This window comes from Blastococcus sp. TF02-09, assembly GCF_003319105.1.
GTDB lineage: Bacteria > Actinomycetota > Actinomycetes > Mycobacteriales > Geodermatophilaceae > Blastococcus.
In genome coordinates this window covers 56,462-111,798 of record NZ_QOHH01000013.1, presented here as the reverse complement: position 1 = coordinate 111,798, position 55,337 = coordinate 56,462, and the positions used below count along the sequence as shown (strand labels likewise).

Annotated in this window: 58 protein-coding genes (2 of these 58 running past the window's edge); 36 read left to right on the top strand and 22 right to left on the bottom strand. The window is 75.3% G+C overall.

Going from position 1 to position 55,337, the window contains the following annotated elements; translation table 11 throughout:
* The 6 genes from DQ239_RS17865 to sigB all read left to right on the top strand — a co-directional run.
* Positions 1–911, top strand: the 3' portion of a protein-coding gene (locus DQ239_RS17865; protein WP_158544890.1) for an AraC family transcriptional regulator. It extends 73 nt beyond the left edge of the window; 911 of the gene's 984 nt are visible here — the last part of the coding sequence; its start codon lies off the left edge, out of view; it ends in the stop codon at positions 909–911.
* Between the two features lie 149 nt (positions 912–1,060).
* Positions 1,061–2,488 carry a Fur family transcriptional regulator gene (locus DQ239_RS21375; protein WP_348519338.1) on the top strand — a complete coding sequence of 476 codons (1,428 nt, stop codon included), beginning with the start codon at positions 1,061–1,063 and terminating at the stop codon, positions 2,486–2,488.
* A 48-nt stretch (positions 2,489–2,536) separates the two neighbouring features.
* A complete protein-coding gene (gene katG / locus DQ239_RS17855) occupies positions 2,537–4,756 on the top strand; it encodes a catalase/peroxidase HPI (protein WP_113835756.1) in 2,220 nt (739 codons plus the stop codon).
* Between the two features lie 115 nt (positions 4,757–4,871).
* Positions 4,872–5,936, top strand: a complete 1,065-nt coding sequence (locus tag DQ239_RS17850) for a DUF3533 domain-containing protein (RefSeq protein WP_199583144.1) — start codon at positions 4,872–4,874, stop codon at positions 5,934–5,936.
* A 25-nt stretch (positions 5,937–5,961) separates the two neighbouring features.
* A complete protein-coding gene (gene dtd / locus DQ239_RS17845; protein ID WP_113835755.1) occupies positions 5,962–6,393 on the top strand; it encodes a D-aminoacyl-tRNA deacylase in 432 nt (143 codons plus the stop codon).
* A 246-nt stretch (positions 6,394–6,639) separates the two neighbouring features.
* Positions 6,640–7,632: an RNA polymerase sigma factor SigB gene (gene sigB / locus DQ239_RS17840; RefSeq protein ID WP_199583142.1), complete on the top strand. Its 993-nt coding sequence runs from the start codon at positions 6,640–6,642 to the stop codon at positions 7,630–7,632.
* A 112-nt stretch (positions 7,633–7,744) separates the two neighbouring features.
* Here the strand turns inward: sigB and DQ239_RS17835 are convergent, their stop codons facing one another.
* Together DQ239_RS17835 and DQ239_RS17830 are read right to left on the bottom strand one after the other, a co-directional pair.
* Positions 7,745–10,441: a bifunctional GNAT family N-acetyltransferase/acetate--CoA ligase family protein gene (locus DQ239_RS17835; RefSeq protein WP_113835754.1), complete on the bottom strand. Its 2,697-nt coding sequence runs from the start codon at positions 10,439–10,441 to the stop codon at positions 7,745–7,747.
* A complete protein-coding gene (locus DQ239_RS17830; RefSeq protein ID WP_113835753.1) occupies positions 10,434–11,615 on the bottom strand; it encodes an acetoin utilization protein AcuC in 1,182 nt (393 codons plus the stop codon). The genes DQ239_RS17835 and DQ239_RS17830 overlap by 8 nt, the downstream gene beginning before the upstream one ends.
* A 154-nt stretch (positions 11,616–11,769) precedes the next feature.
* Here DQ239_RS17830 and DQ239_RS17825 point away from each other — a divergent pair, with 154 nt between their 5' ends.
* The gene (locus tag DQ239_RS17825; protein ID WP_113835752.1) at positions 11,770–12,495 is read left to right on the top strand and encodes a metal-dependent transcriptional regulator; all 726 of its coding nucleotides are present in this window, start codon (positions 11,770–11,772) and stop codon (positions 12,493–12,495) included.
* A gap of 84 nt (positions 12,496–12,579) precedes the next feature.
* Positions 12,580–14,679, top strand: coding sequence for a S9 family peptidase (locus DQ239_RS17820; protein WP_113835751.1), 2,100 nt, complete (start codon positions 12,580–12,582; stop codon positions 14,677–14,679).
* 25 nt (positions 14,680–14,704) lie between these two features.
* Here DQ239_RS17820 and DQ239_RS17815 read toward each other — a convergent pair whose 3' ends face one another.
* From DQ239_RS17815 to DQ239_RS17805, 3 genes are all read right to left on the bottom strand, one after another.
* A complete protein-coding gene (locus tag DQ239_RS17815) occupies positions 14,705–15,796 on the bottom strand; it encodes a DUF4192 domain-containing protein (RefSeq protein WP_113835750.1) in 1,092 nt (363 codons plus the stop codon).
* Positions 15,797–15,871: 75 nt separating this feature from the next.
* Positions 15,872–16,630, bottom strand: coding sequence for a hypothetical protein (locus DQ239_RS17810; RefSeq protein ID WP_113835749.1), 759 nt, complete (start codon positions 16,628–16,630; stop codon positions 15,872–15,874).
* A 35-nt stretch (positions 16,631–16,665) separates the two neighbouring features.
* Positions 16,666–16,959 carry a Dabb family protein gene (locus DQ239_RS17805; protein ID WP_113835748.1) on the bottom strand — a complete coding sequence of 98 codons (294 nt, stop codon included), beginning with the start codon at positions 16,957–16,959 and terminating at the stop codon, positions 16,666–16,668.
* Positions 16,960–17,055: 96 nt separating this feature from the next.
* On the opposite strand from DQ239_RS17805, the gene DQ239_RS17800 reads away from it, so the two are divergent.
* Genes DQ239_RS17800 through DQ239_RS17780 form a run of 5 tightly spaced genes read left to right on the top strand, consistent with a single transcriptional unit; the run spans position 17,056 to position 21,928 of the window.
* The gene (locus DQ239_RS17800) at positions 17,056–18,309 is read left to right on the top strand and encodes a glycosyltransferase family 4 protein (protein WP_113835747.1); all 1,254 of its coding nucleotides are present in this window, start codon (positions 17,056–17,058) and stop codon (positions 18,307–18,309) included.
* Positions 18,303–19,079: a class I SAM-dependent methyltransferase gene (locus tag DQ239_RS17795; protein ID WP_113835746.1), complete on the top strand. Its 777-nt coding sequence runs from the start codon at positions 18,303–18,305 to the stop codon at positions 19,077–19,079. Before DQ239_RS17800 ends, DQ239_RS17795 begins: the two co-directional genes overlap by 7 nt.
* A complete protein-coding gene (locus DQ239_RS17790; RefSeq protein ID WP_233489458.1) occupies positions 19,069–20,178 on the top strand; it encodes a prenyltransferase in 1,110 nt (369 codons plus the stop codon). The genes DQ239_RS17795 and DQ239_RS17790 overlap by 11 nt, the downstream gene beginning before the upstream one ends.
* On the top strand, positions 20,175–21,032 hold the full coding sequence (locus DQ239_RS17785) for a glycosyltransferase (protein WP_233489457.1): 858 nt from the start codon (positions 20,175–20,177) through the stop codon (positions 21,030–21,032). Before DQ239_RS17790 ends, DQ239_RS17785 begins: the two co-directional genes overlap by 4 nt.
* On the top strand, positions 21,029–21,928 hold the full coding sequence (locus DQ239_RS17780; RefSeq protein WP_199583138.1) for a glycosyltransferase: 900 nt from the start codon (positions 21,029–21,031) through the stop codon (positions 21,926–21,928). The genes DQ239_RS17785 and DQ239_RS17780 overlap by 4 nt, the downstream gene beginning before the upstream one ends.
* Here DQ239_RS17780 and DQ239_RS17775 read toward each other — a convergent pair.
* The 6 genes from DQ239_RS17775 to DQ239_RS17750 all read right to left on the bottom strand — a co-directional run bounded on the left by DQ239_RS17775 (position 21,916) and on the right by DQ239_RS17750 (position 26,279).
* Positions 21,916–23,067 (bottom strand): sigma-70 family RNA polymerase sigma factor, encoded by a 1,152-nt coding sequence (locus tag DQ239_RS17775; protein ID WP_233489456.1) that lies wholly within the window; start codon positions 23,065–23,067, stop codon positions 21,916–21,918. The two genes, DQ239_RS17780 and DQ239_RS17775, sit on opposite strands and share 13 nt — an antisense overlap.
* Positions 23,068–23,069: 2 nt before the next feature.
* Positions 23,070–23,477: a YciI family protein gene (locus DQ239_RS17770; RefSeq protein WP_113835744.1), complete on the bottom strand. Its 408-nt coding sequence runs from the start codon at positions 23,475–23,477 to the stop codon at positions 23,070–23,072.
* A 95-nt stretch (positions 23,478–23,572) separates the two neighbouring features.
* Positions 23,573–23,911: a TraR/DksA C4-type zinc finger protein gene (locus tag DQ239_RS17765; RefSeq protein WP_113835743.1), complete on the bottom strand. Its 339-nt coding sequence runs from the start codon at positions 23,909–23,911 to the stop codon at positions 23,573–23,575.
* Positions 23,908–24,525, bottom strand: a complete 618-nt coding sequence (locus tag DQ239_RS17760) for a class I SAM-dependent methyltransferase (RefSeq protein WP_233489455.1) — start codon at positions 24,523–24,525, stop codon at positions 23,908–23,910. Before DQ239_RS17760 ends, DQ239_RS17765 begins: the two co-directional genes overlap by 4 nt.
* 14 nt (positions 24,526–24,539) lie before the next feature.
* The gene (locus tag DQ239_RS17755) at positions 24,540–25,808 is read right to left on the bottom strand and encodes a YibE/F family protein (protein ID WP_113835742.1); all 1,269 of its coding nucleotides are present in this window, start codon (positions 25,806–25,808) and stop codon (positions 24,540–24,542) included.
* Positions 25,809–25,856: 48 nt separating this feature from the next.
* Positions 25,857–26,279, bottom strand: a complete 423-nt coding sequence (locus DQ239_RS17750; RefSeq protein WP_113835741.1) for an STAS domain-containing protein — start codon at positions 26,277–26,279, stop codon at positions 25,857–25,859.
* An 80-nt stretch (positions 26,280–26,359) separates the two neighbouring features.
* Here DQ239_RS17750 and DQ239_RS17745 point away from each other — a divergent pair, with 80 nt between their 5' ends.
* From DQ239_RS17745 to DQ239_RS17710, 8 genes are all read left to right on the top strand, one after another.
* Complete coding sequence (locus DQ239_RS17745) at positions 26,360–27,028, top strand: hypothetical protein (RefSeq protein WP_147252159.1); 669 nt, start codon at positions 26,360–26,362, stop codon at positions 27,026–27,028.
* 101 nt (positions 27,029–27,129) lie between these two features.
* A complete protein-coding gene (locus tag DQ239_RS17740) occupies positions 27,130–27,630 on the top strand; it encodes an Hsp20/alpha crystallin family protein (RefSeq protein ID WP_113835739.1) in 501 nt (166 codons plus the stop codon).
* A 79-nt stretch (positions 27,631–27,709) separates the two neighbouring features.
* Positions 27,710–28,081, top strand: a complete 372-nt coding sequence (locus DQ239_RS17735) for a MerR family transcriptional regulator (RefSeq protein ID WP_113835738.1) — start codon at positions 27,710–27,712, stop codon at positions 28,079–28,081.
* A gap of 130 nt (positions 28,082–28,211) precedes the next feature.
* Positions 28,212–28,481, top strand: a complete 270-nt coding sequence (locus DQ239_RS17730) for a metal-sensitive transcriptional regulator (protein ID WP_113835779.1) — start codon at positions 28,212–28,214, stop codon at positions 28,479–28,481.
* Positions 28,482–28,517: 36 nt separating this feature from the next.
* On the top strand, positions 28,518–28,724 hold the full coding sequence (locus DQ239_RS17725) for a heavy-metal-associated domain-containing protein (RefSeq protein WP_113835737.1): 207 nt from the start codon (positions 28,518–28,520) through the stop codon (positions 28,722–28,724).
* 25 nt (positions 28,725–28,749) lie between these two features.
* Entirely contained in the window at positions 28,750–29,670 is a 921-nt protein-coding gene (locus DQ239_RS17720) for a hypothetical protein (protein ID WP_113835736.1), read from the top strand.
* Positions 29,667–31,970 carry a heavy metal translocating P-type ATPase gene (locus tag DQ239_RS17715; RefSeq protein WP_113835735.1) on the top strand — a complete coding sequence of 768 codons (2,304 nt, stop codon included), beginning with the start codon at positions 29,667–29,669 and terminating at the stop codon, positions 31,968–31,970. Before DQ239_RS17720 ends, DQ239_RS17715 begins: the two co-directional genes overlap by 4 nt.
* Positions 31,971–32,145: 175 nt before the next feature.
* Positions 32,146–32,499, top strand: coding sequence for a hypothetical protein (locus DQ239_RS17710; RefSeq protein ID WP_113835734.1), 354 nt, complete (start codon positions 32,146–32,148; stop codon positions 32,497–32,499).
* Here the strand turns inward: DQ239_RS17710 and DQ239_RS17705 are convergent.
* Together DQ239_RS17705 and DQ239_RS17700 are read right to left on the bottom strand one after the other, a co-directional pair.
* Positions 32,496–33,422: a M56 family metallopeptidase gene (locus DQ239_RS17705; RefSeq protein WP_113835733.1), complete on the bottom strand. Its 927-nt coding sequence runs from the start codon at positions 33,420–33,422 to the stop codon at positions 32,496–32,498. The two genes, DQ239_RS17710 and DQ239_RS17705, sit on opposite strands and share 4 nt — an antisense overlap.
* Before the next feature lie 5 nt (positions 33,423–33,427).
* Positions 33,428–33,772 carry a BlaI/MecI/CopY family transcriptional regulator gene (locus tag DQ239_RS17700; protein ID WP_113835732.1) on the bottom strand — a complete coding sequence of 115 codons (345 nt, stop codon included), beginning with the start codon at positions 33,770–33,772 and terminating at the stop codon, positions 33,428–33,430.
* A 126-nt stretch (positions 33,773–33,898) separates the two neighbouring features.
* Here DQ239_RS17700 and DQ239_RS17695 point away from each other — a divergent pair, with 126 nt between their 5' ends.
* The 4 genes from DQ239_RS17695 to DQ239_RS17680 are packed head-to-tail and all read left to right on the top strand — an operon-like array spanning position 33,899 to position 40,394.
* Entirely contained in the window at positions 33,899–35,446 is a 1,548-nt protein-coding gene (locus DQ239_RS17695) for a cytochrome ubiquinol oxidase subunit I (protein ID WP_233489454.1), read from the top strand.
* A 14-nt stretch (positions 35,447–35,460) separates the two neighbouring features.
* Positions 35,461–36,471: a cytochrome d ubiquinol oxidase subunit II gene (cydB, locus tag DQ239_RS17690; RefSeq protein WP_113835731.1), complete on the top strand. Its 1,011-nt coding sequence runs from the start codon at positions 35,461–35,463 to the stop codon at positions 36,469–36,471.
* Positions 36,468–39,791: a thiol reductant ABC exporter subunit CydC gene (gene cydC, locus DQ239_RS17685; RefSeq protein ID WP_113835730.1), complete on the top strand. Its 3,324-nt coding sequence runs from the start codon at positions 36,468–36,470 to the stop codon at positions 39,789–39,791. The genes cydB and cydC overlap by 4 nt, the downstream gene beginning before the upstream one ends.
* 48 nt (positions 39,792–39,839) lie before the next feature.
* The gene (locus DQ239_RS17680) at positions 39,840–40,394 is read left to right on the top strand and encodes a dihydrofolate reductase family protein (RefSeq protein WP_113835729.1); all 555 of its coding nucleotides are present in this window, start codon (positions 39,840–39,842) and stop codon (positions 40,392–40,394) included.
* Here DQ239_RS17680 and DQ239_RS17675 read toward each other — a convergent pair whose 3' ends face one another.
* Together DQ239_RS17675 and DQ239_RS17670 are read right to left on the bottom strand one after the other, a co-directional pair.
* Positions 40,395–40,721: a hypothetical protein gene (locus DQ239_RS17675; RefSeq protein ID WP_113835728.1), complete on the bottom strand. Its 327-nt coding sequence runs from the start codon at positions 40,719–40,721 to the stop codon at positions 40,395–40,397. It abuts the gene before it with no gap.
* A 62-nt stretch (positions 40,722–40,783) separates the two neighbouring features.
* Positions 40,784–41,437 carry a hypothetical protein gene (locus tag DQ239_RS17670; RefSeq protein WP_113835727.1) on the bottom strand — a complete coding sequence of 218 codons (654 nt, stop codon included), beginning with the start codon at positions 41,435–41,437 and terminating at the stop codon, positions 40,784–40,786.
* A gap of 19 nt (positions 41,438–41,456) precedes the next feature.
* Here DQ239_RS17670 and DQ239_RS17665 point away from each other — a divergent pair, with 19 nt between their 5' ends.
* From DQ239_RS17665 to DQ239_RS17655, 3 genes are all read left to right on the top strand, one after another.
* On the top strand, positions 41,457–41,690 hold the full coding sequence (locus DQ239_RS17665; RefSeq protein ID WP_113835726.1) for a hypothetical protein: 234 nt from the start codon (positions 41,457–41,459) through the stop codon (positions 41,688–41,690).
* Positions 41,691–41,747: 57 nt separating this feature from the next.
* Complete coding sequence (locus DQ239_RS17660; protein WP_233489453.1) at positions 41,748–43,064, top strand: PP2C family protein-serine/threonine phosphatase; 1,317 nt, start codon at positions 41,748–41,750, stop codon at positions 43,062–43,064.
* A gap of 81 nt (positions 43,065–43,145) precedes the next feature.
* The gene (locus DQ239_RS17655) at positions 43,146–43,697 is read left to right on the top strand and encodes a hypothetical protein (RefSeq protein ID WP_113835725.1); all 552 of its coding nucleotides are present in this window, start codon (positions 43,146–43,148) and stop codon (positions 43,695–43,697) included.
* 1 nt (position 43,698) lies between these two features.
* Here DQ239_RS17655 and eutC read toward each other — a convergent pair whose 3' ends face one another.
* The 5 genes from eutC to DQ239_RS17630 all read right to left on the bottom strand — a co-directional run bounded on the left by eutC (position 43,699) and on the right by DQ239_RS17630 (position 48,771).
* Positions 43,699–44,421: an ethanolamine ammonia-lyase subunit EutC gene (eutC, locus tag DQ239_RS17650; protein WP_113835724.1), complete on the bottom strand. Its 723-nt coding sequence runs from the start codon at positions 44,419–44,421 to the stop codon at positions 43,699–43,701.
* Positions 44,418–45,833, bottom strand: a complete 1,416-nt coding sequence (locus DQ239_RS17645; protein ID WP_113835723.1) for an ethanolamine ammonia-lyase subunit EutB — start codon at positions 45,831–45,833, stop codon at positions 44,418–44,420. The genes eutC and DQ239_RS17645 overlap by 4 nt, the downstream gene beginning before the upstream one ends.
* On the bottom strand, positions 45,830–47,287 hold the full coding sequence (gene eat, locus DQ239_RS17640; protein WP_113835722.1) for an ethanolamine permease: 1,458 nt from the start codon (positions 47,285–47,287) through the stop codon (positions 45,830–45,832). Before eat ends, DQ239_RS17645 begins: the two co-directional genes overlap by 4 nt.
* Positions 47,288–47,409: 122 nt before the next feature.
* Positions 47,410–48,306, bottom strand: a complete 897-nt coding sequence (locus DQ239_RS17635; RefSeq protein WP_113835721.1) for an SDR family NAD(P)-dependent oxidoreductase — start codon at positions 48,304–48,306, stop codon at positions 47,410–47,412.
* A gap of 60 nt (positions 48,307–48,366) precedes the next feature.
* Positions 48,367–48,771 carry a hypothetical protein gene (locus DQ239_RS17630; protein WP_113835720.1) on the bottom strand — a complete coding sequence of 135 codons (405 nt, stop codon included), beginning with the start codon at positions 48,769–48,771 and terminating at the stop codon, positions 48,367–48,369.
* 149 nt (positions 48,772–48,920) lie between these two features.
* Here DQ239_RS17630 and DQ239_RS17625 point away from each other — a divergent pair, with 149 nt between their 5' ends.
* The 8 genes from DQ239_RS17625 to DQ239_RS17590 all read left to right on the top strand — a co-directional run bounded on the left by DQ239_RS17625 (position 48,921) and on the right by DQ239_RS17590 (position 54,138).
* On the top strand, positions 48,921–49,565 hold the full coding sequence (locus DQ239_RS17625) for a hypothetical protein (protein ID WP_113835719.1): 645 nt from the start codon (positions 48,921–48,923) through the stop codon (positions 49,563–49,565).
* A gap of 39 nt (positions 49,566–49,604) precedes the next feature.
* Entirely contained in the window at positions 49,605–49,874 is a 270-nt protein-coding gene (locus tag DQ239_RS17620; protein ID WP_113835718.1) for a DUF2277 domain-containing protein, read from the top strand.
* Between the two features lie 53 nt (positions 49,875–49,927).
* Positions 49,928–50,785, top strand: a complete 858-nt coding sequence (locus DQ239_RS17615) for an SDR family oxidoreductase (protein WP_113835717.1) — start codon at positions 49,928–49,930, stop codon at positions 50,783–50,785.
* Positions 50,786–50,848: 63 nt separating this feature from the next.
* Complete coding sequence (locus tag DQ239_RS17610; protein WP_113835716.1) at positions 50,849–51,307, top strand: PGPGW domain-containing protein; 459 nt, start codon at positions 50,849–50,851, stop codon at positions 51,305–51,307.
* 89 nt (positions 51,308–51,396) lie between these two features.
* Complete coding sequence (locus DQ239_RS17605; RefSeq protein WP_233489452.1) at positions 51,397–51,885, top strand: DUF6328 family protein; 489 nt, start codon at positions 51,397–51,399, stop codon at positions 51,883–51,885.
* Complete coding sequence (locus DQ239_RS17600) at positions 51,882–52,343, top strand: GNAT family N-acetyltransferase (RefSeq protein ID WP_199583136.1); 462 nt, start codon at positions 51,882–51,884, stop codon at positions 52,341–52,343. The genes DQ239_RS17605 and DQ239_RS17600 overlap by 4 nt, the downstream gene beginning before the upstream one ends.
* Positions 52,340–52,645 carry a hypothetical protein gene (locus tag DQ239_RS17595; RefSeq protein WP_113835715.1) on the top strand — a complete coding sequence of 102 codons (306 nt, stop codon included), beginning with the start codon at positions 52,340–52,342 and terminating at the stop codon, positions 52,643–52,645. The genes DQ239_RS17600 and DQ239_RS17595 overlap by 4 nt, the downstream gene beginning before the upstream one ends.
* A 35-nt stretch (positions 52,646–52,680) precedes the next feature.
* Positions 52,681–54,138, top strand: coding sequence for a glycosyltransferase family 39 protein (locus DQ239_RS17590; RefSeq protein WP_113835714.1), 1,458 nt, complete (start codon positions 52,681–52,683; stop codon positions 54,136–54,138).
* Between the two features lie 9 nt (positions 54,139–54,147).
* Here DQ239_RS17590 and DQ239_RS17585 read toward each other — a convergent pair whose 3' ends face one another.
* Complete coding sequence (locus DQ239_RS17585) at positions 54,148–54,831, bottom strand: glycosyltransferase (RefSeq protein WP_233489451.1); 684 nt, start codon at positions 54,829–54,831, stop codon at positions 54,148–54,150.
* Positions 54,828–55,337, bottom strand: the 3' portion of a protein-coding gene (locus DQ239_RS17580; RefSeq protein WP_113835713.1) for an NAD(P)-dependent oxidoreductase. It continues 342 nt past the right edge of the window; 510 of the gene's 852 nt are visible here — the last part of the coding sequence; the start codon falls outside the window, past its right edge — the gene reads right to left on this strand; it ends in the stop codon at positions 54,828–54,830. Before DQ239_RS17580 ends, DQ239_RS17585 begins: the two co-directional genes overlap by 4 nt.

Genomic DNA, 55,337 nt, shown 5'->3' with positions numbered 1-55,337 from the left:
CCGCGACGTTCCTGCCGCTGCGCATGCGGGTGCTCGAACCGCCGGGCCCCGACGGTGTGGACCTGCGGCTGAACGCGCTCCGGGTCGGGGACGTGACGGTCGCCTACGCCCGGTTCGGGGGCGCCGTGGAGGTCGCCACGGTCGAGGCGGAGAACTACCACGTGGACCTGCCGATCTCCGGCTCGGCCCGCTTCCGCGCCGGCCGGCTGGAGCGCGTCGAGGGCACCCCGCGCCGTGCGGCGGTCTTCATGCCCGGGGAGTCCGCCGGCATCGACTGGAGCGGCGGGTGCGGGCAGTTCTGCCTGATGTTCCCCCGTGCCGTGCTGCAGGGTGAGCTGGAGGCCATGCTGGACCGGCCGCTGGCCGGGCCGCTCTCCTTCGCCGAGGTGATGGACGTCGACACCGACCTGGGCCGGTCGTGGCTCGACACGCTGTGGCTGGTCGAGCGGCAGGCGCGGCGCGCGCACGGCCTGCTCGACCACCCCCTGGCCGCGGCGCACCTGGGGAAGGCGCTCACCGCCGGGCTGCTGCTCGCCCAGCCGCACAACTACACCGACGCGCTCGCCGGTCCACGCCGCCCGGCCGCCCCGCGCGCGGTGCGCGAGGCCGTCGAGCTCATCCGCGCCCACCCCGAGGACCCCTGGACGACCGCGAGCCTAGCCCGCCGCGTCGCCGTGAGCGCGCGGACCCTGCAGGAGGGGTTCGCCCGGTCCTACGGGGTGCCGCCGAGTGCGTATCTGCGGTCGGTGCGCCTGGACCGCGCCCGCGCCGACCTGCAGGCGTCCGACCCGCACACCACGACGGTCGCCTTCGTCGCCGGCCGGTGGGGCTTCCTGTACCTGAGCCGGTTCGCTGCCGCCTACCGCGAGAAGTTCGGCGAGAACCCCTCGGCGACGCTGCGCCGCGCGTAGGGCGGTAGGCCCGCGCGAATCGCACCGAGTTCTGCGCTGAGCGCGTCGACGTGCCCGTCCGGCTGCCGTTGCATGGACGTCCTCGGCTCAGAAGCGGCTGAGGCGTCCCGAGCTCGGCCTCGTGCCTGGCCGTTCGGAGAGGCGGGCACGTGGCCGAGGACGGTGCCGCACAGGCGGCCGTGGACATCGGCCGCATCGCGCGTGCGCCGGTGCCCGTCGCCGAGCGCGCCCGGCGGATCCTGCAGGTGCTCGGTTCCGTCCTGGGGTACGACGCCGCCGCCATCGCGGTGCAGGACCCGGAGCGGCAGCTCCGGATCCCGCTAGCCACCGCCGGCGACGTCGCAGCGCTGCACGCCGTCTGGTCCGACCCGGACTCCTTCTGCTCGCACCACCACCTGGCTGCCCGCTCCCTCGACGCCGCCCTCGCCGCTCCCGACGGCAGGCACGTGGGGCACCTGACCGTGCTCCTCCCGGCAGGGGGCCGCTCCGCCTCCGCGGACCGCGCGCGGATCGGCGTCCTCGCGCCGCTCGTCGCGCGGGCGGTCGACCGGCTGCCCGCCGTCTGCGCCTTCGCCGGCACCGTGCCCGGCGTCCTCGCGGGGGCGGCGCTCACCCGGGCCGGTGCCACCGTGCCCCTGCCCGGGCTGGCCTCCGACCCGGTGCTCGACGCCGGCTCCCCGGCGGTCGCCGAGGTGGTCGACCGCCTGGACGCCGGCGGGCGGTACGCGACCTTCCTGCACCCCGCATCGGACGGCGTGGACGGAGCACTGCTCCGGGTCACCGCGCTGGACGTCGGCCACGAGGTCGCCGACCACCTGCGCGCCGCCGTCCTGCTCTCCCCCGCACCGGACCTCCGCGGCCTGTCCCGCCACGACCTGCAGGTCCTCGGTCTGCTCGTGGCGGGCTGGGAGGACGACCGGCACATCGCTGCCGCCCTGGGCAGCACGACCGTGGACGTCGCCGACGCCGTCCGGCGGAGCATGGCGGTGCTGGGCGCCTGCTCGCCGACCGCGCTCGCCGTGCGGGCCCTGCGCCAGGGGCTGTTCCTCCCCCCCGCGCACGTCCGGCACGGCCCGGTCGGCGCGCACGGATCACACCGGGGCGGCGCCGGGCAGATCTTGACTCGATCCAGGGAAGCGCGACAGGATGGCCCCGTGCCCGACCCGGTGGAGCTCGAACGCGATCTGCGTGCCGTGGGGCTGCGGGTGACCCGCCCGCGCCTCGCCGTGCTGGACGCCGTGCACGCCCATCCGCACCTGGACACCGAGGCGCTCATCGGCGCCGCGCGCACCCGCCTGGACGCCATCTCCCACCAGGCGGTCTACGACGTGCTGCGCGTGCTCACCGACACCGGCCTCGTGCGCCGCATCCAGCCGCAGGGGTCCGTGGCCCGCTACGAGGCCCGGGTGGGCGACAACCACCACCACCTGGTCTGCCGCGACTGCGGTGCGATCGTCGACGTCGACTGCACCGTCGGTGCGGCTCCCTGCCTCACGCCGTCCGACGACGCGGGGTTCCAGGTCGACGAGGCGGAGGTCGTCTTCTGGGGCCGCTGCCCCACGTGCGCCGCCGCCTGACCCCCCGTCTACCTCAGTTCCAGTCACCAACCCGAGAGAGGCGCCCCCGTGAAGGACGAGACCAACAAGGTCGAGACCGAGAGCACCAGCGAGAGCGAGAACCCGGCGATCCCCTCGCCGGAGGCGCACACCGACCACCGCCCCCGCACCAACCGCGACTGGTGGCCCAACCAGGTCGACCTGTCGGTGCTCAACAAGCCCTCGAAGGACTCCGACCCCCTGGGCGAGGACTTCGACTACAAGGCCGCCTTCGCCGAGCTGGACGTCGAGGAGCTCAAGCGCGACCTCGTCCAGGTCATGCGCACCTCGCAGGACTGGTGGCCGGCCGACTGGGGCCACTACGGCCCGCTCTTCATCCGCATGTCCTGGCACGCGGCCGGCACCTACCGCATCGCCGACGGCCGCGGCGGCGGCGGGCAGGGCGCTCAGCGCTTCGCCCCGCTGAACAGCTGGCCGGACAACGCCAACCTGGACAAGGCCCGCCGCCTGCTGCTGCCGATCAAGCAGAAGTACGGCCGCAAGCTCTCCTGGGCCGACCTGCTCGTGCTCGCCGGCAACGTGGCGCACGACGACATGGGCCTGCCGACGTTCGGGTTCGCCTTCGGCCGCGAGGACACCTGGCAGCCCGAGGAGGTCTTCTGGGGCCCCGAGGACACCTGGCTCGGCGACGAGCGGTACGCCGGCGACGACCCGCTCGACCTCGACGAGGGCCCGCTGGCCAACGTCACCATGGGTCTGATCTACGTCAACCCGGAGGGCCCGAAGGGCAAGCCGGACCCGCTGGGCTCCGGGCACGACATCAAGCAGACCTTCCGCCGCATGGGCATGACCGACGAGGAGACCGTCGCCCTCATCGCCGGCGGCCACACCTTCGGCAAGACCCACGGCGCGGGCAACCCCGACCTCGTCGGGCCCGAGCCGGAGGGCTGCCCCGTGCACGGCAACGGCCTGGGCTGGATCAACCAGCACGGCACCGGCAAGGGCGCCGACACCATCACCAGCGGTCTCGAGGGCGCCTGGACCCCGACGCCGACCACCTGGGACAACTCCTACTGGGACACGCTGTTCGGCTTCGACTGGGAGCTCGTCGAGAGCCCGGCCGGCGCCAAGCAGTGGCAGCCCTCCAACCCCGAGGCGCAGGAGCTCGTCCCCGACGCGCACATCGAGGGCAAGAAGAACCCGCCGATGATGTCGACGGCGGACATCGCGCTCAAGGTCGACCCGGAGCTGCGCGCCTACGCCGAGCGCTTCCGCGACGACCCGGAGTACTTCGCCGACCAGTACGCCCGCGCCTGGTTCAAGCTGCTGCACCGCGACATGGGTCCCAAGGTCCGCTACCTGGGCCCCGACGTGCCGGGCGAGGACCTGCTCTGGCAGGACCCGGTCCCGCCGGTCGACCACGAGCTCGTGGGCGAGGCGGAGATCGCCGACCTCAAGCAGCGGCTGCTGTCGTCCGGCCTGACGGTGTCCCAGCTGGTGCACACCGCCTGGTCGTCCGCCGCGTCGTTCCGCAGCACCGACAACCGCGGTGGGGCCAACGGGGCGCGGATCCGCCTCGAGCCGCAGCTGGACTGGGCGGCCAACGAGGGCGTCCGGGACGTGCTCCCCGTCCTGGAGCAGGTCAAGGCGGACTTCGAGTCGGCCACCGGCGCGACGGTCTCGCTGGCCGACCTGATCGTGCTCGGCGGCAGCGCGGCGGTCGAGAAGGCCGCGGCGGACGCCGGCGTGCCGGTCACCGTGCCCTTCCACCCGGGCCGGACCGACGCCACGCAGGAGCAGACCGACGTCGACAACTTCCGGTGGCTCGAGCCGCGGGCCGACGGCTTCCGCAACTACATCCAGCCGGGCAGCAAGCTCCAGCCGGAGACGCTGCTGGTCGACCGGGCCTACATGCTCGACCTCACCGCCAAGGAGATGACGCTGCTGGTCGGCGGGCTGCGGGTCCTCGGCGCGAACACCGGTGGCGCGCAGCACGGCGTCTTCACCGACCGCCCGGGCGTGCTCTCGCAGGACTTCTTCCGCAACCTGCTCGACCTGGGCATCTCCTGGCGCACCTCCGCCTCCGGCGAGGGCGTCTACGAGGGCCTGGACGCCGAGGGCACCGTGGTGCGCACGGCCACCGCGGTCGACCTGGTGTTCAACTCGAACTCGATCCTGCGCGGCATCGTCGAGGTCTACTCGGCCGAGGACGCGACGGAGCAGTTCGTGCGGGACTTCGTGTCCGCGTGGGTCAAGGTCATGGAGCTGGACCGCTTCGACCTGCGATAAGCGCCAGTCCCCCCGGATGCCCCGGTTCGCCTCGTGCGGGCCGGGGCATCCGTCGTCGCGGGGGGCCACCCCCTTTCTGCCGCTGCCCCTCCGTCCGCCAGGAGACCTCCCGCCGATGCCCGCCTCCTCCGTTCCCGGCCGGCACGAGGCGCCCGCGGAGCCGTCGCGGCCGGCGACCGAGACCTTCACCGAGGAGCTCCGAGACGCCTTCGCGCCGCGCACCCTGCTGCTGGTCGTCGGCGTGGCGCTGCTCTGCCTGGGCTTCGTCCTCTCCTACGTGGGCGCCTTCCACGACCCCACACCGCACCGGATCCCCGTCGCGGTCGTCGCACCCGCCCAGGTCAGCGGTCAGCTGGTGGCGGCGCTGGACGACGCCGACGGCGAACCGGTGGCGGCGACCGCGGTCGCGGACGAGGCGGCCGCCCGCCGGCTGCTCGAGCGGGGCGAGGTCGCGGGGGCGCTCGTGGTCGACGTGGCCGGCACGCAGGACACACTGCTGGTCGCCAGCGGTGGTGGGGTGTCCATGACGACGGCCGTGCAGCGGATCTTCACCGAGGCCGAGGCGACCCGGCAGCGCAGCCTCGTCGTCGACGACGTCGTCCCGCACCAGCCGGGCGACCCCCAGGGCACCAGCGGCTTCTACGTCGTCGTCGGGGCGGTGCTCGCGGGCTACCTGCTCGCCGCCGTCCTCGGGATGGCGAAGGGCGCCCGCCCGGCCACCTTCCGCCGGGCGCTGTGGCGGCTGGGTGCGACGGTGCCCTACTCCCTCGCCGTCGGGCTGGGCATCGCCCTCGTGACCGGTCCTCTCCTCGGCGCCATCACCGGGCACGTCGGGGCGGTCTTCGTCATCGCCACCCTGCTGGTGCTCAGCGCCGCCACGGTCACGATGAGCTTCCAGGTGCTCTTCGGGGTCTTCGGCATCGCCGCGACCATCCTAGTCTTCGTCGTCGTCGGGAACCCCTCCGCCGGAGGCGCCTACCGCTACGAGCTGCTGCCGCCGTTCTGGCGCGCCGTGGGGCCCTGGCTGCCCAACGGCGCCGGGGTGGACGCGCTGCGCAGCGCGGTCTACTTCGGGGGCACCGGGACGGCCGCCGCGCTGTGGATCGTCGTGGCATGGGCGGTGGCCGGCGCCGCGCTGACGGTGCTGGCCGCCCGGATCGTGCACCGGCGCGCCGCCTGACCCGGCCGACGACGAGGATGGGTCCGTGCGCGCCGTCGTGACCAGGGTCGATTCAGCCGCTGTAACGGTCGACGGCGAGGTGGTCGGCGCCATCGGCCGGGGATTGCTGTCACTGGTCGGAGTCGGCCGGACGGACGACGCCGCGGCCGCCCGGGTGCTGGCGCGCAAGATCCACGAGCTGCGCATCCTCCCCGGCGACGACGGCCTGGTCTCCGCCGCCGACCTGGGGCTCCCCGTGCTGGTGGTCAGCCAGTTCACCCTCTACGCCGACACCCGCAAGGGCCGCCGTCCCTCATGGGCCGAGGCCGCCCCGGGAGAGGTCGCCGAACCGCTGGTCGACGAGGTGGTGGCCGAGCTGCGCCGGCGCGGGTGCTCGGTGGCGACCGGGGTGTTCGGTGCGCGGATGCAGGTCTCCTCGGTCAACGACGGCCCGATGACCGTGCTGCTGGAGGTCTGACACCCCGCCACCAGGGGTACAGGGCCGTGAGCGACACCACTCCCTGTCGGTTGGCTGTGAACCCGGGACTCGTGGAACACGCGGCCCCGTCCTGACCGTTGTGCAGGGCGTACCACATCGGACAGAAGAGCAACGGGGACCGTCCGGACGACCCCGGGTTCCCCACAGACGCCCCGGATGGCACAGCCGCCGCACACCGACGGCCGGCGGATGCATCCGAATCGAAGGCAAGGACGAAGAAGCATCGTGACGCTGCTGCAGTCTTCCCCCAACGACACCCTCGAGGTGCGCTCCCGCACGGCGCGCCGCGAGCCCGACACCACCGGCCTGGTGTCCACCGACCTCGTGCGCGTGTACCTCAACACCATCGGCAAGACCGCGCTGCTCACCGCCGAGCAGGAGGTGGAGCTGGCCAAGCGGATCGAGGCCGGCCTGTACGCCGACCGACTGCTGGCCGAGAAGCCGGACCTGTCGTCCGCCAAGAAGCGGGACTACAAGATCCTCGCCGTCGACGGCAAGGCGGCCAAGGCGCACCTGCTGGAGGCCAACCTCCGGCTGGTCGTCTCGGTGGCCAAGCGCTACACCGGCCACGGCATGACGTTCCTCGACCTGATCCAGGAGGGGAACGTCGGGCTCATCCGCGCGGTGGAGAAATTCGACTACACCAAGGGCTTCAAGTTCTCCACGTACGCCACCTGGTGGATCCGGCAGGCGATCACCCGCGCCATGGCCGACTCCGGGCGCACGATCCGGCTGCCCGTCCACCTCGCCGAGCAGGTGAACAAGGTGGTCCGCACCCGGCGCCGCATGCACCAGGAGCTGGAGCGCGAGCCCACCCCGGAGGAGATCGGCCTCGAGCTGGACATGACCGAGGAGCGGGTGGTCGAGCTGCTCGAGCACAGCCGCGACCTGGTCAGCCTGGACCAGACGGTGGGCGCCGACGAGGAGTCCCGGCTCGGTGACTTCATCGAGGACGCCGACGCCGCGGTCGCCGAGGACGCGGTCGCCTTCCAGATGATGAAGGGCGACGTCCGCAACGTGCTGGAGACGCTGGAGGACCGCGAGCGCGACGTCGTCATCCTGCGCTTCGGTCTCGACGGCGGTCAGCCGCGGACGCTGGAGCAGATCGGCAAGCAGTTCGGCCTGTCCCGCGAGCGCGTGCGGCAGATCGAGCGCGAGACGATGGCCAAGCTGCGTGACCCGCAGCGCGCCGACGCCCTGCGCGACTACCTCGCCTAGCAGCAACAGCAGAAAGCCGGTCACCCGTGGGTGACCGGCTCTCTGCTTGTTCGGCCCCTCTGCAGGGTCCCGCTGCGAGCGTGCGAGCAGTGGGGGGCAGAGGGGTCCTCTTTCAGAGCGGGCTGCGCATCCGGCGGGGGCCGGGGTCGACGCGGGCGGTGGGCGGCCCGACCCGCGCCGTGCCGCCGGCGACCACCAGCGAGCGGCCGCCGTGCCAGGGGTTGGCCGGGCCGACGATGACCGGCTCCAGGGTCAGCCGCAGCACCTCGGGCAGGTCGTCGGCCAGCCGGGCGACCCGGAGCAGCAGGTCCTCCAGCGCGGCGGTGTCCACCGGCTCCGAGCCGCGCCACCCGTCCAGCAGCGGCCAGGCCCGCGGTCCACGCACCAGCTCGGCGGCGTCCAGGTCGGTGAGCGGCAGGGTGCGGAACGCCCGGTCGCCGAGCAGCTCGGTGGCCACTCCCCCGACGCCGAAGCTCACCAGCGCACCGAAGGACGGGTCGTCGACGATCTCGACCACCGTCGCGACGCCGGGCGCAGCCATCTCCTGCACGATCACCGGGTCACCGGAGGGGATGGCGGCGTAGGCGGTGCGCACCGCATCGGCGTCGGCCAGGTCCAGCCGGACCCCGCCCAGGTCCGAGCGGTGCCGGAGCCACGGCGCCGTCGACTTCAGCACGACCGGGTACCCGACCTCCGCGGCCGCGGCCACCGCCGCCTCGGGCCCTGTCACGGTGCGGGTGCGCAGCAGCGGGACGCCGTACGCGCCCAGCAGCGCCATCAGCTCGTCGTCGTCCAGCTCGCGGCCGGCCGGCGCCGAGGCCAGCACCTGGCGCACGACGGTCCGCGCGGCCTCCTCGTCGACGTCGGGGAGCTCGGGGACGTCCCCCACCGGGCGGCGGCGCCAGCGGGCGTACTCGGCGACCTTGGCCAGCGAGATGACGGCGCGCTCCGGGGTGCTGTAGGAGGGCACCGACCCGCGGGCCGGCATGCCGTGCTCGTCGAGGACGGCGAGGTCCGGGGGCACGCCCTCCGCGGACAGGAAGCTGGCCAGCACCGGCTTGGTCGAGCCCGCCGCGACGTCGCGCAGGGCGGGTCCGAACTCGTGGGACCCCGACATCAGCGGCGGCAGGAACACCGCGATGACCGCGTCCACGCCGTCGTCGTCGACCGCTGCCTGCAGGGCGTCGCGGAACTGCTCGGGCGTGCCGTCCACGCCGATGTCGACCGGCTTCTCGTGGGCGAGCGCCAGCCCCTCCTCGAGCACGGCGTCGGCGACCAGCACGCCGATGGCCGTGGAGTTCCCGACGATCGCCACGCGGTCGCCGTCGGGCAGCGGCTGGTGGGCCAGCAGGGTGCCGACGTCGAACATCTGGGCCACCGTCTCGACGCGGATGACGCCGGCGGAGGCGAACAGCGCGGCCACGGACTGCTCGGGGACCGCGACCGAGGTACCGGCCAGACCGGGGGTGACGCCGACGTGCCGGCCGCTCTTCACCGCCACGACCGGCTTGGTGCGGCCGACCGTGCGCGCCAGGCGGGCGAACTTGCGCGGGTTGCCGAAGCTCTCCAGGTGCAGGAGCACGACCTCGGTGCCCGGGTCGGTGGCCCAGTACTGGAGCAGGTCGTTGCCGCTGACGTCGGCCCGGTTGCCCGCCGAGACGAAGGTGGACAGGCCGATGCCGCGGCTGCGGGCCCGCTCGAGCAGCGCGACCCCGAGCGCGCCGGACTGGGCGAAGAAGCCGACCCGCCCGCGGCCGGGGACCATCGGGGCCAGCGAGGCGTTGAGCCGCAGCGCGGGGTCGGTGTTGACGACGCCCAGGCAGTTCGGGCCGACCACGCGCATGCCGGAGGCCCGGGCGGAGGCGACCAGCCGGCGCTCGGCCTCCCGCCCCTCGGCCCCGCTCTCGCCGAACCCGCCGGAGACCACGACCAGGCCGCGCACCCGCTTGCGCCGGCACGCCTCGACGACGCCGGCCACCTCGTCGGCCGGCACGGCCACCAGTGCCAGGTCGACGTCGTCGGGGATGGACTCGATGTCCGCGTAGGCGGGCACCCCGCGGACGTGCCGGGCCGACGGGTTGACCGGGTAGACCGGCCCGGCGAAGCCGTAGTCCAGCAGGTGCCGGAGCAGCGCGTTGCCGATCTTGCCCGGGTCGTTGCTGGCACCCACCACGGCGACCGACGACGGCGTGAGCAGGCGGGCGATCGACCGCGACTCGCTGCGCTGCTCGCGCTCGTAGGCGACGGCGAGGGCCTGCTCGGTCGGCTCGATCGGGAAGGACAGGTGGACGACGCCGTCCTCGTAGGAGCGCTGCGACTTGTAGCCGGCGTCCTGGAAGACCCGCACCATCGAGCTGTTCTGGGCCAGCACCTCGGCGACGAACCGCTTGATGCCGCGCTCGCGGGCGGCCGCGGCGAGGTGTTCGAGCAGGACCGAGCCCAGGCCGCGGCGCTGGTGGGCGTCCTCGATGAGGAAGGCCACCTCGGCATCGTCGGTGCCGGGGTAGCGGTCGTAGCGGCCCACCCCGATCACCTGGTCGCCGAGCAGCACGACGAACGCGACGCGGGCGTCGTGGTCGACGTGGGTGAAGCGGTGCAGCTCCTTGGCCGAGAGCCGCTTCATCGGCCCGAAGAACCGGTAGTAGCGGGTCTGGTCGCTGCTCCGGTCCATCAGGCCGGTGAGGCCGTCGGCGTCGTCGGGACGGATCGGGCGCAGGTGCACCGTGCCGCCGTCGGCGGCGACGATGTCGGCCTCCCAGTGCGGCGGCGGCGTGGGCACCTCCTCCACCGTCGCCTCCCCGCTAGTCACGCGGGTCGTCCGGGTCCAGGCCGAACAGCGGGAAGCTGGCCCGGCGCGTGCGCATGATCGAGCGGTCCACGCGGGACTCGGTGAACGCGTCCCAGCGGGCGAAGCCGGTGTAGCCGCCCTCGGTCATGTGCGTCGGCGGCCGGGCGCGCAGGCCGCGGGCGACGACGTCGTCGCGCCAGGACTGCGGGATCTCCGTGGCCGGGTCCAGCGGTGAGCCGGCCGCCTCGGCGAGCAGGTGCGTCCAGGCGCGGGGCACGGCGCGCACCAGCCCGTACCCACCGCCGCCGAGGGCGATCCAGCGCCCGTCGCAGAGCTCGTGGGCCAGCTCGTGCATCGCCCGGTAGCTGGCGCGCTGCCCGTCGATGGTCAGACCGAGGTCGGCCAGCGGGTCCTCGTGGTGGGCGTCGCACCCGCACTGGGTGACGATGATCTGCGGGTCGAACGCCCGCAGCACGCTGGGCACGACGGCGGTGAACGCACGAAGCCAGGCGGAGTCCTCGGTGCCGTTGGGCAGGGCCAGGTTGACCGCGCTGCCCGAGGCCTTCTCCGCGTCCCCGGTCTCCTCGGGGAAGCCGGTGCCCGGCCAGAGGGTCAGCGGGGTCTGGTGGATGCTCACCGTGAGCACCCGGGGGTCCTCGTAGAAGGCGGCCTGGACGCCGTCACCGTGGTGCACGTCGAGGTCGACGTAGGCGATCCGCTCGTAGCCCTTCCCCAGCAGCCACGCGATGGCCACGGCGGCGTCGTTGAAGACGCAGAAGCCCGACGCGGCGTCGCGCATCGCGTGGTGCAGCCCGCCGGAGATGTTCACCGCGTGCTGGGCCGCCCCGCTGTGCACCTGCTCCGCGGCCAGGAGGCTGCCGCCGGTGATCAGCGCGGCGGCGTCGTACATGCCCGGGAAGATCGGGTTGTCCGACGTCCCGAGGCCGTGCCCGACCGTGGGATCCGACGGCGCCCGGCGGACCGCGTCCAGGTACACCGGGTCGTGCACCAGCTCGAGCAGGTCGGCACCCGCCGGCGTGGGACGCAGCACCCGCACCCGGTCGCTGCTCAGCACGCCCAGGCCGTCGGCCAGGCGCATGGTGAGGTCCAGCCGCACCGGGTGCAGAGGGTGCTCCCCGCCCATGGTGTAGCCGAGCAGGCTGTCGTCCCAGACGACGGCGACCGAGTCGCTCAACCGGACCTCCCCGTGCCACGCGCCGGCCCGGGAGGCCGACGAGGGCGACGCTACCGGCGGTCACGGGCGGACGCGCCCCCTGCACGCCGACGCGGGCGACCGGGTGCGGCCGCATCGCGCCTCTAGACTGGGCGTCGACCCGGAGGAGTGCTGCGTGAACGACCTGATCGACACCACCGAGATGTACCTCCGCACCATCTTCGAGCTCGAGGAAGAGGGGATCACCCCTCTCCGGGCCCGGATCGCGGAGCGTCTGCACCAGAGCGGCCCCACCGTGAGCCAGACGGTCGCCCGCATGGAGCGCGACGGCCTGCTCACGGTGGAGGGCGACCGGCACCTGCAGCTGTCCGAGGAGGGCCGCCAGCTGGCCACCGCCGTCATGCGCAAGCACCGGCTGGCCGAGTGCCTGCTCGTCGACGTCATCGGCCTGGACTACGCCGACGTCCACGAGGAGGCGTGCCGCTGGGAGCACGTCATGAGCGAGGCGGTGGAGCGCCGGCTGCTGGCGCTGCTGGGCAACCCGCGCGTCTCGCCGTTCGGCAACCCGATCCCGGGCCTCGAGGCGCTGCGCGGCGACGAGCCGCTCGGTGGCGAGACCTCCCCGGTGCTCGACGCCCTCACCGTGCTGTCGACGACGGCCACCGAGGAGGGGCGCCCCGTCGTCGTCCGGCGGATCAGCGAGCAGCTGCAGGAGAACGCCGAGCTGCTGCGGGAGCTGGCCGAGCAGGGCATCCGTCCGGGCGTGACGATGCAGGCCCGGGTGGTCGACGGCGCGGTGAGCCTGGACGGCTACCAGCTGCCCCTCGAGGTGGCGCGGCACATGTTCGTGAGCGCCGTCGACGAGGAGCTCACCCCGCTGGAGGCCGCGCCCCTGCTCTGACGGGGCACCACAGCCCCGGCCGCGGAGGGCGCCGGCGCTCACTACGGTGGGCCCGACGTCGACCCCTCCTGGAAGCAGGTCCCGGTGAGCCCGTCCGACCCCTCCGCCGCCGACCCCTCCGCCGCCGCGCCCGACCCGGAGGTGGGCGAGACCGACGACCCGGGCCACCCGTTCCTCCGGCTGGCCGACTTCGCCGCGCTGCCCCGGATCGGTGCGCTGGCCCTGTCCACGGACGGCTCCCGGCTGGCGGTCTCGGTGGCCACGCTGGACCCGGCGAAGAAGAAGTGGCAGTCGGCGCTGTGGGAGGTCGACCCCACCGGCGCCCGCCCCGCACGGCGGCTCACCCGCAGCGCGCCGGGTGAGTCCTCCCCGGTGTGGGCGCCCGACGGCTCGCTGCTGTTCATCTCCGCCCGCCCCGACCCGACGGCCGCCGAGCCGGGCGAGCCGACGCCGGCCCTCTGGAGCCTGCCCGCGGGCGGTGGCGAGGCGCGGCCGGTGCTCAGCAGGCCGGGCGGCATCTCGGGCGTCGCCGTCGCGGCGGACTCCGGCGACGTCGTCGTGGCGGCTCCGACCCTGCCCGGGGGCGCGGAGGCCGAGGCCGACGAGGAGCGCCGCAAGGCGCGTGCGGACGCCGGCGTCACGGCGGTGCTCCACGAGACCTACCCGGTGCGCCACTGGGACCACGACCTCGGGCCCGCCGCGCCGCACCTGTTCTGGGCCGGCCCGGCACCAACCGAGGAGTCCGAGGAGCCGGTGCCTCTGCGCGACCTGACACCCGAGGCCACCCCGCCGCACGGGGCCGGCGAGGAGTTCACCCTCTCCCCCGACGGGCGTCTGCTGGTGCGCTCCGAGGAGGTGCCCGACGGTCCGGCGGGGCGGCGCAACCGGCTGGTCGTCACCGCCACCGACGGCAGCGGCACCCGGGTGCTGGTCGACGACCCGCTGGCCGACGTCTACGGCGCGGCCTTCTCCCCCGACGGCGCGGCGATCGTGTGCGTCCGGGAGTCGCTGTCGACCTTCGCCGAGCCGCCGAACTACACGCTGCTGCTCGTCGACGTGGCCGAGGGCACCGTCCGCGACCTGACCCCCGACGTGGACCGGTGGCCGAGCGCCCCGCAGTTCGCCGCCGACGGCGCGGCCGTCTACTTCCTCGCCGACGACGACGGCCGGCACGCCGTCTTCCGGGTGCCCGTGGACGGGGGCGCCCCGGTGCGGCTGGCCGGGGACGGCGCCTACAGCCACCTGCAGGTCGCCGCGGACGGCAGCGCCCTGTACGCGTTGCGCTCGGCCTACGACTCGCCGCCGGTCCCGGTCCGGCTCGATCCCGTGGCGACCGGGCTGGAGCCGGAGCCGCTGCCGAGCCCCGGCACCGTCGACACCCTCCCGGGCACGCTGCACGAGGTGGAGGCCACCGCGGCCGACGGCACCCGCGTGCAGTCCTGGCTGGTCCTGCCCGAGGGCGCCTCGGCCGACTCCCCCGCGCCGCTGGTGCTGTGGATCCACGGCGGCCCGCTGATGAGCTGGAACTCCTGGTCGTGGCGGTGGTGCCCCTGGGTACTGGCCGCCCGCGGGTACGCGGTGCTGCTGCCCAACCCGGCGCTGTCGCAGGGGTTCGGGCAGGACTTCGTGCGCCGCGGCTGGGGTCGGTGGGGCGAGGCGCCCTACACCGACCTGATGGCGGCGGTGGACGCGGTCGAGCAGCGCCCCGACATCGACGCGTCGCGGACGGCGGCGATGGGCGGCTCCTTCGGCGGCTACATGGCCAACTGGATCGCCACGCAGACCGACCGGTTCCAAGCGATCGTCAGCCACGCGGGCCTGTGGCACATCGACTCCTTCACCAGCACCACGGATGCGGCCTACTACTGGGAGAAGGAGTGGGGCGACCCGCTGGCCGACCCGGGCCGCTACGAGAAGAACTCGCCGCACCGCTACGCCGACGCCATCCGGACCCCGATGCTGGTCATCCACGGCGACAAGGACTACCGGGTGCCCGTCGGGGAGGCGCTGCACCTCTGGTACGACCTGCAGAAGCGGGGGGTGCCCTCGAAGTTCCTGTACTTCCCGGACGAGAACCACTGGGTGCTCACCCCCGGCAACTCGACGGTCTGGTACGAGACGGTGCTGGCCTTCCTCGCCGAGCACGTCCTGGACGAGCCCTGGCAGCGGCCCGCGCTGCTCTGACCCACCCGCCGCGCCGCCGGGTGCGTCAGCGCGCCGACGCACCGGGCACACCGGCACAGCGACCGGCCTCGACCAGCAGCGCGCGGAGCTGCCGCGGCGCGACCCAGGCGTCGAGCGCATCACGCAGCAGCCCCGCGAGCGGGTTGCCCGGCTCGCTGTCCAGGGCCCGGTCCAGGGCGGTGTTCGCCATCGCGCCGTCACCGCGGAGCCACGAGCAGAGCGCCACCAGCGCCGCCGGGAAGGCGTCCAGCGGCGAGGGCGCCCGCCGGGTGCACTCGGTCCACAGCGCCTCGGCCGCCGCAGCGTCGTCCAGCGAGAGCAGCAGCGCGCCGTCCCGCACCTCGGGCTGCCGGAGGCTCCAGACGATCCGGGCGATCTCCTCGTCACCGAGGCGGGTCCGGTCGCTGCCCGGTCGGGAGCGGGCGACCGCCGACCGGATCCGCCGGCGACCCGCCGACCGGGCGACGGGCCCCTCCAGCCCCACCCGGAGGACGACCGCCTCCATCGCCGCGCAGGCGGACTCCCCCGGTGGCGCCAGCCGGTCGGCCAGGGCGCCGCGATGGGCCGCCACGACGGTGCCGGAGGCGACGGCCGCCACCTCCAGCTCCCCGACGGCCGTGGGGAGCGGGGTGCCGCCGTCCGGGGCGCAGCAGGCGGCGGGGCAGTCGTAGTCCCACCACCGGTCGCCGCGCACCAGCAGCGCCTGCTCCAGCGGGAGGCCGACCGCGTCCAGCGCCAGCACCAGCTCGTGCAGGAGCAACCGGTGCGGCAGGTCGGTGCCGCGTCCTCCGCCCGGGACGAGCGGCTCGTCGGGGGCCTCGGACACCAGGACGGCCAGCGCCGCCCGCGGCTCGTCCGTGGCCAGGCTGCGCGCCAGGACCGCCGCCAGCTCCCGTGCCTGCCCGGCCGGCGGGAGGTCGGCCCGCACGGTCAGCCCGACCCGGCGTCCCGTCTCCCCGCCGAGCCCGACGAGCACGACCGACTCGTCGGGCCGGTAGCCCAGCAGCTGGGGCAGGCCGGCGGCGAGGTCGCCGGGATCACCGATGCGGACCAGGGGGTCGGGCGGGGCGTCCGGAGGTACGCGGAAGGGGATCGGTGCCGGGTCGCGGAAGTCCATGCGCCGACCGTGCTCGCCGGCCGGCCCGGGCGGGGCCGTCCGCGGTCATCTGTGGATCCGCCCGCCCCCTGTGGATCAGTCGAGCGCGGCGGCCTGGGTCTCGTGGGCCCGCTCGAGCAGCGCGGTGAACGCCGCGGCGTCCAGAGGTGCGTCCGCACCGGTCGGATTCGCCGGCAGCGACGTCAGGAAGACGAGCCGGTCGCCGTCCTCGACGGCACCCAGCAGCATCGGCATCGACCCCTGCGTCCCGTCGGGCAGGTCCAGGGTGGTGGTGTAGAGCACCACTGCGGCATCGTCGCCCAGGTCCGGGGCCGGCAGGTTCTCGAACACCCCTGAGACGACGACCTGCCCCAGGCTCGGCGCGGTGACCTGCACCTCGGAGCAGCGCACGGCCGTATCGGCGAGCTGCTGGACCGATCCCTCGACGGGGCCGCCGCGGATCAGCATCTGGATGGTCGCGGTCGTCTCGTCGACGGCGCTCACGGCGGCGACGTCCTCGAAGTCGCTGAAGTCCGGCTGGGTTCCCTGCACCGCCGCGCTGCACTCCGCCGGGGTGACCTCCGCGCCCCTGGCCAGCGCGGTGGACTCGCCCGCACCGTCCTCGAGTTCCTCCCGCGAGACCGCCGTGACCACCGCCGTGGGCCCGAAGTCGTCGGCGCCCAGCAGGCCGGTGGCGAGATCGGCCTCCGGCTCCGGCTTCGCGGACGCCTCCGAGGCCTTGGCGCCGGTGGGCGCGGCGTCGTCCGCCGGGTCCTCCCCGCCGCACCCGGTCAGCACGGCGGTGGCGAGCAGCCCGGCGGCGAGCGGGCCGCGCAGGCGGGACGTCGTCGACATGGGCCGACGGTAACGGGAGACCGGGGCGGCGGGGGTCAGGCCTGGTACTGCACCGCGGCGCGGGAGGCGAGGATCGGCCGCACGAACTCCGCGACGACCGACAGGTGCACCGGGTCCTGGGCGTACCGGTAGAACGCCTCGGCGTCCGGGAAGTCGGCGATCAGCACCGCCGAGGCGTTGCCGTCGGACAGCCCGGCGTCCTCCGCGACGACGAAGGAGCTCATGCCCCCCACCTCGTTGCGGAGCCCACGGAGGGCGGTGAGCGCGGCCCCCACCCGCTCCTCACCGGCCGTCGGCTGCCAGGTGAAGGTGACGACGTGACGGATCATGTCGTCCAGCTTCGCAGGTGCTCCCGCCACCCGGACGGGGGTCTGCGCCCCTCTGGTGGCCGGGGGCGGGAAGGGGCCTCGGTAGGGTCCCCGACCATGGGACGGTCGCTGCGCATCGCACTGCTGTCCTACCGGAGCAAGCCGCACGGCGGCGGCCAGGGCGTCTACGTCCGCGCGCTGTCCCGGGAACTGGCCGAGCTGGGCCACCGCGTCGAGGTCTTCAGCGGCCAGCCCTACCCGGAGCTGGACGACGGCGTCCCGCTCACCAAGCTGCCCAGCCTCGACCTCTACCGCGAGCCCGACCCGTTCCGGATGCCCCGGCCCTCGGAGTTCCGCGACTGGATCGACGTCGCCGAGTGGGCCACCATGTGCGCCGCCGGCTTCCCCGAGCCGCTGACCTTCACCCTGCGCGCGGCCCGGCACCTCCTCCCCCGCGCCGACGAGTTCGACGTCGTCCACGACAACCAGTCGCTGGGCTACGGGCTGCTGCGGCTCACCCGGGCCGGGCTGCCCACCGTCGCCACCGTGCACCACCCGGTGGCGATCGACCGCGAGCTGGACCTGGCCGCCGCCCCGTCGCTCCACCGCAAGCTGACGCTGCGCCGCTGGTACGCCTTCACCCGGATGCAGGCGAAGGTCGTGCGCCGGCTCGACGCGGTCACCACGGTCTCGGAGAGCTCGCGGCGCGACATCGGCACCTACATGGGCGTGCCGCCGGAGGCCATCGACGTCATCCCCGTCGGCATCGACCCGGGCACCTTCACGCCGCCACCGGAGGGGCAGGCCCGCGACACCGACTCGATCCTGGTCGTCACCAGCGCCGACGTCCCGCTCAAGGGCCTGGTGCACCTGCTCGAGGCGGTGGCCAAGCTGCGCACCGAGCGGCCGGTCACCCTCACCGTCGTCGGCAGCGCGCGCCCGGGTGGTCCTGCGGAGACCACGCGGGACCGGCTGGGCCTGCACGACGCCGTCCGCTTCACCGGGCCGGTGCCCGAGTCCGAGCTCATCGACCTGATGCAGCGGGCCACGGTGGTCGCCATCCCGTCGCTGTACGAGGGCTTCTCCCTGCCCGCGATCGAGGCCATGGCGTGCGGCGCACCGCTGGTCACCACCGACGCAGGCGCGCTGCCCGAGGTCGTGGGCACGAAGGCCGGGCTGCGGGTGAAGGCGGGCGACGTCGGTGAGCTCACCGCGGCGCTGAAGCTGGTGCTCGACTCGCCGTCGCTCGGCGAGCAGCTGGGCCGCGCCGGCCGGCGCCGGGTCCTGGACACCTACACCTGGCGGGCCACCGCCGAGCGCACCGCCGACTGGTACGCGCAGACCCTGGAACGGAAGGGACGTCCTTGCTGACCGTCGACTACGACCTCCTCGACCTCCGGCCGGGGATGCGCGTCCTCGACCTCGGCTGCGGCGAGGGACGGCACGCCTTCGAGGCCTACCGCCGGGGCGCCGACGTCGTCGCGGTCGACTGGGGCACGTCCGAGGTCGAGACCACCAAGCGGTGGCTGGGTGCGATCGGCGAGGCCGGCGAGGCCGGGCTGCGGCCCGACGGCACACCGGCCCGCTTCGAGGTGGTCCGCGGCGACCTGCTGCACCTGCCGTTCCCCGACGCCAGCGTCGACCGGGTCATGGCCTCGGAGGTGCTCGAGCACATCCCGGACGACGTGACGGCGATGGCGGAGATCTTCCGGGTGCTGAAGCCGGGCGGCCGGATGGTCATCACCGTGCCGCGCTACGGCCCGGAGCGGATCTGCTGGGCGCTGTCCGACGAGTACCACGCCAACGAGGGCGGGCACATCCGCATCTACCGCGGCACCGTCCTGCGCGACCGGCTCGCCTCGGTGGGTCTGGTGCCCGGCCGCACGCACCACGCCCACTCGCTGCACGCCCCCTTCTGGTGGCTCAAGTGCGCGGTCGGCGTGGAGAACGAGGACAACACCGCCGTGCGGGCCTACCACCGGCTCCTGGTGTGGGACCTCATGCACCGCCCGTGGCTCACCCGGACCGCCGAGAAGCTGATGGACCCGGTGTTCGGCAAGAGCTTCGTGATCTACGCCGACAAGCCCGCGACGGCGGCCGGCTCCGCGCCGATCGAGGCGGAGCGGGCCCTTGCCGGCTGACGCCCCCCGGCTGCTCCCGGAGCTGCCCGGGGTGCTGACCGGCGACCAGGTGCGGACCACCGTCTCCTGGATCGCCGCGCAGCAGGACGCCGACGGCGCCCTCCCCTGGTTCCGGGGCGGTCAGCTCGACCCGTGGGACTCCGTCGAGGCGGCCATGGCCCTGGACCTCGGCGGCGAGCACGACCGCGCCCGCGCCGCCTACCGCTGGCTGGCCGGCCGGCAGCGCCCCGACGGGTCCTGGGCCGCCGAGTACCGCGACGGCGCCGAGGTGTCGGCGGGCGTGGAGAGCAACCACGCCGGCTACCTCGCCGTCGGTCTGTGGCACCACTGGCTGATCACCGCCGACGAGCGGTTCGTCGCAGAGCTGTGGCCGGTGGTCCGCCGCGGCCTGGAACTGGTCGTCGCCATGCAGCTCGACGGCGGCGCCATCGGCTGGGCCCTCCGCCCGGACCGGACGCCGGACGCCCTCGCGCTGCTCACCGGCAACGCGAGCCTCTTCCAGGCGCTGCGCTGCGGCATCGCCCTGGCCGGCCTGGTCGGCCGGCCGCAGCCGGACTGGGAGGTGGCCGTCGGCGACCTCGGGACGGCGCTGCGCACCCGCCCCGACGCGTTCGCCGACCGCTCGCGGTTCTCGATGGACTGGTACTACCCGATCCTGGGCGGCGCGGTGACCGGCGAGCAGGCCCGCGACCGGCTGGCCGCCGGCTGGGACACGTTCGTCGTCCCCGGCCTGGGCGCCCGGTGCGTCTCCGACCGGCCGTGGGTGACCGGGGCCGAGACCTGCGAGCTGGCGCTCGCCCTGGTCGTCGCCGGGCAGCGGGACGCCGCGCTGGAGCAGGTCGCGGCGATGCAGCACCTGCGGGACGACGACGGCTCGTACTGGACCGGGTTCGTCTTCGCCGACGACGTCCGCTGGCCGATCGAGCGCACCACGTGGACCGCCGCCGCGGTGCTGCTGGCCGCCGACGCGCTCTCCGGCGCCACCCCCGCCGCGGGCCTCTTCGCCCACCCGGAGGCGCTGCCCGCAGCAGGAACCGTCGACGACGGCGCGCGCACGGCCGGTTGGCTGGCAGGAGGTGCGGGCACCGTCCATCCGTGACGTCGTCCCGCCCCACCCCGACCGCCGAGGTGACCGTCGTGGTCGCCAGCCGCAACCGGCGGGCGGAGCTCCTGGTCACCCTCGCCCGCCACGAGGCGCCGGTGGTGCTCGTCGACAACGGCTCCACCGACGGCACGGTCGACGCGGTGCGTGCGGAGCATCCCGAGGTCACGGTGGTCCCGCTCGAGCGGAACCTCGGCGCCTTCGCCCGTACCGTGGGCACCGCCCGGACCGGCACCCCGTTCGTGGCCTTCGCCGACGACGACTCCTGGTGGGCACCGGGCGACCTGGCCCGCGCCGTGGCGGTCATGCGGGAGCACCCGCGCCTCGCCGTCCTCAACGCCCGCATCCTGGTCGGCCCCGAGGAGCGGCTGGACCCGGTGTGCGCGGAGATGGCGGAGAGCCCGCTGCCCGGCGACGGCCTGCCCGGGCCCGCCCTGCTGGGCTTCGTCGCCTGCGGCGCCCTGGTGCGCACCGAGGCGTTCGAGCAGGCCGGCGGGTTCGACGACGTGGTCCGCTTCCCCGGCGAGGAGGAGCGGCTGGCCCTCGACCTGGCGACCGCCGGCTGGTCGATGGCCTACGTCGACCGGGTGACCGTGCACCACCACCCCTCTCCGCACCGTGACGCCCCGGCTCGGCGCCAGGCGGCGATCTGGCGGAGCCGGTTGCTCACCGCCGTGATGCGGTTGCCCGTTGTCGACGTCGCTCGGGTCCTCGTCGCGGCGGCGCGGGCCGGCCGGCCGGGCCTCACCGGGGTGGGTCGCTCGGTGCGCGACCTGCCCGCCGCCCTCCGCAGCCGCCGGCCGGTGCCGCCGCGGGTGCGCGCCGACCTCCGGACCCTGGCGTCGGGGTGAACGAGGACCCGCGGGTGGCCGTCGTGGTCATCACCCACCAGCGGCGCGACGAGGTGCTCGGCGCGCTGGACCGGCTGCTCGCCCTGCCGGAGCAGCCGCACGTCGTCGTCGTGGACAACGGCTCGACCGACGGCACCGCCGAGGCGGTGCGGCAGCGCTTCCCGGCCGCCGAGCTCGTGGCCAGCCCGGTCAACCTGGGCGCGACCGGCCGCAACGTCGGCGTCGCCCGGCTGGCCACCCCCTACGTCGCCTTCTGCGACGACGACACCTGGTGGGACCCCGGCTCGCTGCGGACCGCCGCCGATGCCCTCGACGCCCACCCGCGCCTGGCCGTCGTCACCGCGCGGATCCTGGTCGAGCCCGGCGGCCGCGAGGACCCGATCGTCCCCGAGCTGCGCGACTCCCCTGTGCGCGGCGCCGAGTGGCTGCCCGGGCCGGCGCTGGGCTCCTTCCTCGCCGGCGCCTCCGTGCTGCGGCGGTCGGCCTTCCAGGAGGTCGGCGGATTCTCCGAGCGGCTCTGGCTGGGCGGCGAGGAGGAGCTCATGGCCGGCGACCTGGCCGCCCGCGGCTGGGAGCTCTGCTACCTCCCGGCCCTCACCGTGCACCACCGGGCCAGCCGCGCCCGCGACGCGCACCGGCGCCGCCGCGACGGCATCCGCAACACCCTGTGGACGACGTGGCTGCGCCGCCCGCTGCGCCCCGCGCTGCGCCGCACCGTGCACCTGCTGCGCACCGTGCCGCGCGACCGGATCACCGCGGCGGCCCTGCTCGCCGCCGTCCGCGGGCTGCCCTGGGTGCTGCGCGAGCGCCGGGTGCTGCCCCCGCACGCCGAGGCCCGCTTCGCCGCGCTCGAGGCGGCGCAGCGCAGCTCCACCGCCCGCCGCTACGTGAGCTGAGCCGCGCGGAGGCGGGCCGCCTCGCGGGTCAGGTGGTCGCGCTCGGGGAGGCTGGTCGCCGACCGCGCCGCCTCGGCGTAGAGCCGGGCCGCGGTGGCCGGGTCGCCGTCGCGCTCGTGCAGGTAGGCCGCGACGGCGGCGTACCGGGGCAGGCCCGGGGCCAGCTCGGCGAGCGCGGCAAGCCCGGCGCGGGGCCCGTCGGACTCGGCGACCGCGACCACGCGGTTGAGCCGGACGACCGGGCTGCCGGTGAGCCGCACCAGCTCGTCGTACCACTCGACGATCTGCACCCAGTCGGTCTCCGCGGCGCTGCGGGCGTCGGCGTGCAGGGCGGCGATGGCGGCCTGCACCTGGTACTCCCCCAGCCGGTCCCGCGACAGCGCCGTCTGCAGGATCTGCACGCCCTCGGCGATCGCCGTGGTGTCCCAGCGGCTGCGGTCCTGGGCCGCCAGCGGCACCAGGCTCCCGTCGGGCGCCGTGCGCGCCGGGCGCCGGGCCGCGTGCAGCAGCATCAGGGCGAGCAGGCCGGCCACCTCCGGGTGGTCCAGCGCCGCCCGGAGCTGCCGGCAGAGCCGGATGGCCTCGGCGACCAGGTCGACGTCCCCGGAGTAGCCCTCGTTGAACACGAGGTAGAGGACCCGCAGCACGGTGCCGACGTCGCCGGGCCGGTCGAGCCGAGCGCCGGCGATGGTCCGCTTCGCCCGGCTGATCCGCTGCGCCATCGTCGCCTCGGGCACGAGGTAGGCCTCGGCGATCTGCCGCGTGGTCAGCCCGCCGACGGCGCGCAGCGTCAGCGCGACCGCCGACGACGGCGACAGGGACGGGTGTGCGCACAGGAAGTAGAGCTGCAGCGTCTCGTCGGCCTCGGGCACCGGGCCGGGCGCCGGCTCCTCCTCGACGCGCTCCTCCCGCCGGCGACGGGCGGCCTCCGAGCGGGTCGCGTCGAGGAACCGGCGCCACGCGACGGTGACCAGCCAGCCCGTCGGGTCCCGCGGCGGGTCGGCCGGCCACACCCGGACCACCTCGACCAGCGCCTCCTGGACGGCGTCCTCGGCCGCCGCGAAGTCGGCTCCGCGGCGGACGAGGACGCCGAGCACGCCCGGCACGAGGCTCCTCACCAGGGCCTCGTCGAGCGGCACGGTCACTCCGCGACGAGCGAGGGCTCGCCGTACAGGGGGCGGACCTCGAGCCACTCGTGGATCGGCTTGCCGTCCTTGCCCGGCGCCGCCGACAGCTCACCGGCCAGCTCGATGGCCCGCTCCGGCCCGTCGACGTCGATGATCATGTACCCGGCGATCAGGTCCTTGGTCTCGGCGAACGGCCCGTCGGTGACCGGCGGACGGCCCTCGCCGTCGTAGCGGACCCACATCCCGTCGGGCGCCAGCGCGTTCTCCCCGACGAACTCGCCGGCCTCGCGCAGCCGGTCGGCGAAGTCGGTCATGTACTGGATGTGCGCCGTGATCTCCTCCGGCGTCCACCGGTCCATCGGCTCGAAGCCGGGCTCGGTCGGGGCGCCGCGGTAGTGCTTGAGCAGCAGGTACTTGGCCATCGGACTCTCCTCCGGTGATGTTCGGCCATTCTGGCCGCGTGCACCCCGGGGACGGAGCCGCGCGGGTGTTCTCGACATCCCGCCGGGAGAAGGACTCAGCGGGCGCAGTCGATGCAGGTGCGCGCCGCGGGGCGGGCGGCCAGCCGCTCGGCCGCGATGGGCCGGCCGCAGGTCTCGCAGCGGCCGTAGGTGCCGGCCTCCACGGCGGTGACCGCGGCGTCGACGTCGGCCAGCCGCCGCCGGGCCTGGTCGAGCAGTGCCGCGACCTGCTGCCGCTCGAAGGCGATGGTGGCACCCTCGGGGTCGTGCTCGTCGTCGGCGTTGGACGCCTTCGACGCGGCCACCACCTCGTCGAACTCCCGGGTCAGTGCCTCGATCTGCGCCAGCGCCGCGGCCCGCTCGGCGGCGAGCGCGTCGGCGTCCCGCGCGCTCATCGGTCGCGCCGCAGCAGCCGCATCGAGCCGACGCCGGGCAGCTCGGTGAAGTCGCCGGACTCCAGCACGCGGGTGTAGACGCCGTAGGGCGCCTGGCCGCCGTCGGCCGGGTCGGGGAAGACGTCGTGGATGGCGAGGGTGCCGCCGACGGCGAGCTTGGCCACCCAGGCGTCCTGGTCTCGGCGCGCGGACTCCTCGGTGTGGCTGCCGTCGAGGAACAGCAGCGCCAGCGGCGTGCTCCACAGCGGTGCGAGCACCTCGGAGCGGGTGACGATCGCGACGACGACGTCCTCGGCGCCGGCGGTGGCGATGGTCTGCCGGAAGCGGGGCAGCGTGTCGATCAGCCCGACGGCGGGATCGACCAGCGACGGGTCGTGGTACTCCCACCCGGGCTGGTGCTCCTCGGAGCCGCGGTGGTGGTCGACGGTGATCACCTGCCGGCCGGTCTCCCGCGCGGCGGCGGCCAGGTAGAGCGCCGACCGGCCCATCCAGCTGCCGACCTCCAGCAGCGGACCGGGGACGGCGACGGTGCGGGCCACCTCGTACAGGGCACGGCCCTCGTCGTCGGGCATGAACCCGGGGGCGGCGGAGGCGGCTTCCAGAAGGTCGGACACGCCTACAGCTTGGCTCACCGGGCGAACCGGGCGCGCAGCGCGGTCATCCGGCGCTCGGTCGCCTCGCCGGCGGAGGTGCCCGCGGCCTTGGCGAAGAACGCGCCGACCGCCGTCGTCACCGGCACCGCCAGCACCAGGGCGATCGAGCCCACCAGGGTCCGGATGACCTCCTCGGCGAGGGCCGAGGAGGTGAGGACGACGTCCCACGGCTGGTTGTAGAGCTCGAAGAGCAGCAGCAGCGGCAGGGCGGCGCCCGCGTAGGCGAAGACGATCGTGTAGACGGTCGAGGCGATGTGGTCGCGGCCGACCGCCATGCCCCGGTCGTACAGCGTGCGCCAGGTCATCCCCTGGTCGACCTCGTGCAGCTGCCACACGGCCGAGGCCTGCGTGATGGTCACGTCGTTGAGGACGCCGAGCCCGGCGACGACGATCCCGGCGAGGACCAGGCCGGAGAAGCTCAGGGTCGGGTCGTAGTTGTTGAGCGTGGTCGTGTCCTCGCTGGTCAGCCCGGTCAGCCGGGCGGCCGACACCGACAGCGACCCGAGGACGGCGACCAGGAAGAGCCCGAACAGCGTGCCGATCAGCGCCGTCGTCGTCCGGGCGGTGAAGCCGTGGGCGAGGTACAGGACGACGAACATGATCGCCGCGGAGCCGACCAGGGCGACCATGGTCGGCGAGGACTCCGACAGCAGGCCGGGCAGCATGAACTGCAGCATGATGAAGAAGGCGAAACCGAGGCCCACCAGCGAGGCCAGGCCGCGCCACCGCGCCACCAGCCCGACGACGACGGCGAAGGCGACCGCCAGCGTGATCATCGGAGCTCCGCGGGCGTAATCGTAGAACCCGTACGTCGCCCCGTCCTCGGCCGAGGTGTCGCGGGTGAGGACCAGGGTGTCGCCCTCCTCCACCCCGTTGGCGACGACCACGGCGTCCAGCTCGATCTGCTGGAAGTCGCCCGCCCCCTCGCCGTCGAGGACCTCCACGACCGCCCGGGCGCAGGTCGCGGGCCGGTCGGGGTTGCCGCAGTCGAACTCCTCGAGCGACACCACCTCACCCTCGGGGTAGGTCGTCCCGGGCGGCAGGTAGGTGGCGGCGACCTGCTCGGCGCGGGTCGGCTCGCCGGTGGGCCACAGGACGAACAGGCCCACCACGGTCGCCAGGCCCACGGGCACGAGGAACAGCAGCATCAGCCACACGGCACGGCGGCGCAGGCGGACCGTCTCGGGGCTGGGCGGCGGTGCGTCGGGGTCGGGTCCGTGGCTGTGCGAGTGGCTGGGGGGCACCCGGTCAGGCTAGGAGCCCGCCGCGCGACGGCGGCCTCCGACACCGGGTCAGCTGTGCTCGCGCGGGCTCCCGCTGGGGCCGGTGGGCGAGATGACCGAGGCGACCTCCGCGCCGTTCGCGTCCAGGATCGGGAACCGGTGCCAGAGCCCGGTCAGCTGGAGCGGCCGGGCCACCGCGGCCGACGGCGTCACCAGCGCCACGTCCACGCCCTTGGGAGCGGCCATGCGCTGCAGCTGCACCAGCACGGCGATGCCGGCGGAGTTCATGTAGGGGACGCGGCCGAGCACCAGCTCGACCCGCCGCAGCGGCTGCCGGGACAGCAGCTCCTCGGTCAGGACCCGCACCAGCGGCCGGCGGGCGGCCTCGGTGAGCTCGCCCTCGACGGTCACCGACACGACGTCGCCGTCGACGGCGACGCGCACCTGCGGCTCGTCCTCCTGCCCGGGGCTCTGCGCTGCGCTCTCGGCCATGCGGTGCTCACTGCCCCGGTCGCGTGGAGTTCACGCGCGCCGTCCTCGTCGCCGACCCGCGCTCTGCCAGGCTCCGCGCCATGGACCCGGCCGCGCCCTCCGCCTCGGACCCCCGACCGGCCGGACCCTGGCTTCCCCGGGCGACCGTCGTGGCGATCGCGGTCCTCACCGTCGTGGCGGTCCTCGTCGGGCAGCGTGACTGGGCGGTGCCCGAGCGGGCGCAAGGCGGCTTCCAGGTCGCAGCCGTGCCCTCGTCGCTCACCGCGCTGGTGCTGGGCCTGACGGCGATCTGCCTGCTCGTCGGCGCCGCCGTGACCGCGCGGGACGCCGCCCTCCGGCCCCGGGACCCGGTGCTCCTGGTCTGGCTGGCAGTGTCGCTGCTCGCCGCCGCGGCGCTGGTGTGGAACGCGCTCGTCCTGGCCGCCGACGCCGAGTTCGAGACCGGCGCGGTCATCCCGGTCCTCCACTGGGCCTTCACCTTCGTCCCGGCGCTGGTGACCGGCCTCGCCGCGCGGAACCTGGGGGTCGCCCGAGCGGTCGCCGCGGCGCTGGGCACCGGCGTCGTCACCCTGCCGCTGTTCGGCCTGGGCTGGTCGCTCCTGCACTCGCGGGAGTCGCCGGCGGCCGGCACCGGGAACAGCCTCTGGACCACCGCGGTCCTCGGCCTCGTCCCGCTCGCGATCGCCGCGGCGATCTCCCGGAGCAGCGCCCTGAGCGCCGCCTGGAAGCGGGAACATCCGACGCACTGAGACGTTTACTCCGGTGCTCGACCGAGGTAATCTCCAGTCGCCACTAGAGGTTCACTCCTCGGGCAGCGAACACACCAGCGAGACCCCGGAGGTATCGATCCATGATGCTGACCGCCTACGACCCGTTCGCCGCCACGTCCGCCGCCTTCCGCGCGCTGGACCAGCTGACCGGGCGATCCGGCTCGATGACCGCCCGCCCGCTGTCGGGCATGCCGATGGACGCCTACAAGGTCGGCGACAACTTCGTCGCCCACTTCGACCTCCCCGGCGTCGACCCGGGCTCGATCGACCTGTCGGTCGAGGGCACCACGCTGACCATCAGCGCGGAGCGCTCGGTCCCGCACCTGGAGAACGCGGAGTGGGTCGCCGCCGAGCGGCCCTACGGCAGCTACACCCGACAGCTGGTCCTGGGCCGCAGCCTGGACACCGACCGGCTCGAGGCCAGCTACCACGACGGCGTGCTCACGGTGAGCATCCCGGTCGCCGAGAAGGCCCGGGCCCGCAAGATCACCGTCACCCGCGCCGACACCCCGGCGGCGGTGGAGCCCCGCACCATCGAGGGCGACGCGCCCGACACGGAGCACGAGGCCGTCACGAACTGACGACGGCAACCGGAGGGGCCGGACCCGGCGGGTCCGGCCCCTCCGCTCTTCCCCGCACCCCGATCCGGAGGAGACGGCGATGACCGACGCCGGCGACCCCCTGCACCGCCTCGACGACCCCGACTTCCCGGCGCTGACGATGAGCCAGGCCGCCGAGCTGCTCGGCGTGCAGGCCGCCTTCCTGCGCAGCCTCGATGCCTCGGGCGCCCTGCAGCCGTCCCGCTCCGCCGGTGGGCACCGCCGCTACTCCCGCACCCAGCTCGGCCTGGCCGCCCGGCTGCGCGGCCTGCTCGACGACGGGCACCCCCTCGCCTCGGCCGAGGCGATCGTCGACCTGCAGGACCAGCTCGCCGACGCCCGCGCGGACGCCGACCGGCTCCGCGCCGACGCAGCCTCCCGGCGCTCCGACGAGGTGGAGCGGGACGGCGGACCGATTGCACGGGAACCCTAGGGGGGTATAGTTCCTGGCGGGCGGTCGACACCCGGACCGCCCGATCAGGAGGACCGCAGTGACCACTCCCGACCAGCCGGACGCCACGACGGCGCCGGCCGAGGAGTCGCCCGACCACCAGCACGGCTACATCCACCGCAAGGACGAGTACCTCAAGCGCCTGCGCCGGATCGAGGGACAGGCACGCGGCCTGCAGCGGATGGTCGAGGACGAGAAATACTGCATCGACATCCTCACCCAGGTCTCGGCCATGACCAAGGCGCTCCAGGCGGTCTCCCTCGGCCTGCTGGAGGAGCACCTGAGCCACTGCGTGGTCGCCGCCGCCCGCGCCGGTGGCCGCGAGGCCGACGAGAAGGTCCGCGAGGCCTCCGAAGCCATCGCCCGCCTCGTGCGCTCCTGAACCCTCCCCCGCACTCCCCTCTGGAAGGACACCGCCATGAGCACCGCCAGCTACACCGTCGTCGGCATGACCTGCGGCCACTGCGTGAACGCCGTCACCGAGGAGGTCTCGGCCGTCCCAGGCGTGCAGACCGTCGACGTCGACCTGGAGTCCGGCGGCCTCACCGTGTCCAGCGAGGCGCCGGTCGACGACGCCGCCGTCCGCGCCGCCGTGGAGGAGGCCGGTTACTCGCTGGCCGGCTGACCGGCCCCCGGGAACCGACCCCGCCATGAACACGCCCTCGAGACTCGCCGCGTTCGGCGTCGGCCTGGTCGCGGTCTTCGGTGCCGCCACCGGCGTCGGCGCGGTCGTCGGCCCGGTCGGCCCGGCCGCGGCCGACGGCGCCGCGCACGACATGGCGCCCGGCGGGGAGGCGGCCCACGGAGCCGGCGCGGCTCACGAGGGCGACGCCGCACACCTCCCCGGCGGGCTCGCGGTGTCCGAGGACGGCTACACCCTCGCCCTCGACCGGCTCGCCCTGCCCGCGGGCGACGACGTCCCGGTCGCCTTCCGCATCCTGGGGCCGGACGGCCGTGCCGTGACCGACTACGCCGTCCGCCACGACGAGGACCTGCACCTCGTCGCGGTCCGCCGCGACCTGGCCGGCTACCAGCACGTGCACCCCGAGCTCGGCGCCGACGGCACGTGGCAGGTGCCGCTGGACCTCTCCCCCGGTTCGTGGCGGGTGTTCGCCGACTTCGCGGCCACCGCCGACGGCGAGGACCGCACGCTCGGCGCCGACCTGGACGTCGCCGGCGACTACTCACCGCTGCCCCTGCCCGCGCCATCGCGCACCGCCGAGGTCGACGGCTACGAGGTCTCCCTGGACGGCGAGCTGGTGGCCGGCGAGGAGTCGGAGCTGACCCTCACCGTGCGCCGCGACGGCGCCCCGGTCACCGACCTGCAGCCCTACCTCGGCGCCTACGGGCACCTGGTGGCCCTCCGCGCCGGCGACCTCGGCTACCTGCACGTCCACCCCACCGGCGAGCCAGGCGACGGCGTGACGCCCGCCGGCCCCGGCATCACCTTCGCCACGACGACGCCGTCCCCGGGCAGCTACCGGCTGTTCCTGGACTTCCGGCACGGCGACGTCGTCCGCACGGCCGCGTTCACCGTGACCGCCGGCGCCACCGAGGAGCACCACGGATGACCACCGCCCCCACCGGGCCGCTGACCGACGTCGAGCTGCTCATCGGCGGGATGACCTGCGCCTCGTGCGCCGCCCGCGTCGAGAAGAAGCTCAACAAGCTCGATGGGGTCACCGCCACCGTCAACTACGCCACCGAGAAGGCGAAGGTCAGCGTCACCGGCGACGTCACCACCGACGACCTCATCGCCACCGTCGAGAAGACCGGCTACACGGCGACGCTGCCCGCGCCGCCGGAGGCGGAGGAGGAGCGGCCCGAGGCCGATCCGGTCGCAGCGCTCCGCACCAGGCTGCTCGTCTCCGTGCTGCTCAGCGTGCCGGTGATCGCCATGGCGATGGTGCCGGCGCTGCAGTTCGAGTACTGGCAGTGGCTGTCGCTCACCCTGGCCGCCCCGGTGGTCGTCTGGGGCGGGCTCCCGTTCCACCGCGCCGCGTGGACCAACCTCCGGCACGGCGCGGCCACGATGGACACGCTCGTCTCGCTGGGCACCCTCGCCGCCTTCGGCTGGTCGCTCTACGCCCTGTTCTGGGGCACGGCCGGGACGCCGGGCATGGTGCACCCCTTCGAGCTGACCATCGAGCGCAGCGACGGCAGCGCCAACATCTACCTCGAGGCCGCCGCCGGGGTCACGACGTTCATCCTCGCCGGCCGGTTCTTCGAGGCACGGTCCAAGCGGCGGGCCGGGGCCGCGTTGCGCGCACTGCTCAAGCTCGGGGCCAAGGACGTCTCGGTGCTGCGCGGCGGCGCCGAGGTGCGGGTGCCGGTCGACCAGCTGGCGGTGGGCGACCTGTTCGTCGTCCGTCCCGGCGAGAAGATCGCGGCCGACGGCGAGGTGACCGAGGGCTCCTCGGCCGTCGATGCCTCGATGCTCACCGGGGAGTCGGTGCCGGTCGAGGTGGGCGCGGGCGACGCCGTCGTCGGCGGCACGGTGAACGCCGGCGGCCGGCTGGTCGTGCGGGCCACCCGCGTCGGGTCGGCGACCCAGCTGGCGCAGATGGCCCGGCTGGTCGAGGACGCGCAGAACGGCAAGGCGGAGGTGCAGCGGCTGGCCGACCGGATCTCCGGGGTGTTCGTGCCGGTCGTCCTGGTGCTGACCGTCGCCACGCTCGGCTTCTGGATCGGCACCGGTGCGGGCCTGCCGGCGGCGTTCACCGCGGCGGTCGCCGTGCTCATCATCGCCTGCCCGTGCGCGCTGGGACTGGCGACGCCGACCGCGCTGATGGTCGGCACCGGCCGCGGTGCGCAGCTGGGCATCCTGATCAAGGGCCCCGAGGTGCTGGAGAGCACCCGCCGGGTCGACACCGTGGTCCTGGACAAGACCGGCACCGTGACCACGGGTCGGATGACGCTGCTGGACCTCGTCCCGGCCGACGGCGAGGACGCCGACCGGCTGCTGCGGCTGGCCGGCGCCCTGGAGGCGGCCTCGGAGCACCCGATCGCGCAGGCGGTCGCCGCCGCGGCGGCCGAGCGCGGTCCGCTGCCGGGCGTCGAGGGCTTCACCGCCGTCGAGGGCCTCGGCGTGCACGGGGTCGTCGACGGCGCCGCGGTCGTCGTCGGCCGCCCGCGCCTGCTGGCCGACCGGTCCGCCCCGCTACCCCCTGCGCTGCGGCGGGCCGTGGACGAGGCCGAGCAGGCGGGGCGCACCGCGGTCGCCGTCGCATGGGACGGAGCCGCGCGCGGGGTGCTCGTCGTCGCCGACGCGGTCAAGCCCACGTCGGCCGCCGCGGTCGCCCAGCTGCGCGGGCTGGGGCTCACCCCGGTCCTGCTCACCGGCGACAACGCGCGCGCCGCGCGGACCGTGGCCGCCGAGGTCGGCATCGACGAGGTGATCGCCGAGGTGCTGCCCCGGGAGAAGGTCGACGTGGTGACGCGGCTGCAGGCCGAGGGCCGGGTCGTGGCCATGGTCGGTGACGGCGTCAACGACGCGGCCGCCCTCGCCCGGGCCGACCTCGGGCTGGCCATGGGCACCGGCACCGACGTGGCGATCGAGGCCTCCGACCTGACCCTGGTGCGCGGTGACCTCCGGGCCGCGGCCGACGCCATCCGGCTCGCCCGGCGCACGCTGGCCACGATCAAGGGCAACCTGTTCTGGGCCTTCGGCTACAACGTGGCCGCGATCCCCCTGGCCATGGCCGGGCTGCTCAACCCGATGATCGCCGGGGCGGCCATGGCGTTCAGCTCGGTGTTCGTCGTCACCAATTCGCTGCGGCTGCGCGGCTTCGCGCCCCTGCCGGAGAACCGGGACGCCGCCACCGCACTCCCCTCGGCGCCGGCCCGCGCGGAAGAACCCGCCCGCCGCTGACCTGCCCGTCCGCATGCTCGGCCCCTGCCCACACCGGTGGGCAGGGGCCGACGGCGCGACGAGCGACCTGCCGCCCTCCTCCCCCGACGCCCCTCCCCGGATGCTCTGCCTCTGCTTGCCGGGGTAAGCAGAGGCAGACCGTGCCGGACCACCTCGACCGCGAGCGGAGACCCCGATGCCCGACCAGCCCCGCCGCCGGGCAGTCCGCCTCGTCGCGGCGAGCGGCGCCGCCGCCGGGTTGCTGCTGCTCGCGGCGCCGCAGCCGGTCCTCGACGCGGTCGCGCCGGAGTTCCCGCGGGAACGCCGGTGGCTGGTCCGCGCGCTCGGCGCCCGCATGCTCGCGCAGCACGCCGCCGTCCTGGCCCGGCCCGGGCCGACGGTCCTGACCGCGGCGGCCGGCGTCGACCTGCTGCACGCCGCCACCATGCTGCCGTTCGTGGCGTCGCCCCGGTACGGGCGCGCGGCCCGGCTCAGCGGAGCGGTCGCGCTGGCCTCCGCACTCCTCGCCCGCCGCGGCGCGGCCGGCTAGAGCGCCGGGAGCAGCAGCAGCGCCGTCGGCAGCAGGAGCAGCAGCCCGGCGCCGAGCAGCGCCGCGGCCCGCGCGGCCGGGGTCAGCGGGGCCGGCGGCTCCAGCAGCCGGACGACGCGGGCCCGCACCGATCCACCGGTCACCGCCAGCGCACCGCCCGGCACCTCCGCCCCCGGCCGCCCCGCCGCGGCGACGATCGCCTGCGCCAGGGTCCGCCGCGGGTCGGTGCCGTCCAGCTCCGGCAGTGCGACGTCGTCGGCCCGCATCTCCACCAGCTCGCGGACGGCGGCGTGCGCGCGCCCGGCCGCCGGTAGCACGGGCAACGCCGCCTCCCAGGCGACGAACGGCAGCAGGTACAGGTGGTGGTGCTCGCGCAGGTGCGCCCGCTCGTGCGCGACGACGGCGGCGAGCTCCGCCTCGTCGAGCTCGGCGACCATCCCGGAGGAGAGCACCAGCAGCGGCCGGGCGCCGGGGATGCAGAAGGCCACCGGCGCGGGGTGCTCGAGCAGCCGGGTGTCCGGCGCGGCACCGGGTGCGACCACCAGCTCGAGCAGCTCCCGGTGCCGACGCCGGGTGCGGGCGGTGCGGTACCCGGACAGCGCCAGCACGCCCACCAGCTCGACGGCGAGCACCGCGGCCAGCGTCATGGTCACCCAGTGGTCACCGCGCACCGGGTCGCCGGCCGCCTCGCCGCGCACCCACGACCACCACGCCTCGGGCAGCGAGTGCCCCCAGGGCGCCAGGCCGTGCACCAGCAGCGCGCCGATGATCGACAGGCCGCCGGCCAGCCCGAGCGCCTGCCAGCAGACGAGCGCGACCAGCGGGTCCCGGGCCGGCCACCGCGCGCGGCCGAGCAGCGCCGGCACCGGCCACGCCAGCAGCGCGGCGAGGACGGCGAGGGCGGCCGCGGTGACGGGCAGCACGGGGGTCAGCCGCGAGCGAGCAGCTCGCGCAGCATCCGGGCCTCGTCCTCGTTGACGCTGCCGACGAACCGCGCCAGCACGGCCTGCCGGTCCGCGGCCTGGCCGAGCACCTCGTGCATGAGCTCGGCGGCGTGGTCCTCGCGGCTCGCACGGGCGGTGAAGCGGCGCGGCCGGGCCTCGTCGTGGGTGACGAAGCCCTTCTGCTCGAGCCGGGTCAGCACGGTGTGCACCGTGGTCAGCGCAACGCCGCGGTCGGCGAGCCCCGCGCGCAGCTCGGTCGCCGCGACCGGACCGTCGGCCGACCACAGCTGGTCCATGACGGCCCGCTCCAGCTCGCCCAGCGAGGCCATCGCTCCTCCTGTCGTACGGGTCACAGCACGTTCTTCTACGTGTCGTAGAAAAGTTTCTTCTACTCGGCGTAGAAAGAACGTGTCGATCGTACGACGGTCATCGCCGCGAGACGAGGAGCAGGTGCCGTGGACGTCCTGGGCATGGACACGCTGGACATCGCGCGCTGGCAGTTCGGGATCACCACCGTCTACCACTTCCTGATGGTGCCGCTGACCATCGGCCTGGGGATCCTGGTCGCGGTCATGCACACCATGTGGGTGCGCACCGACAAGCCCGAGTGGCTGCGGATGACCCGCTTCTGGGGCCGCATCTACCTGATCAACTTCGTGCTCGGCGTGGCCACCGGCCTGGTGCAGGAGTTCCAGTTCGGCCTGGCGTGGTCGGAGTACTCGCGCTTCGTCGGCGACGTCTTCGGCTCGCTGCTGGCCCTCGAGGCGCTGCTGGCGTTCTTCCTGGAGTCGACGTTCCTCGGCCTGTGGATCTTCGGCTGGGGCCGCATCCCGAAGAGGCTGCACCTGGCCGCGCTGTGGGCGGCGGTCATCGGCTCGATCGTCAGCGCGTACTTCATCATCGCGGCCAACTCGTGGATGCAGCACCCGGTCGGCGTCACGGTGGGCGAGGACGGCCGGCCGGTGCACACGGACTTCCTCGCCGTCCTCACCAACAACACCGCGCTCGCCGCGTTCAGCCACGCGATCGTCGCCGCCCTCATGGTCGCGGGCGCGCTGCTGGTCGGCATCGGGCTGTGGCACCTGCGCCGGCGGAAGCTGGCCGGGCAGCCGGCCACGGACGTCGACCACGCCGTGTGGCGCCGTTCGGTACGGCTCGGCGGCTGGGTCTCGCTGGCCGCGTTCGTGCTGACGGCGCTGACCGGCGACTGGCAGGGCAAGCTCATGTACGAGCAGCAGCCGCTCAAGATGAGCTCGGCCGAGGCGCTCTGCGAGACCGAGGCGCCGGCGTCCTTCTCGATCTTCGCCTGGGGCAAGCTCGGCAACAACGAGTGCGACGACGTGCACTCGCTGACCGTCCCGTACGTCCTCAGCTACCTCGCCCACGGCGACTTCTCCACCGCCGTCCCGGGCGTGAACGAGCTGCAGGAGGAGTACGCGGCCGTCTACGGCGAGACCTACCCCGACGACCCGAGCTTCGGGGACAAGGCCGGGGAGCCGATCGACTACACGCCCCTGCTGGCGGTCACCTACTGGAGCTTCCGGCTGATGATCGGCATGGGTGCGGTGTCGGCCGGGGTCGCCGCGTACGCCCTGTGGTCCACCCGCCGGGGGCGAGTGCCGACGTCGCGGATCGGCGTGTACGGCTCGCTGCTCGCCGTCGGCGCTCCTTTCGTCGCGAACGCCGCGGGCTGGATCTTCACCGAGATGGGCCGCCAGCCGTTCGTCGTCCACCCGAACCCGGACGTGCCGGTGGAGGACCAGGTCTGGTTCTTCACCGCCCAGGCCGTCTCCCCCGGCATCAGCGCCGCGGAGGTCTGGACCTCGCTCATCGCGCTCACCGTCGTCTACGCCGCGCTGGCGATCGTGGAGCTGTGGCTGATCGGCCGGTTCGTGCGCGCCGGCGTCACCACCGGCGATGGCTCCCCCACCCCGGAACCACCGGACGACGGCGACGGCGAGACACCGCGCCGCGACGACGACGTCCTCCAGTTCGCCTACTGACCAGGAGCGTTCCCGTGGACCTGCCCACCCTCTGGTTCGCCGCCGTCGCGGTGCTGTGGACCGGCTTCCTCCTGCTCGAGGGGTTCGACTTCGGCGTCGCGGCCCTGTTGCCCGTGCTCGGCCGCAAGCCGCAGGACCGGCACCTCATGCTGCGCAGCATCGGCCCGCTGTGGGACGGCAACGAGGTCTGGCTGATCACCGCGGTCGGCGCGGTGTTCGCCGCCTTCCCCGGCTGGTACGCGACCTGGCTCCCGGCGATGTACCTGCCGTTCGTGCTCGTGCTGTTCGGCCTGATCATCCGGGCGGTGGCCTTCGAGTGGCGGCACTCCCATCACACCGAGGGCTGGGACGCGACGTGGACGAAGGTCATCACCGGCGGCTCGCTGATCGCCGCCCTGGGCATCGGCGCGGCGCTGGGCGCGACCACCCTCGGCCTGCCCGTCGACGCCGACGGCATCCGGGTCGGCGGCCCCTTCGCCGGCTACTCCTGGCCGGCGCTGCTCGGCGCGCTCGCCGTCCTCGGGTTCTCGCTCGTGCACGGGGCGCTGTTCCTCGCGCTCAAGGTCGACGGCGACGTGCGGCTGCGGGCCCGGGCGTTCGCGCGGCGCTGGTCGCCGGTGGCCGCGCTGCCGCTGCTGGCCTGGGCGGGCATCACCCACCTGCGCTACGGGACGCCGGTCACCGGGGTGCTCTGGCTGGTCGCCGCGGCGGCCGTGGTCGTCGCGTGGGCCAAGATCCGGCTGGACCGGGAGGGCTCGGCGTTCGCCGCCTGGGCGGTGCTGCTCGTGGCCTCGGCCGCGACCATCTTCGGCGCCGCCTATCCCGTCGTCCTGCCCTCGACGATCGACGTCGCCTTCGACGTGACCGCCGCCGACGCCTCGGTCAGCGACTACACCCTCACCGTGATGACCTGGGCCGCCGGTGTCGGCCTCCCCGTGGTGCTCGGCTACCAGGCGTGGACGTACTGGGTGTTCCGGAAGCGGCTGACCGCCGAGCCGGTGCACGACGAGGCCGTGCCGGCGTGAGCGGGCGCGGACCGCTCGGCGCGCTGGCCGGGGTTCCGGGGCTGACCGGCGCGCTGGTGCGCGCGGCGGCAGCGGCGCTGGCGCAGACCGCCGGCCTGGTGCTGCTCGCGGCCGGCCTGGCGCACGCCGTGGCACGCGGCTCCGGTCTCGCGGAGGGACCGCTGGCCGGCCCGCTGCTGGTCGCCGCCGCGGGGGCGGCGCTCCGCTCGGCCGCGGGCGCTGCCGGCGACGCGCTGGCCGCCCGGGACGCCCGCCGCGCCGAGGACCGGCTGCGCCATGCGCTGCTGGACCGGCTGACCGCCTCGCCGGCCGCCGTCGCCGCCGCCGGCGGTCCCGGCCCGGCCGCGGTGCTCGCGACCACCCGGCTGCACGACCTCGGCCCCGCGCTCGCGACCTACCTGCCGGCGCTGGCACGCACGCTCGTGGTCCCGCCCGCGCTGCTGCTCGTCCTCGCCGCCACCGACCTGCTCTCCGCGGTGCTCGTCGCGGTCACCCTGCCGCTGGTCCCGCTGTTCATGGTGCTGGTCGGGCGGTACACGCAGAGCGCCACGGCCGACTCCGCCCGCGCCCTGGACCGGATCGCCGCCCACGTCGCCGAGCTGGTCCGCGGTCTGCCCGTGCTGGTGGGCCTGGGCCGCGCCGCCGACCAGGCGCGGGCGCTCGCCCGGCTCGGCGAGGCGCACCGCACCCGCACGATGGCCACCCTCCGGATCGCCTTCCTCTCCGCGCTGGTGCTCGAGCTGATCGCGACGCTGTCGGTGGCCCTGGTCGCGGTCACCGTCGGGCTGCGGCTCGTGCACGGCGACCTCGCGCTGGCCGTCGGGCTCACCGCACTGCTGCTCGCACCGGAGGCGTTCGCGCCGCTGCGCGCGCTCGGCTCGGCCCACCACGCCGCCGAGGACGCCTCGCTCGCCGCGGCCGAGGCGCGGGCGGTGCTCGCCGCCCCGGCACCCACCCGGGCCGTGCCGGGAGTCGACGACGACCCGCGCGGTGCCGACGTCGCCGTGCGGAGGCTCACCGTGCGCCATCCGGGCCGGACCGTCGCCGCGCTGCCCCCGACCGATCTCGCCGTCCGCCCGGGCGAGTTCGTGGCGCTCACCGGGGCCAGCGGCTCGGGCAAGTCGACGCTGCTGGCCGCGGTGGCCGGCGTGCTGAGCCCCGACGCCGTCCAGGGCGGGGTCGTCAGCGGCGTCGGCGCCGTCGCGTACGTGCCGCAGTTCCCGCGCACCACCGGCGCGACCGTCGCCGACGAGCTGCGCCGGCATGCGGGCTCCGTGCCCGGGGCGGACGAGGTCGTCGGCGAGGCGTACGTGGTCGAGGCGCTCGCCCGGGTGGGGGCGGCCGACCTCGCCGGCCGCGCCCCTCAGCAGCTCTCCCCCGGCCAGCTGCAGCGGGTGGCGCTGGCCCGGGCCCTGGTCCGCATCCGCCGCGGGGCCACCGTGCTCCTGCTCGACGAGCCCACCGCGCACCTGGACGACGACGCCCGCGCGCAGGTCACCGCCGTCCTCCGGGAGCTGCGCGGCACCGTGACGGTGCTGGCCGCGACCCACGACCCGGCTCTGGCCGCCCTCGCCGACCGCACCGTCGTGCTCCCCGCGCGGACTTTCTGTACCGAAAGTCCCGGCGCCGCCCCGGACTTTCGGTACAGAAAGTCCGTCGTGGAGGCGGGGACGGCGGCGGAGCCGGCAGAGGTGCCCGCGCCGCGCGGGGTGCTGGCCCGGGCGGGGCTGCTGGGGGCGCTCTCCGCGGGCGCCGGGGTCGCGTTGACCGCCGTCTCCGGCTGGCTGATCGTGCGGGCCGCGGAGATGCCGCCGGTGCTCACGCTGCTGGTCGCCACCGCCGGCGTCCGGTTCTTCGGCATCGGCCGGGCGGTGCTGCGCTGGCTGGAGCGGCTGGCCGCGCACGACGCCGCGCTCCGGCTGGCCGCCACGACCCGGGTCCGTGTCTGGCGGGCGCTGGCCGCCCAGGGCCTGGCCGCCGACCGCACCCCCGGCGCGGCCCTCGCCCGGCTGGTCGGCGACGTCGGCGTCGTGCAGGAGCTGACCGTGCGGGTGCGCCCGGCGCTGGTCGTCGCCGCAGCCGTGCCGGTGGCGACCGTGCTCGCGCTGGCGCTGGTCGACGTCGCTGCCGCCGGGACGGTCGCCGCGGTGCTCGCGCTCACCGTCGCCGCCGTGCTCGCCGTCCACCGCCGGGTCGACGCCGGGGCGGCCCGTGCGGCCGACTCGCTCCGGGTCGCCGCGCTGCAGGACACCACGACGGCGCTCGACGGCGCCGACGACCTGCGGGCGCACGGGCTCGCAGCGCGGACGGCGGGCGAGCTGGCCGCGCGGGCCGGCACGCAGGCGGACATCGTCCGCACCGGCGACCGGGCGGCCGCCCTGGGCACCGGGCTGGTCGCGCTGGGCACCGGTCTGGCCGCCGTGCTCGCGACCGCCGTGGCCACGGGCGGCGGCCTGACCGGCCCGGCGCTCGCCGTCGTGGCGCTGGCGCCGCTCGCGCTGGCCGAGCCGCTCGCCGGCCTGGTCCCCGCGCTCCAGCGGCGCGGCGCGCTGCTGGACGCCCGCGCCCGGCTCGACGCGGTGCTTGCCACGCCCCCGCCCCCGGACCCGGCCGACCCGGTGCCTGCACCGCCGGCGGTCCACCACCTCGCCGTCGAGGAGCTGGCGGCCGGGTGGCCGGGCGGGCCGGACGTGCTGCGGGGGCTCACCGCACAGGCCCGCGCCGGCGACGGCTGGCTGGTGGTGCGCGGCCCCTCGGGCGCGGGCAAGTCGACCTTCCTCGCCGTGCTGATGGCGTCGCTGCGCCCCCGCGCCGGGCGCTACGGGCTCGGCGACGTCGACACCGCGCGGCTGGCCGGCGACGCCGTGCGCGCGCCCCTCGCCTGGCTGCCGCAGGAGGCGCACGTCTTCGCCGGCAGCATCCGGGCCAACCTCGCCGTGGCCGCACCCCGCGGCGTGCTGGCCGGTCCCGACGGCGAGGCCCGGATGACCCGGGCGCTGACCGCCGCCGGGCTGGGCCCGCTGCTGGCCGCGCTGCCCGGCGGGCTGGACACCCCCGTCGGGGCAGGCGGCACGGCGCTGTCCGGGGGTGAGCGCCACCGGCTGGCCGCCGCCCGCGCGCTGCTCGCCGACCGCGACGTCGTCCTGCTCGACGAGCCCACCGCGCACCTGGACCCGCCGACCGCCCGGGCGCTGGTCGAGGACCTGCGGACCGCGCTGGCCGGCCGGGTCGTCGTGTGCGTGACCCACGACGACGACGTGCCGCGCGCGGGCGACACCGTCGTCCGGCTCGGCGAGACCGCCGCCCGCGCGTCCGCCTAGCGCCGGCGGCACCGGAGAACTGTCGTACCGGCGCGGGACGCTGCCCGGATGGATGCGTCCTTCACCGGTTCGGTCTTCCTCGGCATGAGCGTCGACGGGTTCATCGCCCGCCTCGACCACGACCTCTCCTGGCTCACCGGCGGCGACGACGCCGGCGGACCGCCCGACGACGGCGAGGGCGGCGACTTCGGGTTCGGCGAGTTCGTCGCGAGCATCGACGCGCTCGTCATGGGCAGGTCGACCTACGACGTCATCTCCCCGCTGGCCGAGTGGCCCTACCAGGGCAAGCCGGTCCACGTCCTCAGCAGCACGCTGCCCCCCGACGCCGACGGGCGGATCGTCGTGCACCGGTCCTTCGACCAGGCGGTGGACGCGCTCACCGCGGCCGGCTACCGCCGGGTCTACGTCGACGGCGGCCGCACGGTGCACCAGTTCCTGGTCGCCGGGCTGATCGGGGACCTGACGCTGTCCCGGGTGCCGGTGCTCATCGGCACCGGCCACACGCCCTTCGGCGAGCTCCCGGCCGACATCGCGCTCGAGCACGAGCGCACCCGGACGTTCGCCGGCGGCATGGTGCAGAGCACCTACCGGGTGCGGCGCTGATCAGCCCGCGGTCGTCGCCGGACCGGCCCGGAGCACCTCGAACCCCGGGCACACCGGCAGGTCGCCCGCGACGACGAGCCGGACGGCGATCGGGTGGCCGAGCACGTGGCAGGCCTCGACCACGGCTCGGGTGTCCGGATCGAGCTCGGCGAGCAGCTGCCCGTGCAGCTCGGGCCGGACGCGGATCTCGCGCGGTTCGGCCGCACCCGGCCGCCAGGCGACGGCGAGGACGTCACCCACGGGGTCGGGGCGGTGCCAGTGCGCCGGCCGGGCGGCGGTGGCTGCGGTGGCCGGGGAGGCGGTGGCGCTGACGGTGGGCTGGAGCACGATGGCCCTCCTGTACGGGCCCCGGCGCCCTGGTTCGACGCGGCGGCACCCTGGTCGCTGGACTACCCGTCAGCGCGGAGATTCCCACCAGGGTCCGACACTTCCACGAGGATCTCGTCGCCGAGCTCCGCGCCCTGCAGCAGCTCCAGGTCGTCGCCGGACCAGAACGCGCCGGGGTCGTACCAGTTCTCCGGGCGCGTGGCCGGGAGCAGGCCCATCGCGGTGTAGGTCGCAGCCACCAGCTCCGCGCAGTACACCCCTTCGGCCGAGGTGCGCCGGCCCAGCCGCCCCTTGATCCAGCCGGCGGCCAGCCCGCGGGTGGTGGGGAACGGCCGGCCGTCCAGCCGCGCCACGGTGCGCAGCACGGCGTCCTCCATCTCCCGGGTCACCCCGCCGTCGTCGGCCGGCCCGACCAGCTGTCGCAGGTAGGGCTGCTGGCCGTACTTCCGGCGCCAGGTCAGGACGGCGTCGCGCAGGTCGTGCAGCTGCACGCCGCGCTGGTGCTGGCCCGACCAGACGTCGGGCAGCGACCGCCCGAGCTCGGCGTGCCACAGCAGCGGCGGCAGGTCCTCCAGGACGACCGCCATGCCGACGTGGTTGACCGGGGCGTTGGTCAGCGTCTGGATCGCCCGGTCGGCCACCGAGGCGCCGCGGAAGATCCAGACGTCACCGGTGCGGGTCAGGTCGACCGCGGCGTCGAGCGGGAGCGCAGGCACGGGGCGCTACGTTACGGACGTGCGCCCCTGGAAGCTGCTCGGACTGGCCGGCCTCGCCGGTGTCGCCGCGACCGGTGCGGTGCTCGCCCGCGACGAGCGCCAGCGCCGGGCGCTCACCCCCGACGACGTGCGGGCCCGGCTGCACGAGCGGCACGCCGCCCTCGCCGCCGTCCCGGAGCCTGCGCCACCGACGCCGGCCGAGCTGCGCGCCGGCCGCACCCACCGCGTCGCCCGGCTGCTGCGCCGTCGCTGACACCGCCGCGGGGACGGTCCGAGTTTGACCGCCACCCCGATCGCGCATGCAGGACCGGTGGCGAACGACGGATCGCACGACGACGGCTCACCCGAGGACCACGAGAGCTCGCCCACGGTCGGGTTCCGGGACACCACCGGCGACCTCGGGCTGCACGAGAGCCTCGGCGAGCGGCTGCTGGGGGCGCTGCTGGACCGGGCCCACCTCATGCCCCCACGCCTGGTCGGTCCACTCGTCGCGCAGGAGCTCACCCACGCGGGGGCGAGCGAGGTGAGCATCCACCTCCAGGACCTCGACCAGGTGACCCTCCAGCCGGTCGAGGGCCGCGGCCTCGTCGGGGACGGCGAGCCCATCGACGGCAGCACGATCGGCACCGCCTTCGCCACCGACCAGCCGATCGAGGTGGCGGTCCCCGGCGGGGTCCGCCTGCACCTGCCGATGCTCGACGGATCCGATCGGGTCGGCGTTCTCTCCTTCACGCTGCCCGCCGTCGGCGCGCACGACCGGCGCCTCGCGCAGCGGGTGGCGGGCCTGGTGGCCGACCTCGTCGTGACGAAGGACGACTACACCGACACCTTCATGCACGTGCGCACGACGCAGGAGCTCGGTCTCGCCGCGCAGCTGCAGCGGCAGAGCCTGCCGCCGCTGGCGATGACGACCCCGGACGTCGACCTCTCCGGAGCGCTCGAGCCCGCCTACGAGGTGGGCGGGGACAGCTTCGACTACGCCGTGAACAAGCACGTGCTGCACCTGCTGGCCCTCGACGCGATGGGGCACGGGCTCGAGGCCGCGACGATGGCCACCGTCGTCCTGGCCGCCTACCGGCACGGCCGGCGGCGCGACCTGTCCCTGGTGGAGCTGTACGCCGAGACCGACCGGGCGGTCGCGGCGATGTTCCCCGGCAAGTTCGCCACTGCCCACCTGGCCCGGCTCGACCTCCGCGCCGGCGAGCTGACGTGGGTCAACGCGGGCCATCCGCCGGCCCTGTGGGTGCGGGACGGGGCGGTGATCGGCGAGCTCACCGGACCGGTGAGCCGGCCCATCGGGTTCGGCGGTGGCGAGCCGCACGTGCAGTCCCACCAGCTCGAGCAGGGCGACCGGCTGCTCTTCTTCACCGACGGCGTCGTCGAGGAGCGGCTGGACGGCGGCGAGCAGTTCGGCGAGAAGCGGCTGCGCGAGGTCCTGGAGCAGACGACCACCGAGGGCCTGCAGGCCGCCGAGACGGTGCGCCGGTTGTCGCACGCGCTGACCGCCGCTCGCCGCGGCCGGACCAGCGACGACGCGTCGCTGCTCCTCGTGGAGTGGAAGGCACCGCCGCGGGACGACGAGCTCTCGCCCGACATCCCGGAGTCGCGACCCGAGAGCCGCGCCTGATCGGTTGCGTGCCACCGGTGTGCCCCCGGCGGCGCAGGGTAGGGACGACGGACCGTCCGTCCCCCAGCCCTGGAGATCCCCATGGCCCGCCACACGCTCTCCCGCACGCTCCACGACCTCGGCCTGTCCGCCTGGTTCGGAGGCACGCTGGCCAACGCGGTCGCGCTGAACTCCGCCGCGGGCGAGGCCGGTTCCGACGCCGCCACCGGCCGCGTGGCCAACGCCGGCTGGGACCGGTGGACCCCGGTCAACGCCGCCGCCATCGGCGCCCACCTGGTCGGCAGCGTCGGCCAGCTCCGGGCCGACAAGGAGCGGGTCGCCGCCCAGCAGGGCGTCGCCGGCATGTCCGCGCTCAAGACCCTGGTCACCGCCGCCGCCCTCGGTGCCACCGCCTACAGCCGGGTGCTCGGCCAGAAGGTGTCCGCCGCCGGGAGCCCGCCCTCCAAGCGGGGCACCTGGCCCAGCCGGCGCACCAAGGCGCTGGCTCCCGACGTCGCCGCCGCCCAGCAGCAGCTGGACACCCTGCAGTGGGTCATCCCGGCGCTGACCGGTGTGCTGGTCGCGATCAGCTCCTACGCCGGCGAGCAACAGCGCCCCGGCGAGGTGGCGCGCGGCGTCTCCGCGACGGCCTGACTCATCCGGGGAGCGCCGCCTCGTCCTTGAGCGCGACCCCGGAGGCGCCCAGCTCGCAGGCGCCGGCCAGCAGCGCGGCGATCGTGCCGGCCGCCTGGTCGTAGCCCAGCCCGTGGGGCGGGCGGACGTTGGAGACGCAGTTGCGCTCCGAGTCCACCCGCCCCGGGCGCGGGTCCCAGGTCAGGTAGGCACCCAGGGAGTCCGCCGACGACAGCCCCGGCCGCTCACCGATGAGCACGACGACGGCGCGCACTCCCAGCGCCGCCCCGACGGCGTCCCCCAGCCCGACCCGGCCCTGGTGCGCCAGCACGAGCGGCGCCACCGACCAGCCCGGCAGCCGAGCCAGCAGCGCCGTCACCAGCCCACCCGCGTGCTCGTGCACGGCCCGCGGCGAGAGCCCGTCGGCGATCACGATGCCCAGGTCCGCGCCGGTGGCCGGCAGGTCGGTGCCCTCGGCGAGCTGCCGGCCGAGGTCGGGGCGCTGCAGGTACTCCGCCCGGCCGGCCGCGGCCGAGCGCACCTCGAGCACCTCGGAGCCGGGCAGCGCGGCCCGCACGACCTCGGGCTGCAGCGGCGCGTGCACCGCGTCGCGGGCGACCGCGTGCGCGCGGCGGAACTCCAGCTCGCGGGAGGTCGGCAGCGCGTCACCGGCCCGGCCCAGCGCCACGCGGGCCCGGGTCGCGCCGCGCAGGACCGCCCAGGGGTCGTCCCCGACGACGCTCACGGCCGCGCCGCCGCGAGCAGCGCCTTCGCCGCGGGCGCGTCCGGTGCCAGCTCGCGCACCCGGCCGTCCTCGGCGAGCAGGTCCATCCGCGCCAGCCACTCCTCGAACTCCGGCGCGGGCCGCAGCCCGAGCACCTGCCGGGCGGTGAGGACGTCGGAGAACGACAGCGACTGGTAGTGCAGCATCACGTCGTCGGACCCCGGGACGGCGATGACGAACGAGCAGCCGGCCGCCCCGAGCAGCAGCATCAGCGCGTCGGTGTCGTCGGGGTCCACCTCGGCGTGGTTGGTGTAGCAGACGTCCACGCCCATCGGCAGGCCGAGCAGCTTGCCGCAGAAATGGTCCTCCAGGCCGGCGCGCAGCACCTGCTTGCCGTCGTAGAGGTACTCCGGCCCGATGAAGCCGACGACGGTGTTGACCAGCAGCGGCCGGAAGTGGCGGGCCACGCCGTACGCCCGCGCCTCGAGCGTCTGCTGGTCCACGGGCCGGCCGTCGATCCCCCGGTGCGCGTCGGCCGACAGCGCCGACCCCTGGCCGGTCTCGAAGTACATGACGTCCCGTCCCACCGTCCCGCGGCCCAGCGCCAGGGCGCCCGCGCGGGCCTCGGCGAGCAGGTCGAGGGTGACGCCGAACCCGCGGTTGGCGCCCTGGGTGCCGGCGACCGACTGGAAGACCAGGTCCACCGGCGCCCCCTGCTCCAGCGCGCGCAGCGTCGTCGTCACGTGGGCGAGCACGCAGGACTGCGTCGGGATCCCGTACCGCGCGATGACGGCGTCGACCAGCTCGAGCAGCGCCACGGTCTGCGCCGGCGAGTCGGTGGCCGGGTTGATGCCGATGACGGCGTCACCGGAACCGTGCAGCAGCCCGTCGAGGATCGACGCGGTGACGCCCAGCGGATCGTCGGTCGGGTGGTTGGGCTGCAGCCGGGAGGCCAGCCGGCCGGGCAGCCCCAGCGTCGACCGGAACCCGGTGACCACCCGCGCGCGGCGCCCGACCGCCACCAGGTCGGCATTGCGCATCAGCTTCGACGTCGCTGCGACCATCTCCGGGGTGAGCCCGGGCGCGAGCGCCGCGATCGCCGGCTCGTCGCCGGCGGCCGCCCACGCCAGCAGCCGGTCGCGGAACTCCCCCACGGTCAGCGACGCGACCGGCGCGAAGGCGGTCGCGTCGTGGGTGTCGAGGATCAGCCGGGTGACGTCGTCCTCGTCGTAGCCGACGACCTGCTCCTCCAGGAACGTCGCCAGCGGCAGGTCGGCCAGCACCGTCTGCGCGGCCACCCGCTCGGCCGCCGACGCCGCGGCGCACCCCGCCAGCACGTCGCCCGAGCGGTGCGGGGTCGCGCGGGCGAGCAGGTCGGACAGCGAGGCGAACTCGTAGGTGTGCCCCCCGAGCGTGGTCCGGCGGACGGTCACCGCACCTCCTCGTCGGCGGCGGCCAGCAGCGCGAACTCCTCCTCGGGCGCGGAGGCGACGAGGTGGTGCCGGCTGTAGAGGGCGAAGTAGGCGAGGAAGACCGCGTAGGCGGCCAGCGTCCACAGCGCCGCCTCGACGTCGACCAGGAAGGTGGCGACCACCGCCGCCGCGGCCAGCACCAGCGCGACGCCGGTCGTCGCGACCCCGCCGGGGGTCCGGTAGGGCCGGTGCAGCTCGGGCTCGCGGCGGCGCAGCACGATGTGGCTGACCATCATGAGCACGTAGGAGACCGTCGCCCCGAAGACGGCCATGTTGAGCAGCATCGCGCCCTCGCCGGTCAGCGACAGCACGAAGCCGATGGCCCCGGGGACCAGCAGGGCGAGCACCGGGGCCCTCCGGCGGTTGGTCACCGACAGCGACCTCGGCAGGTAGCCGGCGCGGGAGAGCGCGAACGTCTGGCGCGAGTAGGCGTAGATGATCGAGAAGAAGCTGGCGACCAGCCCGAACAGCCCCGCGTAGTTGACGACGTCGGTGAGGGCGTCCGACGCGCCGGCCACCTCCAGCGCCTCGACCGGCGGGTTCCCGCTGGCCGACATCGCCTCCGAGCCGCCGGCCCCCGCGGTGAACACCAGCATCAGGACGGCGAGGACGAGCAGCACGCCCATGGCCGCGACGATCCCCCGCGGCAGCGCGCGGGCGGGGTCGCGGGCCTCCTCCGACGCCAGCGGCACGCACTCCACGGCGAGGAAGAACCAGATGGCGAACGGGAAGGCGGCCCACACGCCCAGCCAGCCCTGCGGCAGGAAGTCCGAGGCGCCGGCGGCGTCGGTCGGGGCGATGTCGAGGAGGTTGCCGGAGTCGAAGGCGGGGATCGCACCCACCAGGTAGAGCACGAGGCCGGCGACCGCGACCGCGGCGATGGCCAGCATGACCTTGAGCGCCTCGCCGACACCGAGCAGGTGGACGCCGATGAACAGCGCGTAGGCGGCGAGGTAGACCCACCAGCCGTCGGTGAGGCCGAACAGGCCGAGGGACTCCACGTAGGCCCCGATGAAGGTGGCGATCGCGGCGGGCGCGATCGCGTACTCGATGAGCACGGCCACCCCGGTCGCGTACCCGCCCCAGGGCCCGAGCGCCCGGCGCGCGAACGTGTACCCGCCACCGGCGGTCGGCAGCGCCGAGCCGAGCTCGGCCAGCCCGAGCCCCATCGACCCGTACATGACCGCCATGAGGACGACGGCGACCAGCAGCCCGCCGAAGCCGCCCTCGGCGAGGCCGAAGTTCCACCCGGCGTAGTCGCCGGAGATCACCGCGGCCACGCCGAGCCCTGCCAGCAGCACCCAGCCCGCGGTACCGGTCTGCAGCTGCCGCTTCTGCAGGTAGCCCGCGTCGACCGTCTCCGCCTCGACACCGGCGGAGTGGTGGGCGGACCGGGCGCTGGGTTCGACGGTCATGGCGGGCCTCTCCGGTCGGCCCCCGCGAGCCCGGGGTCGCCAGCCTGGCCCTGTCCCCCACCGCTGGGCAACGGGTTGCGACGGCATGGAACACGGAGTTCACGCCGCCGCCACGCCGTTCCTCAGATGCTGCGCCAGCGCCCCTCGGTCGCGTTGCCCGAAGGCCTGCTCTCCAGCACGTTCCCGGTGGTCGGCGGCACGTCGTCGTTCGCGATCGCCAGCTGCTTGAGAAGCGGCCCGACCAGGACGTCGTAGACGCCGGGGACCAGCCGGAAGCCCGCGGTGATGATCGGGTTGAACACGCCCGACTGCACCACCCGGCGCGGCCGGTCGAGGGTCGACAGCACGCTGCGGGCCACCCGGAACGGCGAGTAGACCGGCGGTGGCGGCCGGCCGGTGCTGCCCACCCACGAGGCGGCCTGGGTGTAGATGGGGGTGTTCACCCCTCCCGGCTGCACGATCGAGATCGAGATGCCCGGTTCGTCGCGCGTCTCCAGCTGCAGCGTGCGCACGAGGCCCAGCTGCCCCCACTTCGCCGCCACGTAGCTGCCCATGAACGGGGCGGAGATGTTGCCGAGCAGCGAGTTGACGACGGCGAGGTGCCCGGCGTGCTGCTCGCGGAAGACCGGGAGGACGACGCGGGCGAGGTTGGCGGTGCCGTGCAGGGCGGTGTCGACGACGGTCTGGAAGATCTCGCGCGGCAGCTGTTCAACGGTGCCGTAGGCCATCACCTGCGCGGAGTGGACGACGACGTCGAGCCGGCCGAACCGCCCGGTCGCGGCGCTGACCGCGGCCCGGATCTGGTCCTCGTCGGTGACGTCGCCGGGGCAGACCACGACCTCCTTGGCGCCGGCGGCGCGCATCTCGGCGGCGGCCTCCTCCAGCGAGTCGCGGCCGCGGGACACGAGCACCAGCTGGGCACCGCGGCCGGCCAGTTCGAGGCCGGTGGCGCGGCCGATGCCGCTGGAGGCACCGGTGATGAGCGCGGTCAGGGGTGTGCCGTCGGACGGGATCGGCATGAGGTGGATCAGCTCCTCTGCTGGGGCGACGTCCGCACGCCTACCCGAGGGGTGCGCACGTCAACCGGCCGCGACCTCGTCCAGGCGCGCGAGCAGCCAGCCCGGCCCCACGACCTCCACCGCGCCCGGCAGCCGGTCGCGCAGCCCGCGGTCCGCCGTCACCACGAGGACGGCCCGGCCCTCGGCGTCCAGGGCGGCGGCCTCCGCGGCGAGCGCGTCGTCCCCGCTGCCCGGCGCCCGGACCAGCCGCACCGGGTCCACGCCGGGCACGTCCCGGGCCCGGCCCTCCACGACCGCGACCACCGCCTCGCAGTGCACCGGTGCGCCGTCGGGCCCGAGAAGGGTCCGGCCGGCCAGGGCGGCCAGCCGCGCGAGCAGCCGGGCGGTGGCGCCGGCCCGGTCGCGCCACCAGCCGTCGGGCCGCGAGCCCACGACGTTCGCCACGTCGACCAGCAGCACCGCCATCGCCGCCCCCTTCCGCCTCGTCGCCGTCCCTACCCGTTCGCCCGACCGGGCGACACCGCGTGTGCGCAGGTCAGAGGCGGGAACCGGGGCGGGGACGACTGCCCCGGGGGACCGACGCGGACCGCGTCCGCTTGCGAAGGAGACCCACCATGGCGAACAACGGACCCACCGCCGACCGACGCGACGAGACCGTCGTCCAGCCGGCGGTCACCGACTCCGCCGGCCGGCACACCGCTCCCCCGACCGCACGCGAGGCGGTCGACGCCCAGCGGGCCACCTTCGGCGGGATCAGGTGGGGCGCGGCGTTCTTCGGCTGGCTGTCGGCCAACGGGCTGGCCGTGCTGCTCATCAGCCTGCTGGGTGCGGCCGGCGTGGTGTTGGGCCTGGCCCAGGGCATGGACTCGGCCGACGAGGCCGCCGAGCAGGCGGAGACGATCGGGCTGGGCGGCGCGATCGCCGTGCTCGTCGTGCTGTTCCTCGCCTACCTGGCGGGCGGGTACGTCGCCGGCCGGATGGCCCGCTTCGACGGCGTCCGGCAGGGCATCGCCGTCTGGGTCATCGGGCTGGTCGTCGTCCTCGTGCTGGCCGCGGTCGGCGCGATCGCCGGTGCCCAGTACAACGTGCTGCAGGAGCTCGACCTGCCGCGCATCCCGATCGACGAGGGCACCGCGACCAGCGGCGCCGTCGTCACCCTGGTCGCGATCCTGCTGGCCACGCTGCTGGGGGCGATGCTCGGCGGGAAGCTCGGCGACCGCTTCCACCGCAAGGTCGACCGCGCGGGCTTCCCCGCCTGACGGGTGGGCACGGCCCGGCGTCCCTCTTAGGCTCCGGGCATGTGCCGGAACATCCGCCCGCTGTCGAACTTCGAGCCGCCGGCGACCGACGACGAGATCCGTGCCGCCGCGCTGCAGTACGTGCGCAAGATCAGTGGGACGACCAAGCCCTCCCGGGTCAACACCGAGGCGTTCGACCGGGCCGTGGAGGAGATCGCCGAGGTCTCCTCCCGGCTCCTGGCCGAGCTGGTGACGACGGCCCCGCCCAAGGACCGCGAGGTCGAGGCCACCAAGGCCCGTCAGCGCGCGGCCCTGCGCTACGGCACCTGAGCGACGTCACCCCCGCCGGGAATGGTTGAGGCTTCATGCACCTTGCCCCGCGCATGAGCCTCTTCGCCGTCACCGGCGCGACCGGGCACCTCGGTCGCCTCGCCGTCTCGTCCCTGCTCGACCGGGGCGTGGCCCCCTCCGATCTCGTGGCCGTCGTCCGCGACGCCGGCAAGGCGGCCGACCTGGCCGCGCGCGGTGTCCAGGTGCGGGTGGCCGACTACGGCGACCCCGCCGCCCTCGAGGCCGCGTTCGCCGGGGTGGACCGGCTGCTGTTCGTCTCCGGCAGTGAGGCGGGCCGCCGCGAGGTGCAGCACCGCAACGTGGTCACCGCGGCACGGGCGGCCGGCGTGCAGCGGATCGTCTACACGAGCATCGCGAACGCCGACACGAACAGCACCCCGCTCGCGGTGGAGCACCGGCTGACCGAGCAGCTGCTGCGCGACTCGGGCATCGACACCGTCCTGCTGCGCAACAGCTGGTACGTCGAGAACTACACCGCCCAGCTGCCGCAGTACCGCGCGACCGGGGCGATCGTCGGCGCGGCCGGCGAGGGGCGGGTGGCCGCGGCGACGCGCGCCGACTACGCCGAGGCCGCCGCTGCGGCCCTGCTGGCCGACGAGCCGGACACCGCGACGTACGAGCTCGGCGGCCCGGCCTTCACGATGGCCGAGCTCGCCGCCGTCCTCGGGGAGGTCACCGGCACCGACCTCGCCTACCGCGACCTGCCGCCGGCGGAGTTCCGCGCCGGGCTGCTGGCCGCCGGCCTCGACGAGGGCACCGCGGACTTCGTGCTCGCGCTCGAGCTGGCCACGGCCGCCGGCGAGCTGGACGTCCCGCCGACCGACCTGAAACGGCTCCTCGGCCGCCCGGCCACCGACCTGCGCACCGCCCTGACGCAGCTGGTGGGCTGACTCACCGGCATCGGTGGTGCACAACGGGAGTGGCGGCCGAGGGCACGGGTACCCACCGGTCCCGTGACCACCTCGACCGCTGCTCCCACCTCTGCGGCTTCCGGCACCCGCCGGTGCCCCGACTGCACCGACGGGCTCGGCAAGCCGCGCGAGGTGCGCCCCGGCTCCTTCCGCGAGCGGGTGCACCGCAACCGCAGCGTGGCGCTGGCCTGGCGCATCGGCGTCTTCGTCGTGGGCCTGCTCTTCGTCGCCCTCGGCATCGCGCTGACCGTGCTGCCCGGGCCGCTGACCATCCCGCCGGTGCTCTTGGGCCTGTGGGTGTGGTCGACCGAGTTCTCGTGGGCGGCGCGGTTCTTCCAGACCTTCCGGCGCAAGGCGACGGAGGCCTGGGCGCACGCCAAGCAGCACCCGGTCAGCTCCCTGGCCGTCACGGTCGGCGGCCTGGCCGCGGCCGGGGTCGCGTTCTGGGCCGTGGGGCACTTCGAGCTGGTCGACAAGGCAACGTCGGCGCTGGGCTTCTAGCGCATCGCTCTCCACCCGACCGGGTGCCCCACGTGATCACGGGGCCCCGCGCGGGCATCTCCTCCTCCCGACGGCCCGAGGAGGACGGCATGACCGAGCACGGCGAGACCCACCGGGAGCGGGTCAACCGCGAGCTCATGGAGCTGCTCAACGAGCTGCGGGTGGCGCTGCCCGGCGTCCAGTTCCTGTTCGCCTTCCTGCTCGTCGTGCCCTTCTCCCAGGGCGTGGACGAGCTGACCGACTTCCAGCGCGACGTCTACCTCGTCGCCCTCCTGGCCGCGGCGATCGCCACCGCGCTGCTCATCGCGCCGGCCGCCCAGCACCGGGTGCTGTTCCGCCAGCAGGACAAGGAGGCGCTGCTGCACCGCAGCAACCGCTCGGCCTTCGCGGGCCTGGTGGTGCTCGCCCTGGCCGTCTGCTCGGCGCTGCTGCTGGTCGTGGACGTGCTCTTCTCCCGGCCGCTGGCCTGGACCGTCGCCGGCGTGGTGGCGGCCCTGCTCGCGTGGTGGTGGCTCGCCGTCCCGCTCCGGCTCCGGGCGTCCAGCCCGGACGGGCGCTCGGGTACGAAGGAGCCGTGACCGACCCCGCCCCCGCGAACCCCGTCCTGCGCCGCGCCCGGTTCGCCGACCTGTCCCCGTTCGAGGTCTACCGGCTGTGCCGGCTGCGGGTCGACGTCTTCGTCGTGGAGCAGCAGTGCCCCTACCCCGAGCTGGACGGGCGCGACCTGGAACCGGCCACCGAGCACCTGTGGTTCGAGGTTGACGGCGAGGTCGCGGCCACCATCCGCGTCCTGGACGACGGCGCGACCCGCGCGATCGGGCGGGTGGCGACCGCGCCCGCGTTCCGGCGCGCGGGACTGGCCGCCCGGCTGATCGAGCAGGGCATCGCCGACCACGGCGACGTCCCCCTCACGCTCGGCGCCCAGGCGCACCTCGAGCAGTGGTACGAGCGGTTCGGCTTCCGCCGCAGCGGCGCCGGCTACGTCGAGGACGGCATCCCGCACGTGCCCATGCGGCGCGAACCGGCCGCCCGGTGACCGACGCCGAGACGCTCCGGGCCGCGGCCGACCGTCTCGAGGCGCTGGCCGCGCGGACCACGCCGGGCGACTGGCGCACGGCCGGGCTCCTGGCCACCCGTCCCGAGGTGGTCGCGCACCGGGCCGACGGCGGCACCGAGCACGTGGCTGAGGCGCGCGCCGGGTCCGGGGACTGGATCGCCGCCTTCTCCCCCGCCCTCGCCGGGCCCCTGGTGGACCTGCTGCGCGCCGCGGCCGCACAGCCCGCTCCCGAGCCCGCCGCCGTCGCCCTGGCCCGCGGCCTGCTCCGCCGGCTGCCCTGACCGGGCCGGCAGCGGTCGTCCCCTAACCTCGGGACGTGACGGCGACCCGCGAGCACCCCGCCTCCACGGCGGCACCGCCGGTCGTCCCCGACGCGTCCCCGCGCTGGTCGCCGGCCGAGCTGCTCCCGCCCGTCCTGGTGCTGGTGCTGGGGATCCTGCTGCTCCTCCCCGGCCACGGGCTCTGGTTCGACGAGCTGTTCACCGCCGAGGTGGGCCGCCGGCCGCTGGGCGAGATCCTGGCGGCGATCCGGGACGGCGAGGGCGTCACCAGCTACCTCGCCGGCGTCCCCCCGTCCTACAACGCGCCCTACTACGTGGTGGTGCACGCGTGGATGTCCCTGCCGGGACTCGGCAGCGACACCGCGCTCCGCGTGCTGTCCCTGCTGGCCACCGCCGGTGGGCTGGCGCTGGCCACCCGCGCCGTCGCCCGGCTGGGCGGCACCGCCACCGGGGTCCTCGCCGGGCTGCTCATGGCGGCCAGTCCGCTGCTGCTTCAGCAGTCGGTCGAGGCCCGCAGCTACGGGCTGATGGTGCTGGCGACCGGGGCCGCGGCGCTCGGCCTCGTCCGCTGGCTGCAGGAGCCGCCGCGGGGGCTGCTGCTGCTCGGGGTCGCCGGCGCGGGGATGGGGCTGGCGCACTGGTACGCCGTCACCGTGCTGGCCGCCTTCGTCGTCGCCGCGGTGGCACTCCGCGGCCGGCGGGCGGTGCCGGTCGTCCTGGTCGGGGCCGCCGCCGCGCTGCCGGTCTGCCTGCTCATCGGGCTCAACGTGCTCAACGGCACGGGGTCGCGCAACGCCGAGCACCTGCAGGACACCGACGGCCGCCTGCTGGGCTACGCGGTGGAGGCCTGGGCCGGCGGGCGCACCCCCGTGCTGTGGCTCCTCGTGGGACTCGCGGTGGTCGGTGCGGTGCGGGGTGGCGGCCGGGAGCTCCGGGTGCTGGCCGTGGCGTGGACCTGGGTCCCGCTGCTGCTGCTGGTGGGCGCGGAGCTGCTGCGGCCGGTCTACCACCCGCGGTACCTGCTCGCCGGCCTGCTCGGGCTCGGCGTCCTCGCCGCCGCCGGCGCCCTGGCCGTGCCGCGCGGGGGCCGCGCTCCCCTGGCGGGGGTGCTGCTGGTGTGCGCGCTGCTGAGCTGCACCCCGCTCCTGGAGCGCGAGCCCCGCGAGCGCGCCGACGACCTCGTGCGCACGCTGGCCGGCGTCCAGGTGGCCGGCGAGCCCGTGGTGGCCGCCGACCAGCGCTCGGCGATCGGGCTGGACCACTACGTGCGGACCCTGGCGCCACGGCTGCGCGCCGACCTCGTCCTGCCGCCGGACGACGCCCCCGCGGACGCGGACCGGGTCTGGCTGGTCCGGCGGCTGATCGACGGCGTGCCCGAGCCCACCGACGACGACGAGATCCTGCTCGACGCGGGCCTGCGGCTGGTGGACGAGCAGACCTTCCGCGGGACGCAGACCCGGCTGGTGCTGCAGCGCTGGGAGGCGGGCGCCTGACCCGGCCGGTCAGCGCCCGGACCGCACCGCCCAGGTCAGCGAGCGCAGCGACTGGCGCAGCCGGGTGCGGGCGGTCCAGGCCGACCGTCCCTCCGGCCGGCGGTCCCGCTCGACGGAGATGCTCGTCACCGGCCGCCGCGCACGGGCGACCGCCAGCACCACGCTGGGGGCCCCGCCGTCGCGCACCGCACGGACGACGGCGTCCCGGACGTCCCGGTCCATCGCGAAGAACGCCCCCGCGTCGGGCGGCAGGCCGGTGAGCCGCGCGGCGACCCGCCGGTGCAGACCGCCGGTGAGCCGCCGGGCCGCCGACTCGTAGCGCCCCCGCCGTCCGGCGAAGACCGCGGCGACGTCGGCCCCGGCCAGCCGGTCGAGCAGCAGCGGCACGGCCTCCGGCGGGTCCTGGAGGTCGGCGTCGAGGCAGACCCACGCGTCGGCCGCCTCCTCGTCGGCCAGCCCACGGGCGAGCGCGGCGTGCTGCCCCCCGTTGACGTCCAGCACGGTGACGGCGATGCGCGGGTCCTCCGCCGCGAGCGCGCCCGCGACGGCGGCGCTGTCGTCCGGCGAGGCGTCGACGACCAGCCGCAGCCGCCAGTTCCGGCCGTCCAGCGCGGCGGCCACCCGCTGCGCCAGCGGCCGGAGGGTGGCCGCGTTGCCGTAGACGGGCGCGACGACCGCGATCCGCGCGGTCACGACCGCGCCCAGGTACGGGCCAGCCCCTCGGCCAGGTCGACGGTCGGTGCCCAGCCGAGCAGCCGCCGGGCGGCCGACGGGTCGCTGACCCAGTCGGTGGTGTCCCAGTCCCGGCCCGGGTGCGCCCCGGGGGCCGTGGCGATCGGCCGGCCGGTCACCCGGGACGCCGTCGCGACCAGGTCCTCGGTGCTGGTCTGCACGCCCGTCCCGATGTTGAGCACGACGCCCGGCGGCAGGTCCTCCTGCCGGGCCGCGCGCACGCAGGCGTCCACGACGTCCCCGACCCACACCCAGTCGCGCCGGCTGACGTGCGCGGGCAGGGCCACGGTGCCGCCCGTCCGCGCAGCCTCGAGCACGACCGGGACGAGCCGGGTCGGGTGGTCGCCGGGGCCGTAGACCTGGAAGGCCCGGAGCACCGCCGCCCGCACACCCCGCTCGGCGGCCGCGGCCTGCAGCAGCAGCGACCCGGCGGCCTTCGTCGCGCCGAAGAAGCCCCTCGGTTCCAG

What these genes read in the sequence shown, in the direction of transcription:
- DQ239_RS17750 (WP_113835741.1), bottom strand. Translation starts at nt 26,279, where the DNA reads ATGGCCGAGAGCGCAGCGCAGAGCCCCGGGCAGGAGGACGAGCCGCAG.
- DQ239_RS17810 (WP_113835749.1), bottom strand. Translation starts at nt 16,630, where the DNA reads ATGTCGACGACGTCCCGCCTGCGCGGCCCGCTCGCCGCCGGGCTGCTC.
- eat (WP_113835722.1), bottom strand. Translation starts at nt 47,287, where the DNA reads ATGACCGTCGAACCCAGCGCCCGGTCCGCCCACCACTCCGCCGGTGTC.
- DQ239_RS17735 (WP_113835738.1), top strand. Translation starts at nt 27,710, where the DNA reads ATGACCGACGCCGGCGACCCCCTGCACCGCCTCGACGACCCCGACTTC.
- DQ239_RS17770 (WP_113835744.1), bottom strand. Translation starts at nt 23,477, where the DNA reads ATGGCCAAGTACCTGCTGCTCAAGCACTACCGCGGCGCCCCGACCGAG.
- DQ239_RS17805 (WP_113835748.1), bottom strand. Translation starts at nt 16,959, where the DNA reads ATGATCCGTCACGTCGTCACCTTCACCTGGCAGCCGACGGCCGGTGAG.
- DQ239_RS17620 (WP_113835718.1), top strand. Translation starts at nt 49,605, where the DNA reads ATGTGCCGGAACATCCGCCCGCTGTCGAACTTCGAGCCGCCGGCGACC.
- DQ239_RS17615 (WP_113835717.1), top strand. Translation starts at nt 49,928, where the DNA reads ATGAGCCTCTTCGCCGTCACCGGCGCGACCGGGCACCTCGGTCGCCTC.
- DQ239_RS17800 (WP_113835747.1), top strand. Translation starts at nt 17,056, where the DNA reads ATGGGACGGTCGCTGCGCATCGCACTGCTGTCCTACCGGAGCAAGCCG.
- DQ239_RS17725 (WP_113835737.1), top strand. Translation starts at nt 28,518, where the DNA reads ATGAGCACCGCCAGCTACACCGTCGTCGGCATGACCTGCGGCCACTGC.
- DQ239_RS17635 (WP_113835721.1), bottom strand. Translation starts at nt 48,306, where the DNA reads ATGCCGATCCCGTCCGACGGCACACCCCTGACCGCGCTCATCACCGGT.
- DQ239_RS17815 (WP_113835750.1), bottom strand. Translation starts at nt 15,796, where the DNA reads ATGGACTTCCGCGACCCGGCACCGATCCCCTTCCGCGTACCTCCGGAC.
- DQ239_RS17715 (WP_113835735.1), top strand. Translation starts at nt 29,667, where the DNA reads ATGACCACCGCCCCCACCGGGCCGCTGACCGACGTCGAGCTGCTCATC.
- DQ239_RS17740 (WP_113835739.1), top strand. Translation starts at nt 27,130, where the DNA reads ATGATGCTGACCGCCTACGACCCGTTCGCCGCCACGTCCGCCGCCTTC.
- DQ239_RS17655 (WP_113835725.1), top strand. Translation starts at nt 43,146, where the DNA reads ATGGCCCGCCACACGCTCTCCCGCACGCTCCACGACCTCGGCCTGTCC.
- DQ239_RS17720 (WP_113835736.1), top strand. Translation starts at nt 28,750, where the DNA reads ATGAACACGCCCTCGAGACTCGCCGCGTTCGGCGTCGGCCTGGTCGCG.
- DQ239_RS17710 (WP_113835734.1), top strand. Translation starts at nt 32,146, where the DNA reads ATGCCCGACCAGCCCCGCCGCCGGGCAGTCCGCCTCGTCGCGGCGAGC.
- DQ239_RS17680 (WP_113835729.1), top strand. Translation starts at nt 39,840, where the DNA reads ATGGATGCGTCCTTCACCGGTTCGGTCTTCCTCGGCATGAGCGTCGAC.
- DQ239_RS17700 (WP_113835732.1), bottom strand. Translation starts at nt 33,772, where the DNA reads ATGGCCTCGCTGGGCGAGCTGGAGCGGGCCGTCATGGACCAGCTGTGG.
- DQ239_RS17765 (WP_113835743.1), bottom strand. Translation starts at nt 23,911, where the DNA reads ATGAGCGCGCGGGACGCCGACGCGCTCGCCGCCGAGCGGGCCGCGGCG.
- DQ239_RS17625 (WP_113835719.1), top strand. Translation starts at nt 48,921, where the DNA reads ATGGCGAACAACGGACCCACCGCCGACCGACGCGACGAGACCGTCGTC.
- DQ239_RS17605 (WP_233489452.1), top strand. Translation starts at nt 51,397, where the DNA reads ATGACCGAGCACGGCGAGACCCACCGGGAGCGGGTCAACCGCGAGCTC.
- DQ239_RS17745 (WP_147252159.1), top strand. Translation starts at nt 26,360, where the DNA reads ATGGACCCGGCCGCGCCCTCCGCCTCGGACCCCCGACCGGCCGGACCC.
- DQ239_RS17630 (WP_113835720.1), bottom strand. Translation starts at nt 48,771, where the DNA reads ATGGCGGTGCTGCTGGTCGACGTGGCGAACGTCGTGGGCTCGCGGCCC.
- DQ239_RS17850 (WP_199583144.1), top strand. Translation starts at nt 4,872, where the DNA reads ATGCCCGCCTCCTCCGTTCCCGGCCGGCACGAGGCGCCCGCGGAGCCG.